Origin of the sequence: Burkholderia sp. MSMB617WGS (genome assembly GCF_001532025.2) — a bacterium.
Lineage (GTDB): Bacteria > Pseudomonadota > Gammaproteobacteria > Burkholderiales > Burkholderiaceae > Burkholderia > Burkholderia savannae.
Window position 1 is genome coordinate 1,085,209 of record NZ_CP013458.1, and the last position, 56,242, is coordinate 1,141,450.

The 56,242-nt window shown below is 68.8% G+C and carries 53 protein-coding genes and 1 pseudogene (2 of these 54 running past the window's edge); 27 read left to right on the forward strand and 27 right to left on the reverse strand.

Annotation, left to right across the window (positions count from 1 at the left end; all coding sequences use genetic code 11):
- Together WT60_RS25255 and WT60_RS34730 are read right to left on the reverse strand one after the other, a co-directional pair.
- Positions 1-455: the 5' portion of a cytochrome b/b6 domain-containing protein gene (locus WT60_RS25255; RefSeq protein WP_038755526.1), read on the reverse strand. 79 nt of this gene lie to the left of the window's left edge; only the first 455 of its 534 coding nucleotides appear in the window; its start codon is at positions 453-455; its stop codon lies off the left edge, out of view.
- Between the two features lie 207 nt (positions 456-662).
- Positions 663-800, reverse strand: coding sequence for a hypothetical protein (locus WT60_RS34730; RefSeq protein ID WP_038753006.1), 138 nt, complete (start codon positions 798-800; stop codon positions 663-665).
- Between the two features lie 176 nt (positions 801-976).
- Between WT60_RS34730 and WT60_RS25260 the strand changes: the two genes are divergently transcribed.
- From WT60_RS25260 to WT60_RS25275, 4 genes are all read left to right on the forward strand, one after another.
- Complete coding sequence (locus WT60_RS25260) at positions 977-1,324, forward strand: metalloregulator ArsR/SmtB family transcription factor (protein ID WP_038753008.1); 348 nt, start codon at positions 977-979, stop codon at positions 1,322-1,324.
- Positions 1,314-1,748: a YeeE/YedE family protein gene (locus tag WT60_RS25265; protein ID WP_038753010.1), complete on the forward strand. Its 435-nt coding sequence runs from the start codon at positions 1,314-1,316 to the stop codon at positions 1,746-1,748. Before WT60_RS25260 ends, WT60_RS25265 begins: the two co-directional genes overlap by 11 nt.
- 1 nt (position 1,749) lies before the next feature.
- Positions 1,750-2,172, forward strand: coding sequence for a DUF6691 family protein (locus WT60_RS25270; protein WP_059648028.1), 423 nt, complete (start codon positions 1,750-1,752; stop codon positions 2,170-2,172).
- 70 nt (positions 2,173-2,242) lie between these two features.
- Positions 2,243-2,752: a GNAT family protein gene (locus WT60_RS25275; protein ID WP_060356083.1), complete on the forward strand. Its 510-nt coding sequence runs from the start codon at positions 2,243-2,245 to the stop codon at positions 2,750-2,752.
- Between the two features lie 284 nt (positions 2,753-3,036).
- Here the strand turns inward: WT60_RS25275 and WT60_RS25280 are convergent, their stop codons facing one another.
- The 10 genes from WT60_RS25280 to WT60_RS25335 all read right to left on the reverse strand — a co-directional run bounded on the left by WT60_RS25280 (position 3,037) and on the right by WT60_RS25335 (position 15,019).
- A complete protein-coding gene (locus tag WT60_RS25280; protein ID WP_038753016.1) occupies positions 3,037-3,246 on the reverse strand; it encodes a DUF3079 domain-containing protein in 210 nt (69 codons plus the stop codon).
- A gap of 344 nt (positions 3,247-3,590) precedes the next feature.
- Positions 3,591-3,863 carry a hypothetical protein gene (locus WT60_RS25285; RefSeq protein WP_038753018.1) on the reverse strand — a complete coding sequence of 91 codons (273 nt, stop codon included), beginning with the start codon at positions 3,861-3,863 and terminating at the stop codon, positions 3,591-3,593.
- A 407-nt stretch (positions 3,864-4,270) separates the two neighbouring features.
- Positions 4,271-5,047, reverse strand: a complete 777-nt coding sequence (locus WT60_RS25290) for a DUF2182 domain-containing protein (RefSeq protein ID WP_226377290.1) — start codon at positions 5,045-5,047, stop codon at positions 4,271-4,273.
- Positions 5,048-5,057: 10 nt separating this feature from the next.
- Positions 5,058-6,593, reverse strand: coding sequence for a tyrosinase family protein (locus WT60_RS25295; protein WP_236860923.1), 1,536 nt, complete (start codon positions 6,591-6,593; stop codon positions 5,058-5,060).
- Positions 6,594-7,391: 798 nt separating this feature from the next.
- Positions 7,392-8,252, reverse strand: a complete 861-nt coding sequence (locus tag WT60_RS25300) for a class I SAM-dependent methyltransferase (protein WP_038753020.1) — start codon at positions 8,250-8,252, stop codon at positions 7,392-7,394.
- A 136-nt stretch (positions 8,253-8,388) separates the two neighbouring features.
- Positions 8,389-9,864 (reverse strand): cytochrome c peroxidase, encoded by a 1,476-nt coding sequence (locus tag WT60_RS25305; protein ID WP_236860924.1) that lies wholly within the window; start codon positions 9,862-9,864, stop codon positions 8,389-8,391.
- A gap of 322 nt (positions 9,865-10,186) precedes the next feature.
- The gene (locus WT60_RS25315; protein WP_082759409.1) at positions 10,187-11,665 is read right to left on the reverse strand and encodes a metallophosphoesterase; all 1,479 of its coding nucleotides are present in this window, start codon (positions 11,663-11,665) and stop codon (positions 10,187-10,189) included.
- Between the two features lie 280 nt (positions 11,666-11,945).
- The gene (locus WT60_RS25325) at positions 11,946-12,836 is read right to left on the reverse strand and encodes an amidohydrolase family protein (RefSeq protein WP_060356081.1); all 891 of its coding nucleotides are present in this window, start codon (positions 12,834-12,836) and stop codon (positions 11,946-11,948) included.
- A 50-nt stretch (positions 12,837-12,886) separates the two neighbouring features.
- Positions 12,887-14,182 (reverse strand): MFS transporter, encoded by a 1,296-nt coding sequence (locus tag WT60_RS25330; protein ID WP_038753025.1) that lies wholly within the window; start codon positions 14,180-14,182, stop codon positions 12,887-12,889.
- A 111-nt stretch (positions 14,183-14,293) separates the two neighbouring features.
- Positions 14,294-15,019 carry a GntR family transcriptional regulator gene (locus WT60_RS25335; protein ID WP_038753026.1) on the reverse strand — a complete coding sequence of 242 codons (726 nt, stop codon included), beginning with the start codon at positions 15,017-15,019 and terminating at the stop codon, positions 14,294-14,296.
- Between the two features lie 199 nt (positions 15,020-15,218).
- Here WT60_RS25335 and WT60_RS25340 point away from each other — a divergent pair, with 199 nt between their 5' ends.
- The 9 genes and pseudogenes from WT60_RS25340 (at position 15,219) to WT60_RS25380 (ending at position 20,879) form a co-directional block, all read left to right on the forward strand.
- The gene (locus WT60_RS25340) at positions 15,219-16,481 is read left to right on the forward strand and encodes an MFS transporter (RefSeq protein WP_081989994.1); all 1,263 of its coding nucleotides are present in this window, start codon (positions 15,219-15,221) and stop codon (positions 16,479-16,481) included.
- Positions 16,482-16,990: 509 nt separating this feature from the next.
- Positions 16,991-17,302, forward strand: coding sequence for a transposase (locus WT60_RS34960; RefSeq protein ID WP_222430152.1), 312 nt, complete (start codon positions 16,991-16,993; stop codon positions 17,300-17,302).
- Positions 17,269-17,421, forward strand: a pseudogene (locus tag WT60_RS25350) (transposase); the annotation flags it as partial. The gene WT60_RS34960 and the pseudogene WT60_RS25350, both read left to right, overlap by 34 nt.
- 43 nt (positions 17,422-17,464) lie before the next feature.
- Positions 17,465-17,746, forward strand: a complete 282-nt coding sequence (locus WT60_RS25355) for a tyrosine-type recombinase/integrase (RefSeq protein ID WP_081989996.1) — start codon at positions 17,465-17,467, stop codon at positions 17,744-17,746.
- A gap of 57 nt (positions 17,747-17,803) precedes the next feature.
- Positions 17,804-18,037: a hypothetical protein gene (locus WT60_RS25360; RefSeq protein ID WP_038753030.1), complete on the forward strand. Its 234-nt coding sequence runs from the start codon at positions 17,804-17,806 to the stop codon at positions 18,035-18,037.
- A gap of 85 nt (positions 18,038-18,122) precedes the next feature.
- Positions 18,123-18,893, forward strand: a complete 771-nt coding sequence (locus WT60_RS25365; RefSeq protein WP_348982045.1) for a Fic family protein — start codon at positions 18,123-18,125, stop codon at positions 18,891-18,893.
- Between the two features lie 18 nt (positions 18,894-18,911).
- Positions 18,912-19,226: an H-NS histone family protein gene (locus WT60_RS25370; protein WP_038753034.1), complete on the forward strand. Its 315-nt coding sequence runs from the start codon at positions 18,912-18,914 to the stop codon at positions 19,224-19,226.
- A 53-nt stretch (positions 19,227-19,279) separates the two neighbouring features.
- A complete protein-coding gene (locus WT60_RS25375) occupies positions 19,280-19,933 on the forward strand; it encodes a hypothetical protein (protein WP_082758254.1) in 654 nt (217 codons plus the stop codon).
- Between the two features lie 325 nt (positions 19,934-20,258).
- Complete coding sequence (locus WT60_RS25380; protein ID WP_038753036.1) at positions 20,259-20,879, forward strand: HAD hydrolase-like protein; 621 nt, start codon at positions 20,259-20,261, stop codon at positions 20,877-20,879.
- Between the two features lie 474 nt (positions 20,880-21,353).
- Here WT60_RS25380 and WT60_RS25390 read toward each other — a convergent pair whose 3' ends face one another.
- Positions 21,354-22,745, reverse strand: coding sequence for an NYN domain-containing protein (locus WT60_RS25390; protein WP_060820053.1), 1,392 nt, complete (start codon positions 22,743-22,745; stop codon positions 21,354-21,356).
- A 433-nt stretch (positions 22,746-23,178) separates the two neighbouring features.
- A complete protein-coding gene (locus WT60_RS25400; protein ID WP_038753042.1) occupies positions 23,179-23,688 on the reverse strand; it encodes an Lrp/AsnC ligand binding domain-containing protein in 510 nt (169 codons plus the stop codon).
- Positions 23,689-23,881: 193 nt separating this feature from the next.
- Here WT60_RS25400 and WT60_RS25405 point away from each other — a divergent pair, with 193 nt between their 5' ends.
- The 3 genes from WT60_RS25405 (at position 23,882) to WT60_RS25420 (ending at position 27,012) form a co-directional block, all read left to right on the forward strand.
- On the forward strand, positions 23,882-24,898 hold the full coding sequence (locus WT60_RS25405) for a 1-aminocyclopropane-1-carboxylate deaminase (protein WP_038753044.1): 1,017 nt from the start codon (positions 23,882-23,884) through the stop codon (positions 24,896-24,898).
- 35 nt (positions 24,899-24,933) lie between these two features.
- Positions 24,934-25,407 carry a hypothetical protein gene (locus WT60_RS25410; protein WP_038753059.1) on the forward strand — a complete coding sequence of 158 codons (474 nt, stop codon included), beginning with the start codon at positions 24,934-24,936 and terminating at the stop codon, positions 25,405-25,407.
- A gap of 621 nt (positions 25,408-26,028) precedes the next feature.
- On the forward strand, positions 26,029-27,012 hold the full coding sequence (locus tag WT60_RS25420) for a hypothetical protein (protein WP_060356078.1): 984 nt from the start codon (positions 26,029-26,031) through the stop codon (positions 27,010-27,012).
- Positions 27,013-27,220: 208 nt separating this feature from the next.
- Here the strand turns inward: WT60_RS25420 and WT60_RS25425 are convergent, their stop codons facing one another.
- From WT60_RS25425 to WT60_RS25450, 6 genes are all read right to left on the reverse strand, one after another.
- Positions 27,221-28,639, reverse strand: coding sequence for a M20 family metallopeptidase (locus tag WT60_RS25425; protein ID WP_060356077.1), 1,419 nt, complete (start codon positions 28,637-28,639; stop codon positions 27,221-27,223).
- 23 nt (positions 28,640-28,662) lie between these two features.
- A complete protein-coding gene (locus tag WT60_RS25430) occupies positions 28,663-29,640 on the reverse strand; it encodes an ATP-binding cassette domain-containing protein (RefSeq protein WP_060356076.1) in 978 nt (325 codons plus the stop codon).
- Positions 29,637-30,626 carry an ABC transporter ATP-binding protein gene (locus WT60_RS25435; protein ID WP_059648063.1) on the reverse strand — a complete coding sequence of 330 codons (990 nt, stop codon included), beginning with the start codon at positions 30,624-30,626 and terminating at the stop codon, positions 29,637-29,639. The genes WT60_RS25430 and WT60_RS25435 overlap by 4 nt, the downstream gene beginning before the upstream one ends.
- Before the next feature lie 25 nt (positions 30,627-30,651).
- Entirely contained in the window at positions 30,652-31,560 is a 909-nt protein-coding gene (locus WT60_RS25440; RefSeq protein ID WP_060356075.1) for an ABC transporter permease, read from the reverse strand.
- Between the two features lie 24 nt (positions 31,561-31,584).
- Positions 31,585-32,502, reverse strand: coding sequence for an ABC transporter permease (locus WT60_RS25445; RefSeq protein WP_038749530.1), 918 nt, complete (start codon positions 32,500-32,502; stop codon positions 31,585-31,587).
- A gap of 190 nt (positions 32,503-32,692) precedes the next feature.
- On the reverse strand, positions 32,693-34,255 hold the full coding sequence (locus tag WT60_RS25450) for an ABC transporter substrate-binding protein (protein ID WP_059579060.1): 1,563 nt from the start codon (positions 34,253-34,255) through the stop codon (positions 32,693-32,695).
- Positions 34,256-34,426: 171 nt separating this feature from the next.
- Between WT60_RS25450 and WT60_RS25455 the strand changes: the two genes are divergently transcribed.
- Both WT60_RS25455 and WT60_RS25460 read left to right on the forward strand, forming a co-directional pair.
- Complete coding sequence (locus WT60_RS25455; protein ID WP_060356074.1) at positions 34,427-35,368, forward strand: LysR family transcriptional regulator; 942 nt, start codon at positions 34,427-34,429, stop codon at positions 35,366-35,368.
- A 188-nt stretch (positions 35,369-35,556) separates the two neighbouring features.
- Positions 35,557-35,910 carry a hypothetical protein gene (locus WT60_RS25460; protein WP_038749525.1) on the forward strand — a complete coding sequence of 118 codons (354 nt, stop codon included), beginning with the start codon at positions 35,557-35,559 and terminating at the stop codon, positions 35,908-35,910.
- Between the two features lie 241 nt (positions 35,911-36,151).
- Here the strand turns inward: WT60_RS25460 and WT60_RS25465 are convergent, their stop codons facing one another.
- The 3 genes from WT60_RS25465 to WT60_RS25475 form a co-directional block, all read right to left on the reverse strand.
- Complete coding sequence (locus tag WT60_RS25465) at positions 36,152-36,793, reverse strand: VC0807 family protein (RefSeq protein WP_060356073.1); 642 nt, start codon at positions 36,791-36,793, stop codon at positions 36,152-36,154.
- Positions 36,794-37,040: 247 nt separating this feature from the next.
- On the reverse strand, positions 37,041-38,435 hold the full coding sequence (locus WT60_RS25470) for an alkaline phosphatase family protein (RefSeq protein WP_060356072.1): 1,395 nt from the start codon (positions 38,433-38,435) through the stop codon (positions 37,041-37,043).
- 538 nt (positions 38,436-38,973) lie between these two features.
- Positions 38,974-39,312, reverse strand: a complete 339-nt coding sequence (locus WT60_RS25475; protein ID WP_038749518.1) for a hypothetical protein — start codon at positions 39,310-39,312, stop codon at positions 38,974-38,976.
- 179 nt (positions 39,313-39,491) lie between these two features.
- Here WT60_RS25475 and WT60_RS25480 point away from each other — a divergent pair, with 179 nt between their 5' ends.
- Entirely contained in the window at positions 39,492-40,688 is a 1,197-nt protein-coding gene (locus tag WT60_RS25480) for a serine hydrolase domain-containing protein (protein ID WP_060356071.1), read from the forward strand.
- 482 nt (positions 40,689-41,170) lie between these two features.
- Here WT60_RS25480 and WT60_RS25490 read toward each other — a convergent pair whose 3' ends face one another.
- Complete coding sequence (locus WT60_RS25490) at positions 41,171-43,204, reverse strand: BCCT family transporter (protein ID WP_038749513.1); 2,034 nt, start codon at positions 43,202-43,204, stop codon at positions 41,171-41,173.
- A gap of 334 nt (positions 43,205-43,538) precedes the next feature.
- Between WT60_RS25490 and WT60_RS25495 the strand changes: the two genes are divergently transcribed.
- From WT60_RS25495 to WT60_RS25530, 8 genes are all read left to right on the forward strand, one after another.
- Positions 43,539-44,489 carry a MurR/RpiR family transcriptional regulator gene (locus WT60_RS25495; protein WP_038749510.1) on the forward strand — a complete coding sequence of 317 codons (951 nt, stop codon included), beginning with the start codon at positions 43,539-43,541 and terminating at the stop codon, positions 44,487-44,489.
- The gene (locus tag WT60_RS25500) at positions 44,486-45,514 is read left to right on the forward strand and encodes an isoaspartyl peptidase/L-asparaginase (RefSeq protein ID WP_059670874.1); all 1,029 of its coding nucleotides are present in this window, start codon (positions 44,486-44,488) and stop codon (positions 45,512-45,514) included. The genes WT60_RS25495 and WT60_RS25500 overlap by 4 nt, the downstream gene beginning before the upstream one ends.
- A gap of 35 nt (positions 45,515-45,549) precedes the next feature.
- On the forward strand, positions 45,550-47,610 hold the full coding sequence (locus WT60_RS25505) for a dipeptide ABC transporter ATP-binding protein (protein ID WP_060356085.1): 2,061 nt from the start codon (positions 45,550-45,552) through the stop codon (positions 47,608-47,610).
- Between the two features lie 374 nt (positions 47,611-47,984).
- Positions 47,985-49,547 carry a glutathione ABC transporter substrate-binding protein GsiB gene (gene gsiB, locus WT60_RS25510; RefSeq protein WP_059579044.1) on the forward strand — a complete coding sequence of 521 codons (1,563 nt, stop codon included), beginning with the start codon at positions 47,985-47,987 and terminating at the stop codon, positions 49,545-49,547.
- A gap of 127 nt (positions 49,548-49,674) precedes the next feature.
- The gene (gene gsiC, locus WT60_RS25515; protein WP_038749504.1) at positions 49,675-50,595 is read left to right on the forward strand and encodes a glutathione ABC transporter permease GsiC; all 921 of its coding nucleotides are present in this window, start codon (positions 49,675-49,677) and stop codon (positions 50,593-50,595) included.
- 7 nt (positions 50,596-50,602) lie between these two features.
- Positions 50,603-51,496 (forward strand): glutathione ABC transporter permease GsiD, encoded by an 894-nt coding sequence (gene gsiD / locus WT60_RS25520; RefSeq protein WP_038749502.1) that lies wholly within the window; start codon positions 50,603-50,605, stop codon positions 51,494-51,496.
- A complete protein-coding gene (locus WT60_RS25525; RefSeq protein ID WP_060356070.1) occupies positions 51,496-52,791 on the forward strand; it encodes a P1 family peptidase in 1,296 nt (431 codons plus the stop codon). The genes gsiD and WT60_RS25525 overlap by 1 nt, the downstream gene beginning before the upstream one ends.
- Positions 52,788-53,615: a M55 family metallopeptidase gene (locus WT60_RS25530; RefSeq protein WP_038749543.1), complete on the forward strand. Its 828-nt coding sequence runs from the start codon at positions 52,788-52,790 to the stop codon at positions 53,613-53,615. The genes WT60_RS25525 and WT60_RS25530 overlap by 4 nt, the downstream gene beginning before the upstream one ends.
- A gap of 40 nt (positions 53,616-53,655) precedes the next feature.
- On the opposite strand, the gene WT60_RS25535 is transcribed toward WT60_RS25530, so the two are convergent.
- The 3 genes from WT60_RS25535 to pcaG form a co-directional block, all read right to left on the reverse strand.
- Positions 53,656-54,300 carry a hypothetical protein gene (locus WT60_RS25535; RefSeq protein WP_059579124.1) on the reverse strand — a complete coding sequence of 215 codons (645 nt, stop codon included), beginning with the start codon at positions 54,298-54,300 and terminating at the stop codon, positions 53,656-53,658.
- A 50-nt stretch (positions 54,301-54,350) separates the two neighbouring features.
- Entirely contained in the window at positions 54,351-55,061 is a 711-nt protein-coding gene (locus WT60_RS25540; RefSeq protein ID WP_059579038.1) for a hypothetical protein, read from the reverse strand.
- Positions 55,062-55,661: 600 nt separating this feature from the next.
- On the reverse strand, positions 55,662-56,242 hold the 3' portion of the coding sequence (gene pcaG / locus WT60_RS25545) for a protocatechuate 3,4-dioxygenase subunit alpha (protein ID WP_059579035.1). The gene runs 13 nt beyond the window's last position; 581 of the gene's 594 nt are visible here — the last part of the coding sequence; the start codon falls outside the window, past its right edge; it ends in the stop codon at positions 55,662-55,664.

Below are 56,242 nucleotides of genomic sequence, written 5' to 3' on the forward strand. Positions count from 1 at the left end.
ACGATGAAGAGCGTCGCCGACAGGCTGTGCCATTCGCCGATGCTCGCGCCGAGCGAATGCGGCGATGCGATCGTCGGCAGCGGGACGATGCCCGCGAGCTTCAATTGCCACGTGCGGCCGTTCGCATTCAGCCAGCCGAGCAGCGGCACGGCGATCAGCGCGGCGTACAGCAGCTTGTGAACCGCGCTCGCCGCGAGTGACAGCAGCGCGCCCTGCTGATGCGCGGGCGGACTGCGGCGCACGATCGACCACAGCGCGCGCGCCGCAATGACGGCGATCAGTGCGGTGCCGAGCGCGGCATGCCAGGCGACGAGGCCGGCGGGCGGCGCCGTACCGTGCACGTCGGGCATCGTCCAGCCGAGCACGAATTGAGCGAGCACGAGCGCGGCAACGCTCCAGTGCAGGATGCGGCTGAGCAGGTCGTAGCGAGCTGGCGTTCGGGGGGCGTGTGTCATCGCGCGGATCGTCATATAGGTAAGCCGTTCGTAGGGATCGGTCGGCGCGACGTGTCGTGCGCCGTCGTACATTACCGGGCTCGATCGATTATGGCGGCCGATTCTTATGGAAATCTTAAGGCCGGGGCGTGGCCGCGCAAATGGCGGCGCACCACGTGCGATGCGGTGTGCGTCGCCGCTCGGCCCGCCGGCTGATCGGGCGCCGGCTCAAAGCCAGTTCGGCCGGCCCATGTGCGCGGGGTGCGGGCCGTCGACGTAGGAATCGGCGACGGTCTGCCGCGTCGCGCATCCGCTGGCCGCGGCAAGCGCACTCAGACAAAGCAGAAAAATGAGAATGCGTTTCATGTCGTTTCTTCGATGCGGGCTGCGGTTTCGCGTGCCGCCACTGTGCCGGGCGTGCGCTTAAGCCTCGCTTAACGGTCCGAATCGAACGCCGCGACACGATCGCGCAGCGTTTGCGTTCTCGCCATTCATTATGTAAAAATATATAATGTTATTTTGTAGATTGTGTAGGTGAGGCGATGGGTGCTGCCGGTTCGTCGATCGAACTGTCCGGGATGCGCGCGTCGGCCGACGCCGCTTGCGCGCTGCTGAAGGCGCTGTCGAATCCGGATCGATTGCTGATGATGTGCGAGCTTGCTCAATGCGGCGAGCTGTGCGTGAGCGACATCGAAGCGCGGCTCGACATCCGCCAGCCGACGCTATCGCAACAGCTCGCCGTGCTGCGCGAGAGCGCGCTCGTCGAAACGCGGCGCGACGGCAAGAACGTCTACTACGCGCTCGCGAGCGAGCCGGCGATCGCGATCATGTCCGTGCTCTACGAGCAATTCTGTGCAACGAACAAGAAGGGGAAGCGCCGTGGCCGTTGATCTCGTTCATTTCACGCCGGGCCTCTCGTTCGCGGGCGGCCTGATGATCGGCGCCGCAGCCGCGCTGCTCGTGCTCTTCGACGGCCGCATCGCCGGCATCAGCGGCATCGTCGGCGGGCTGCTCGCCGGCCGGCGCGGCGGTGCGGGCTGGCGCGCGGCGTTTCTCGCCGGCATGATCGCGGCCGCGCTCGTCGCGAGCGCGCTCGACTGGTTCTCGATGCCCGTCGTCGACGCGGGCTGGGCCAGGGTGATCGCCGGCGGCGTGCTGGTCGGCATCGGCACGCGCTATGCGGGCGGCTGCACGAGCGGACACGGCGTGTGCGGGATCTCGCGCGGCGCGTTGCGCTCGATCGTCGCCACGGCGGTGTTCATGGCGGCGGGCATCGCGACGGTGTTCGTGCTGCGCCACGTGTTCGGAGGGTGACATGAGCGTGTTGTTCGCATTCCTGTCCGGCTTGCTGTTCGGCGCCGGTTTATTGGTGTCCGGGATGGCGAATCCCGCGAAGGTGCAGGGCTTTCTCGATCTTGCCGGCAACTGGGACCCGTCGCTCGCGTTCGTGATGGCAGGCGCGATCGCGGTCGGCTCGGTCGCATTCGCGTTCGCCAAGCGGCGCGAGCGCTCGTTGCTCGGGCTGCCGATGCAGATCCCGCCGCGCGGGGCCGTCACGCCCAGGCTCGTCGCGGGCAGCGCGGCGTTCGGCGTCGGCTGGGGGCTCGTCGGTTACTGTCCGGGGCCGGCCGTCGTGTCGCTCGGCCTGGGCGGCGCGAAGGCGTTCGGCTTCGTCGCGGCGATGCTGATCGGCATGGCGGCGTTCGAAGGGATCGAACGCGCCGGGGCCGGGCGTTGAACGGCGCGCGCCGGAGAGGCGCGGGAATGCGTAGAATCGGGGTCTTCCTGTTTCTGCCTTCGACTGCCCGATGATCGCCATCCGTTTGCTCGAGCCCGTTCACGCCGCCGCGTTCAAGGCCTTGCGTCTCGCCGCGATCGATGCGTCGCCGAGCGCGGTATGGCCGACGCGCGACGAAGAAGCGGCGCGATCGACGGCGGAAGTGGAGGCGCGGCTTCGCGCGTCGGACACGCAGGCGGTGTTCGGCGCGCTGGCCGCCGAAGACGAATTGATTGGCATCGCCGGCGTGCGCAGGGATGCGCTCGTGCAGGTCGGCCATAAGGCGACGCTTTGGGGCGTGTTCGTGGCGCCCGCGCATCGCGGCGCCGGGCTCGCGCGACAGTTGATCGACGCCGCGTTGACGCACGCGGCGCGCGATTGGGGCATCGCTCAGGTCAATCTATGCGTGAACACGGAAAACGAACTCGCGAAGGCGCTGTATGCGTCGCTCGGCTTCGAGACGTTCGGCGTCGAGCGGCGTGCGATGCGTGTCGGCGATCGGTTTTATGACGAGCAGCACATGGTTCGGTTGCTTCGTTGAGCGCAGCATGTGCGGTGGTCAGGCGCGCCCGACGGCTTGTGTCGTCGCGTCGCGGCCGCGTTTCGGCGATGTCGCGTTGCGCGTTGTTCGCGCGACCTCTATCGCCCGGCGCTCTTCGCCGTGCTCGTTCCTATTGCGCGATTCGGGCCGGGCGGACGCCGGATGACGGTCGGCACACGCCGGCGCTGTGATTGCCGGGAACGCGCATTTCCCGATGTCTGGCGGCAGCGGTCCATTTCATCGAGCGATTCCAAGCGGGCTCGCACGATCGCGGCGCGGCGTCATCAAGCGGCTGCTTGCGTTTGCTGCCGTTGCTGTTGCGCCGCCTCGTTCTCCTGTTCCCATTCGTACCAGTCGTCGCCGAGCAACTCGATCGGATGTTGAGTGCGGTCGGAGCCGTTGCCGCATGACAGCGCGTCGACCGAGCAATATCGATCGCATCCCCAGCAATTGCGTTCGGGGTGTTTCGGATGCAGCGGAAATTTCTTCGCCATGCCGGGGGGCCTCGCAAAATGCGTTGGAGGGTGTCGCGGCGGCGATGTCAGACGGCGCCTTGGCGGGCGGGGTAGGCGGCTGGGAAAGGCGCGACGCGCGCACGACTTCGTGCGTGGTGAGCTGACAGGATTTCTGTCGCCGCGACCAGCATATTTTGTCGAGCGGGCGACGCGCGTTCCTTGATGTCGCGCATCGAATCGCACGGTGCGACGCCGCGTCGCGCGGCGTTGCACCGTGTTGCGGCATGTCGCTGCCTGTTGCGGCATGTCGCGCCGGCGGCGGCCGCGCGGCGTCGATCCGCGTTGTCCGTGTCGACTGCGTCGGTCGACGCCGGACACGGCGCTTACCGGCTTGCGGCTTGCGCAGCGAGGTGCTGGCGGATCAGCGTCAAGTAACGGTCACCCACCGTGTGATCGATTTCGGCGCGCCGGGGCGGCTTGCGCAGCGAGATCGGCGGCCAGACGCCCAGGTAGCGGCAAACGGCCGACAAATAAGGCTTGCGGACGCGCCCCATGTGCCGAGCCGCGCGCTCCACGCGTTCGTCGCCGACCTGGCTGCGCAGCCAGGCGAGGATTTGGCGATCGGTATCGTTGACGATGCGAATCAGGTGCTCCATTTGACACCTCACTGGCTAAAAACACAGTACTGTTAATTTATCCAGTATTTGTCGTATGTGCAACTGCATTAAATAGGGTGCGAATTGGGGCGCGAAGGGCGCCGGCAGTTGGAATGCGGCGCGGCGCGGGACCCACGCGGTAACGCAGTGAGGAGAACGCGGCGCGAAAAGGGGGGCGCACGCTCAGGCGAGACGGGTTCGTTCAGCCGCGCAGCGTTCGATGCCGATGAATGCGGCGAGGCGGGGAGCGGCCCGGCGACCAACGAATCTCATGCGCGGCGTCGGCCGGAGGCCGGAGGCCTTCTCGGCGGCAATGGAACCTCGGCGCGGTTGCGAGGGCGGTATGACGAACGCGAAGCGCCGCGCTTTCCGCGAGCGGGGCATTCGCGGTCGTGCGTCCGAGAAGGTCAGACGGGCAAGCGCAGCGAAGCCAGCGTCGCGCGCACCCTCGCCGAAACGATGCGCACGGCCTTGCCGGGGCCGCGGCATCGCCATGCGGGCGTCGCCGGCCGTTCGATCCGTTCGGCGACGATGAAGCCCATGACCGCGATCGTCGCGGGCACGTGCGCCGGTCCGGCCAGCAGCGGCAGCAACATCAGCGCCCAGCAATTCCCCGCGCACGACGCGCCGCTCGCCAGCCCGAAGCGCAGCGCGTCGCGTTCGGCGGCCATGCCGAACGCCGCCAATGGCGGCCGGCGATGGCAGACGTTCAGGAACCACTGCTTGGCGGGCGAAGCCTGCCAAAGCAGCGCGAGCGCAAGCCCGGCGCTCATTCGCGCGACGGCGCCCGGCGCGGCCCAGGTCAGCGCGATCGCGGCGATCTGCAAGCCGATCCACGCGGCGAGCCAGACGGCCGCGTAGCCGGCGACGAAGAGGAGCGCCGCCCGCGTGCGGCGGCGCGCGAAACTGCGCTCCAGCACGTGCCGCAGCGGCGACGCGGCGAGCGGCGCCATCATCGCCGCGACCATCAGCACGGAATCCGCCGCGAACTTCGCCGGCGAGTTCGACAAATACGCGAGACGCAGCCAGGTCGACAGCGGCACGCGCCAGTCGCCCGCGATCGCGCAGAGCGCGGGCGGCATCAGGCCGCCCGCGCCGACGATCAACGCGGACCACGCGATCACGCTGATCGACGCGAGCGCGACGAGCGGCGCGTCGAGCCGTCGCTCGGCGAGCTTCATCATCGGCCCCGCGTCACGTGCTCTGCCGATACACGCTGATGCGGCCGATGCTCACCTGCGACTCTTCGGCCACCGGCGTCGCCGCGACGAGCCGCACGTCGAGCTTGGACGGCGGCAACGCGCCGGCGAGGTGCAGCGCATCGATCACGTGCGAGATTTCGAGCACGAACGTCACGCCGTCGCCCGCGTGTCCGTCCTCGGCCACCGTCGCCTTGCTCACGCCGAAGAGCGCGACGCAGCCGGCGAGATGGTCGGGATACTTCGCGGGGTCCTCGCCTTCGGGAACGTTGATGTAGACGTTGAGGACGGTCGCGTCGTCGAGACCGCGGACATTCTCGAGGTTCAGGAAGATGCGGTCGGGCGTCGATGATGTCGCGGCCGCGATCGCCGCCAGATTGGCGGTGAGCTTGCGGTGCACGCCGGCGTCGAGCGTGACGGACGAGCGCGCCTCCGAGCCCGCCACCGGGACGTGCTGGTCGCTTGCGCCGAACAGCTCGACGATCTTCGGATCGGTCACGGCGAAGTCCTCCTGCGGCGTTTCGGCCGTCGCCTGCGCGCGCAGGCGGCTCACGCGTGCGGCCGTCAGCGGCGTCGCGGTCGGCGCCGATACGTCATCGTAAGCATAGCCGAGCTTCGACAGGTCGCTCATTTCGCCGGGCGTGTAGGTCCAGATGTCTCCGTGCGGCATCGGCATCTTGAAAGGCCGCTCGCCGATGGCGGCCGGGCCTTTCAGCCAATTCACGGCGGTCGGGTCGACGTGAGCCGGGGGATTCCTTCGCCAGACTTCCCACAGCCGGTCGATGTTCGCGTGGTGCAGCCAGAAGATCGGGTCGAGGCCCGCGATGTCGGGGTGGGACATCAATCCGGGCAGGCCCGTCGCCCGATTCTTGCCGCCGACGATGCCGTGCACCGCGTCGTGCGGCTGCGTCTCGATTCCGCCGTGCACCCGGCCGCTATGGCTGAAGCCCGTATCCACCCCGCCGAATCCGGGGCTGCCTCCGCTCGCCACGCCTTCGAAATCGGGATCGCCGAGTGCGTTCATGTTGATCCACTGGGTCGGCACGTAGACTTCGCCGTTGTTGTACGGGCCGTAGCGTTGCTTCACGTACAGCGGATTGTTGCCTTTCCCGTCCGGCCAGTCGGGCGACGCGAAGGCCTTCGGCAGAAGATCCTGGCCCGGCTTGAAATAATTCCAGTAGGGCAGCGCCCAGTTCTTGGGCCCGCGCAGCTTCGCGATCTCGTCGCGCACGGCGGCCTCCAACGCGAGCAGGTAGCCGCGATGCCAGGGCAGGAAGTACCAGCTGCCGTGCTGGCATTGTCTCCAGAAGGTCTGGTAATCGGCCGTGCTCGGCATCTTGTCGTGCGCGTTCAGGTAGCCCACGCGTTGCCACAGGTCCTTCTGGAATCCGTGGATGGCCGCGTAGAAACGCCAGCTGGCCCGATCGTCGAGCGCGCGCGCCTGCATCGCCTTGACGCCGCGTGCGTACCAGAGAATCGGCTCGGCCCAGTCGGCACCCAGATCCCAGATGTTTTGACGTAAGTAAGTCATGCTGATTTCCCCTTTTTTATAAGCGTGCAGCATGCCGCGATCGGATTGGTCGAATCCGATCGTCCAAACGACTATCGATCAATTGAAATGGATAAAGCGTTATCCGATGGAAAGGAAGGTCACGTTAATTGTTGGTCATTGTTCAAACGGCGATTCGGCTCGCACGGAAAGCGCCGGTCTTTGTCGAGGCAACGAGTTCCGGCTTCGTTTTCTGGTTTTGGGCATCGGGCCGTCGCCATGAAAATGCTAGTTCATTTTCTGTCCGTTTTCATGGGTAAATGAGATGTTGCGGAAAATTGGCGATTCGATCGGATCGATTCGATTCTGGGCGATGCCGGTTTTGCCGAGAAGATTGGTGTTTTCCACTCGGGGATTCCACGCGAGCGGGTTCGTTGCGGATCGGGCCGTGTTTCGTCGGGCGTCGTCGGGCGTCGCGGGGATCTCGAATCGGGGCAGCGGGCGAGCTGCGGCGCCGGCGAAATTCGATTCGATGAGCCGGCGCAGGAAGCGGGTTTCGAGGAATCGAAAAGATCGATCTCTTCGGTAAACAGTTAAAACGAAGTGCGTCGAACCGGCCCGGTCGAGATCGTCGATGAGCTGATTGCAAGCGTCGCGCGCTCCAATCGTATCGAGTCGCGGCGGATTTTCTCAGAGCGTTTCCGATGTCATGTCGCGATGCGCGTCGCGACGATCACCGAGCCGCATCCAATTGAACGCGAGCAGGGCGCAACCGGGCCACCGGCTCGAGCACGGGCTCGATCGGCTCTCGCCGCGACGCCCGCGCCCCGATCGCACGCGTCACGTCGTCGCGACGAGAAACGCCTCGCCGCTCGACGGCCGCAGGCCGTCGGTCCGGCCGCGGAAATAGCGCCGGACGAGATCGTCGGTCGACACGTGCCGGGCCTCGCGCAATCCCGCCTCGCGGGCGAACGCGAGCATCTCGGACGGGCCGAAGAAGCTGACGAACGGCGTGCCCGCCGCACGTGCCCGCGCGTAGACGGCTTCGTGCTGCGCGCGCTCGGCGGGATCGTCGATGAGTTCGAGCGGCAGCAGGAACGTCATCGCGAGCGTCGAGCCGGGCGCGAGCGTCGCGATCTGGCGCAGCGTGTCGGCGATCGCGTCGCGCGTCAGATACATCGAGACGCCGGTGGACGACACGACGGCCGGCCGTTCCCCGTCGAAGCCGGCCGCCTTCAACTGTTCGCGCCAGACGCCGCCCGCCTCGAAATCGACCGGCACGAGCCGCAGCCAGTCCGGCACGCCATAGCCGAGCGCGATCAGGCGCTGCCGCTTCCACGCCTGCGTGGCGGGCTGGTCGACCTCGAATACCCGCAGATGCGACGCGAGCTTGGCCCTGCGCTGCGCGAACGTGTCGAGACCCGCGCCGAGCACGACGTACTGGGCCACGCCATGCGCGGCCTGCTCGCAGACCAGATCCTCGACGAAGCGCGCGCGGCCGACGATCGACGCCCGGTAGCCGCGCGTCGCTTGCGCATCCATGTCCGGCCGGCTGCGCCAGCCTTCGTCCGGCGCGGCCAACTGCAGGCCGATCTCGTCGTCGAGCACGTGCGGCGGCGCATCGATCTCGACGTGCAACGCGCGCCACAGCGCGACGCGCACCGCGGTGCTGTCCGGCGCTGCGATCGATTGGTTCGGCATGACGCTCCCCCTTCCGTGGACGAATTTCGTCGGTACGTCACAGTGTATCGATCGTGCGGCGCCGCCCCAAGCGGGGGCGCGATCCTCGCTGCGCCGCTGACGGCGCGAGGATCGGGGCGGCCCGTTCAGGCGAGCGTCACGGCCGCGCCGCTTTTCCGTCGAGCGCGGCAGGCATCAGCTCGACGTAGCGCGCGTCAGTCAGCGTGCGCAGGAACGCGACGAGATCGTCGACGTCGGCGTCCGTCATCGCGGGCGGCGTGCCGGGGCGGCGATTCATCGGCGTCGAATTCACGTTGATGTTGCCGCGATACGCGGGCGGCACGTCGTCGAACGTGTCGCGGCCGTGATACCAGTGCGCCGGATCGGTCGAGCGCGTGTTGTAGAACGCGACTGCGTCGCGCAGCGTGTCGAACACGCCGTTGTGCATGAACGTCTCCTTGATCGCGACGTTGCGCAGCCCCGGCGTGCGCAGGTAGCCGCACCATTGCGTCGGCTCGGGCCAGCGCAGCTTCGCCGCGGTGTCGCACAGGCCGTTGTCGAAGCGGCGCGGATCGCGGTTCGCGGGCAGCGCGCGATTGCGCGGCACCGCGATCGCGTCGTAGCCGAAGTCGGTGAAGAGCGAGCGCTCAGGCCGGCTCGCGGTGTCCGACAGCGTGTGGCAGCTCATGCAGTTGCCCTTGTCCGGATTCTTGAAGAGCGCAAGCCCGCGCAGCTCCTGCGGCGTGAGCGGCGCGCGCTTCGTCACGTATGCGTCGTAGCGCGACGAGAAGGGCGCCATTTCGTCGCTTTGCAGATACGCCTGCACCGCTTCGCCGAGCGCGCGCACCATCCGCTCGGGATCGCGGCGCACCGACGGGCCGAAGCGCTCGGCGAGCGCCGCGCCGAGCTCGGTGCCGTCGATCTTGCGCATGAGCGCCGCGGGCGACGCGTTGTTCATCTCGTTCGGATCGAAGAGCGGGCCGCGCAACTGCTCGGCGAGCGTATCGGCGCGGCCGTCCGAGAAAAGGCCTCCGAACGGCGCGGGCGCGAGCGCGTCGTCGTCCTGATAGAAGTGGCGGCGCGGCACATAGCGCACGTACAGCAGCGAAGGCGCGTTGCGGCTGCTGAAGCGGCCGGGCCGGCTGCCCTGCGGCACGCGCGGGCCGGCGAGCGCCGCGCTCGACAGCGTCGGCGCGAATGCGCGGCCCGGATCGTGGCAGCTCGCGCACGACGTGCCGCGCGGCTGCGACAGCCGGGCATCGAAGAACACGCGCTTGCCGAGCGCGACGAGCGCCGGCTCCGGGCGGAACACCGCCGCAGTCGGATCGACTTTCGACGCGACCTGCGGCGTGTGTCGGCCAATCGTGCCGACGACGCGCTGCGGCGGCGCGCCGGGGAGCAGGGTCGTCGCCGCCGAGCGGGGCGAGGCGGGCGCGGCGGGGGCGGTGTCGGGCGTGATTTTCGTATCGGCCGCGTTCGTCGTACTAGTGGCGCCCGTCGCGGCCGTCGTGTGAATCGCGCTCATCGTGTTCGTCGCCGCCGAACCGGACGCGAAGGCAATCACCGATGCGCACGCGACGAGCGCGCCGCATGCGGCGCGCGCGATGGCCGGGATGATGCGATGTTTCTTCATCGTGCGAGCGAGCGGGATGTGCGGTGAGAACGGGGCGGTCGCGCCGCGTCGGCTGCGCCGGCCGACGGATCGGCAAGCGCCATCGCGGGCGCGCGCTCGTCGAATTCGAGCGCGCGCCGGGCGGCGAATGCCGGTGGTTTAACGTGCGCCGCCCGACGATGCGCGGGGGCGCGGCCGAATCGCGCCACGGCCGGCACCGCCGTCGCATGCGGGGCGACGGTATCGACGGCGCCTGCTTTCGGCGCGCGGGCCGGCGCGGCGCGCCGCGCGCGTTCCGCGCATGCGGGCGCACGCCGCGTCGCCGCGCGTCGCTTGCGGCCGGTCACGGCGTGACGAAGCCGGTCTTGTCGCATGCGAGCGTCGTGCCCGCCTGGTCGCAGGTCGCGAGCAGCTTGCCCGCCGCCGTGTACGCCTTGAACGTCCAGCCGCGCGCGGGCGACGCGCGCCGCTCCATGATCAGGAAGCCGAAGCTGTTGTTGTGCGACAGCTTGTCGATGACGACGCCGGGCGCGGGCGTGAGGTTTGCCGGGAACGGATCGGGCAGCGCGACGTCGAGGTTGTCGCCGCCGTTGCCCGATACGATCGTCGCCGGATGGCCGGACGCGAAGTTGATCGCCTGGAAGTCGTGCACGTGGCCGTGCAGCGCGACCTGCACGCCGGGCGGGTAGTACGCCTGCGCATAGAGGCTCGACATCACCGACTGCAGCGCGAGATTGCCCGGCGCGGGCGTGCTGCCCGGGATCGGCGCGAACGCGAGGATCGGATGATGGTTCGTGAAGATCGTCGTCGACATGCCGGGCCTGTTCGCGAGCGCGGCCACCGTCTGGAACTGTTTCTGGTAGATCTGGAATTGCGTGTCGGTCGTCTTCAGCGCCGCGCGGCCGACCTTCGCGGTATCGAACACGATCACCTGCGAGCCGGTGCCGAGCGGCACCGCGTAGGGCTCCGAATAATTCGCGTTGCCGTCGTTCGCGGGATCGTTGCACGAGCGCGCGTCCGAGTACGGGCGCGGATCGAGGAAGCGGAACCAGCCCTGGCCCGCGCGCGCGCATTCCTCATGATTGCCGCGCACGACCACCCACGGCGCTTTCGCGAAGAGCGGCGCGGCGGGCTCGAACAGGTCCGCGCGCCAGGTGTCCCAGCCGTAGCCCCACGGGCTGTTCCTGCAGCCGGCGATGTCGGGCGGGCACGCGTTCTCGCGATAGTGATAATCGCCGACGTGCAGCACGAGATCCGGATTCAGCTTCGCGACGCTCGCCGCGATCGTCGCGAACGGCCACACGGTTGCGTCGCTGCACGCCTGGAATGCGTTGTCGGCCTTCTTCATCCGGCAGCCGGTGTCGGCGATGATCGCCACGCGCTGCGGCTCGGCCTTCGGCAGCGGCAGCGTTCGTCCGGCGACGGTCACGTCCTTCGCGTTCGCGGGCAGTGCCGTTTCGCAGACGGATACCGAAAAGCTCGACGGCTTCGAATCGGCCGGATCGCTCGCGGTCGGGCGTTGCGCGGCGGTGCCCGCGGCGACGCGCAGCGTCATCCGCGCGATCTTGCCGTCGGCGCTCAGTTGCGGGCAGACGGCGGGCGCAGGCTCCGCCGACGCCGCGGCGGGCGGCGCGTAGCTCGTGATCACGCGGGCGATGGCCTGGTTGGCGTCGCCGATCTCGACCCACGCCGCCTGGATGTTCGCGGGCGCGCTCGCGGCGTCCGGCTGGTTATCGATGCTGCTCGTGCAGGCGTGGAACAGCGTGGCGCCCGCGAGCGCCGGCAGAAGCGCGGCGGCGCGGCGAAGAATCGGTCGTGGCACGGTCGTTTCCGTTGGAAAGACGTAAAAGTACGCATGGCCGATGTAATAAATGTGAAGGCGGCGTGACATCATCGCATGGCGATGGCGATGGCGATGGCGATGGCGATGGCGATGGCAAGGGCGAGGGCGAGGGCGAGGGCAAAAGGGCGAGGGCCGAAAGCAAGGGTCGAAAGCAAGGGCGGCGCGAACGTGAGTGAGCCTTTGAGGCGCGCCGCATACCACGCACCGCACACCACGCATCGCGGCACATCGACCGCCCGCGCTTGCCGATCGATCGCCGTTACGCGCCCCGATTCTCACCGAACCGAAACAGCCGCGCGGGCGTTTCGACGAAGATCGCGCGCCGCATCGCGTCGTCGCGCATCCATCGTTGCGCGAGCGTGAGTGCGCGGCCGAACGTTTCGGTTCGCTCGAACTGCGTATGCGGCCAGTCGCTGCCCCAGACGAGCCGCTGCGCGCCGAATTCGCCCTCGAGCGCATCGAACGCTTCGCGCGCGCGGGCTGCCGCTTCGTCGGGCGCGAGCGGCCAGTTGCGGTAGACGCCGGAAATCTTCACCCATACGCGCCGCGTCGCGGCCGTGCGCAGCAGATCGCGGAAGCCCGCGTCGGCGATGCCGTGCGCCGGGTCCGGGCGGCCGAAATGATCGACGACGACGTTCACGCGATGCGCGAGCAGCGGCGCGATCAGCCGCCGCAGCCGGTGCGCTTGCGCGTGCAGCTCGACATGCCAGCGCAGCGCCGCGACGCGCTCGAGCGTCGCGCGCCATGCGGGGCCGTCGAGCGCCGGGTCCGGCATCCCGATCAGATTCAGCCGGATGCCGACGATGCCCGCGCGATCGAGCGCGTCGAGCTCGTCCTGCGCGCGGCCCGCGTCGATCACCGCGACGCCGCGCAGACGCCGCGGCTGCCGCGCGAGCGCGCGCAGCAGGTAGCGGCAGTCGCTGCCGAGAAAGCTCGGCTGCACGAGCACGCCGTGCGAGACGCGATGCGCGTCGAGCTGGGCGAGGTACGCGTCGAGCGTCGCGTCGTAATCGGGCGCGTAGCGGCGGCGCCCGGCGAGCGGCAGCCCCGTTTCGAACACGTGCGCGTGCGCGTCGACGCCGACGATGCCGCCGGCTTCATCCCGGATCGCCGCTATGGGCGCGCGGGCCGTTCCCTGTTGCTCGCTCAACGCTCGATGCTCCTCATGCCGTGAATCTGCCGCCCGAATCCGCCGCGCCTTCAGCGATGCTGCGCGCGCGGCGCGGCGACGCCGCGGGTTCCCGCGCCGGCAGCGGCGTTCGCGCGCTCGTCGAACGTGCGCCCGCGCGTCTCGGGCAGCATCAGCACCGCGACGACGACGATCGAATACGCGATCGCCGCGTCGATGCCGATCGCGGTGCCGAGCGGCATGCCCGCCGACATGTGGCCGACGAGCACCGGAAAGCCGGCCGACGCGACGCGTCCGAAGTTGTAGCAAAAGCCGACGCCCGTGCCGCGGGTGCCGCGCGGATACAGCTCGTTGAAGAGCGCGCCCATGCTCGCCGGGATGCCGGCCGCGAAGAAGCCGAGCGGAAAGCCGAGCACGAGCATCGCGGCGTTGCCGAGCGGCAGGAACAGATAGGCGATCACGGTCGCGACGCAGCACGCGGAGAACGCGAGGATCGTGCGGCGCCGTCCGATGCGGTCGAGCAATTGCGCGCTCGCGACGCAGCCGCAGAAGAACGCAAAGATGATGACGGCCAGATAGCCGCCTGTGCCGAGCACCGACAGATGCCGCTCCGCTTTCAGATACGTCGGCAGCCACGTCATCAGCGCGTAGTAGCCGCCGTGCGCGCCGACGCCGAGCAGCGCGCCGATCAGCGTGATGCGCAACGTGTCCCGCGCGAAGATGCCGACGAGCGGAGCCGCGGCGGCGTGCGGCGCAGCCCGCGCTCCGGATGCGTCCGCCGCAGGCTCGACGATGCCGCGCCGCACGTAGACGATCAGCAGCGCGGGCAGCAGGCCGACGGCGAACATCGCGCGCCACGCGAGCTCGGCGGGCATCAGCGAGAACGCGAGCGCATAGAGCAGCACGGCCGCAGCCCAGCCGAGCGCCCACGCGCTCTGCACGGTGCCCATCGCCTTGCCGCGATGCTCGGCGCGGATCGTCTCCGCCATCAGCACCGCGCCCGCCGCCCATTCGCCGCCGAAGCCGAGGCCCTGCAGCGTTTTCAGGACGACGAACTGCGGATAGCTCGTCGCGAACGCGCAGAGGAACGTGCCGACCGAGAAGAACGCGATCGTCCATTGCAGCGTTCTCACGCGGCCGAAGCGGTCGGACAGCATGCCGGCCGCCCAGCCGCCGATCGCCGACGCGACGAGCGTCGCGCCGCCGACAAGGCCCGCCTGCGTGCGCGACAGCGACCATTCGGCGATGATCGCGGGAATCACGAGGCTGAACATCTGCACGTCCAGCGCATCGAGCGCCCAGCCGCCGAAGCAGGCCCAGAACGTGCGCCGTTCCCGGGCCGAGATCGTGCCGAACCATTTGAACACTGTCGTCTCCTGTTGCCCGACGGGCGTTGCGGCGCGCCGCCGCGGTTCGCGGCGCTCGCCCGTCGGCGCGCATGCGCGCGTTCGCGTGTCGGTGCGCTTGCGCCGTTTGCGTTAGCGGATCTCCGCCTGATAGATGAACTCGCTCGCGGGGCCGCGCGAGCGCCGCCATTCGAGCGGCCGGCGGTCGTAGCCGTACGCGAGCCGCTCGATCACGACGGCGGGCGTGCCCGGCTCGATGCGCAACAGGCGCGCATGCACGGGGCCGATCGCCTCGACGGTCAGCGTCTCCGTCGCCGACGCGACGATCTGGTTGCAGTGCGCTTCATAGACCGGGTACAGCAAGTCGCCGATCGCGTCGAGCTCGAGCCGCGCGAACGCGGCGAAGCGGTCGTAAGGCAGCCAGATTTCCTCGGCGAGCATCGGCGCGCCGTCGATCAGCCGCAGGCGCGTCATTTCGATCACCGGTTCGCGGCTCGGAATCTGCAGCGCGGCGGCGACGGCCGACGGCGCTTCGACGATCTCGCGGCGCAGGACCCGGCTCTCCGGTATCCGGCGCTCGCCATGCCTGCTCTGGAAGCGGAAGAAGCGGAACAGCGAGCTGTCGAAGCTCGCGCGCCGCACGAACGTGCCGCGCCCCTGGAAGCGTTCGAGCATCCCGTCGGCGACGAGCAGGTCGACCGCCTTGCGCACGGTGCCGATCGCGACGTCGTAGCGCTTGGCGAGCGCCTGCTCGGTCGGGATCGCCTCGCCCGGCCGCCAGTGCCGGGCGGCGATGAGCGCGGCCAGCTCGTCGCGCAGACGCTGATAACGGGGCAGACGGTCGTCGGTGGCGTGCATGGTTTCTCCCAATTCATCTATATGTTTGCATGACTTGTGGCGAGGCGAATCGGTGAAAACCCGATGAGTGCCGCTAAATTCCGACGTGAGACGCGGGTTATTACGCATTGCCGCATTCCACTATTCAACCAATCATCTATATGAATTTTGAACCAGGAGACAGCAGGTGGACGAGTCCTCAACCCGCGAACGGGCGGTCATGACGAAAATCGCGCGTCGGCTGATGCCGCTGCTCGTGATCATGTTCCTGATCGCGTTCATCGACCGGCAGAACGTCGGCTTCGCGAAGCTGCAGATGGTGCACGCGCTCGGGATGACCGAGGCGTCGTACGGGCTCGGCGCTTCGCTGTTCTTCATCGGATACCTGCTGTTCGAGGTGCCGAGCACGCTCGCGCTGCACCGGTTCGGCGCGCGCCTCTGGCTCGCGCGCATCATGATGACGTGGGGCGCGATCACGGTGCTGCTCGGCTTCACGCATTCGACGGGCGTCTTCTACGTGTTTCGCTTTCTGCTCGGCGTCGCGGAGGCGGGCTTCTATCCGGGCGTCATCTATTACCTGACGCTGTGGTTTCCGCAAAGCCACCGCACGCGCGTGCTCGGCTTCTTCACGCTTGGCAGCGCGCTCGCGAACATGCTCGGCTCGCTCGCGGGCGGGCTGCTGCTGTCGCTCGACGGCCGGCTCGGGCTCGCCGGGTGGCAGTGGGTGTTCGTCGCCACGGGGCTGCCCGCCGTTGCCGTCGCGCTCGTCGCGCTGCGCTTCCTGCCGGAGTCGGTCGAGCGCGCGACGTTTCTGTCCGACGACGAGAAGCGCCTCGTGCTCGCCGCGCTCGAGCGTGAGGCGTCGCCCGACGCGGTGTCCGAATCGCCGTGGCGCGCGCTCGTCGATCCGCGCGTGCTGATGTTCGCGCTCGCGTACATGCTGATGTCGACGTCACTGTACGGCGTCACGTACTGGCTGCCGACGCTCTTGAAGAGCAGCGGCGTGCCGCCGTCGACGAACGGGCTGCTGAACATGATTCCGTGGGCGATCTCGGCGCTGCTGTTGCTGTGGCTGCCGGCGCGGCTCAAGCGCGAGCGGATCGTGTTGAAGGCGATGGCGCTCGTCGCGGGCGCGGGCGTCGCCGGTTTCGCGCTGAGCCTCGCGCTGCCGGGCCTGCCGCTGCGCTTCGCCGCGCTCGTGCTGGGCGGCGCGTGCATCCCGCTGCTGTATCCGTGCTTCTGGTCGCTGCCGCCGCGTTTCTTCACCGGCGCGCGCGCCGCGGCCAGCATCGCCGCGATCAACTCGATCGGCAATCTCGGCGGTTTCTTCGCGCAGAACCTGATGCCGTACGTCGGCAAGGTCGCGGGCAGCGCGAGCGCGCCGATGCTCGTGCCCGTCGTGTGTCTCGCGACGCTCGGCGTCGGCATGCTGGCGGTCGCGACGACGCTCGGCCGGCGGCCGCGCGCGGGCGTCGCGGCTTGAGCGCCGCGTGACGCGGCGACGGCGTCTCGGGCGGTCCGGGCGCGCGTGAAGGGGGCAGGTCACTTCGAGCCAGCGACCTCAACACGCTCGCAGATGATTTGGATCGGTTACGTTCCGCCATGAAAGCAGAGGCGGTTACGGCGGAGCAAGATATGGAAGTTGCGAAGGTCGCAAGTGCCGGATTTGCAGCGAGGAATGGGGATGTGCCGTCTGTCATCGGTCATTTGGCCGGAGTCGGCAAATGGTGTCTTGATGTTGCAGCGAAAGTCGCCCCAGAGCTCGCGACGGCAACGTTAAAGGCAATGCTTGGCCTCGATAAAGGATAGGAAAACGCCGGTAGCGCCGGCACACGGAAAAGACGATGCCGAATATTCCGAGGATGGTCCAAACGGCGCACGTGATCCAGGAGCGAGCGGACACCGTGCGTAAGCGCTCGACATGTACCGTCTGTTCGTGAGAGCGCGGCATAGGCGATCTGATTCCCATCAGATGTAATGGGAATCAGATCGATGAAGCCAGTAGTGCATGGAAGACAACCGGGATCGAGGAATTACACGAAGGAGTTTCGGGAAGCGGTTGCTGCTGAAGCGAACGATCCGAATCGTTCAATTGCCGAAGTAGCCCGTGCGCATGGCTTGAACGCCAATATGGTCGCGCAGTGGCGGAGGAGCTTACTGGAAGCGCAACGCGCAACGCCGATACCAAGCGTCGCGCTGCTGCCTGTTGAGGTGGTCGATCTGCAAGCGAAAGACGTCCCAAACCACGCTCTGCCGCAAACGCTGGATGTGTCTCGTCGCGCGCGATCGAGATCGAACACCTGAAGCTGACGATCGCCAAGCTGCGCCGGATGCAGTTCGGTAGAAAATCGGAGAAGCTGAATCGCCAGATCGAGCAGCTTGAATTGCGGCTGGAAGACCTGCAGGCCGACGAAGGCTCGGCCGATATGGTCACCGCTGCTGCGGTAAAGCGGCCGAGTCGCGAAGGTGTGGGCCGCAAGCCGAACGCTTCGGCCACCCTCTCAGAGGGGCGTCGTTCGTGGACCGCATACACTATATCGAGCAGCCGGGTTCGGTCGGGGCTACTCCAGTCACAGCGCCCGTCGCACGTTCGCGACCAGACTACTCGCCCAAGGGCATCCGATTGAGACCGTTCAGCTTCTGCTGGGTCATTCCCACCTCGATCATGTGGCCCCTTATCTGGAAGTATCGAAGACGGCCCGGTGCCACGCAATGGCCGATCTCGGCGGGGTGTTCGAAGAGGATTGATTGTTGTCCCCGATGGGGATATAAAGTCGGAAGTGAATTTGACCGATAAAGAGACGCATGACAACCAAGGAAGATCTCGCGGAACTTCCCCAGCAGGAACTGCTACGCGTGGCGATGGATCGACTGGGCATGACGCGGGCGGAGTTCGCCGCGCGGCTGAGTATTGCCGTTCGCACGCTGGATAAGTGGCTTCTGCCGGACGGCTCCCCTGACGCACGCACAATGCCCGATATGGGCCGATCGTACGTGCTCGAGATCCTGCAATGGCAGAAAAAACGAAAGCCCTTTTGACCACCCCTAATGGGGATAGGTACTGTTCCTCAATGAACCTCGCTTCGAGAAGCAAATGTCGAATCAAACTGCCGCGCTGCTGAACATGATCGACGCCGACAAGGCGACGCTCGACGCTGCGCGCCCGCTGCCGCCGCACACGGTTGCATCGCTGCGCGAAAAGCTGTTGCTGGAGTGGACGTATCACTCGAATGCGATCGAGGGCAACACGCTGACACTGCGGGAAACCAAGGTGGTGCTCGAAGGCGTCACGGTCGGTGGAAAGTCACTTCGCGAGCACTTCGAGGCGACGAACCACCGCGACGCAATTGTCTATGTCGAGGACATCGTGTCGAAGGCGGAAACACTGTCGGAATGGCAGATCCGCAACATCCACAGTCTGGTGCTGAAAGGCATCGACGCCGAAGAGGCGGGCCGGTATCGCCGCGAGAACGTCGTGATCGCGGGCGCGAGCACGACCTCGCCTGACTTCAGGCATCTGCCTGCCGAAATGGCCGCGCTGATCGACTGGTGCGAGGCGACCAGCGACATGCATCCGGTCGAGCGGGCGGCGGAACTGCATACGCGATTCGGGAAGATCCACCCGTTCGTCGATGGCAACGGGCGGGCGGGACGGCTGCTGCTCAACTTCGAGTTGATGAAGGCGGGCTATCCGGCCGCGATCATCCGCAAAGAGGATCGACTTGCCTACTACGACTCGCTCGACAAAGCCTGCGTCAGTGGCGATTATGGCGACATCACGCGCCTGGTCGCCGAATCAGTGCAGCGCTCGCTCGACACGTATCTCGACGTGCTCGGGCTGCGTCATGCCTCCGCGCTGGATACGCCTCCGACGACGCCGGGTTTTCGGATGTAAAGGAGGAAAAGAGAGAACATGAACTCCAAACCGACAGGCTACCTAGCTCTAATTGCGCAAAGAGAGGCACTGGATGCGCAAATCAACGCCGCCCGCGAAGCCGAACGTGAAGTGGCGATCGGACAGATCAAGGCACTGATGAAGGAGTTCGATCTCAGCGTTCTGGATCTGCAAGAGAAAGTGCATAAGCGCAACTCGATGCGCATGTCGGCTGTTCCGAAGTACCGCGACCCGGCGACAGGGAAAACCTGGTCTGGCAGGGGGCGACAGCCAGCATGGCTCGGTAACGATCCTGCAGTGTTCCTAATTCAGCCCGACCTGCTCGCCATCTGAGTAGGGTAACCGCTCTTCGACCATTGATAGGAAAGGAGCTGTACAAAGATCTCATGAGACGCGGGAAACCAAAACTTACCCGTCAGGACGCCGAGCGTCTTTTTGCGGGATTACCAAGCGGGAACACGAGCGCGTCCGGCCGGCCGGTGAATCCATTCGAAGCCAGCGCGCTCGATACGGTCCAGCGTGCCGATGACGAAACCCGGCTCTGGAAAGACAATCTGATCACGCTACCGAACGCGTTCGCTTTGCCCGCCGGCTACGCGTCGCTGTCTCACTTGTGCGAGGCGATAGCGCACATTTTACGGGTGAGATGGGTTAGGGAAACTGGCCACGAGGTTGTTGCCGAGTTTCCTGAAGGATGGAAGGCCATTCGTCCGGCCACTGGCCCCATTGAACTGCGAGATCCGTCGAACGTGGTGCGAGCAGTATATGGCTGGGCCGAGGATGCCGAGCTGCGGCTGTTGCCACGTTATCTGGTCGAGACACAGTCGAACAGTTCGACCGGGATGGGCAGCTTGCTGGTCCGCGATCGCGCCACCGGGCAGATTCTCGAGCGTTCCTCGATCTGGTCCTCACTGACAGGCAGCAACCATCCGGATTGGGCTCGGCTTTCAGGGTGGCTCAGCTTACGCTATCCGCAACATCTCGATCCGTTACGGTACTGGGACGATTGTGAGGCTAGTGCTGACCAGGTCGGCACCTAGGAAACCGAGATGGCGCGCCACTACGTTACACACGAAGGCCCCTAGGAGGTGGCCTCACTCGTTCGGACAGGTTTCTGAGATTTTTAAGTGGAACGTCCGAGGCAATCATGCTGCCGATTTGATCGCATCCAAAGCATCCAAAGCATCCAAAGCATCCAAAGCATCCGAAGCGTTTGGAGCATTCGAGGTATTCGAAGTGCTCGAAGCGCTCGAAGCATCCGATCGCTTCGTCGCGATTTAGCCGTCGGCGTGTTTCGTGACACAATCGCGAGCCCTGTCTCGCCGGCAATTTTCTTTCGGCCACGATAAGCATCACGAGGAAAACTTGGGCTACAAGCTCATCGCCTTCGATTTCGACGGCACGCTCGCGGATTCGCTCGCGTGCTTTCTTCATGCGCTGTCTGAGTCCGCGCGGCATCACGGCTTTCGCGCGATCGACGACGCGCTGCTGCCGCAAGTGCGCGGGATGTCGGCCCGCGAGATCGTCGAGCTGCTCGGCGTGCCGCAGTGGAAAGTGCCGCGCATCGCCGCCGACATGCGGCGGCGGATGCAGGCGCGCGCGCCCGACGTGCGGCTCTTTCCGGGAATCGACGCGACGCTGCGCGCGCTCGCGCAACGGGGGACGCGCGTCGCCGTCGCGACGTCGAATTCGGAGGCCGTCGTGCGTGCGATCGCCGGCCCGGCGACGTGCGCGCACATCCGGCATTTCAGTTGCGGGATTTCGCTGTTCGGCAAGGCGCGGCGCTTGCGGTTGCTCGCGCGCGCAAGCGGGTTCGCGCGCGCCGACGTGCTGTACGTCGGCGACGAAGTGCGCGACGCCGAGGCCGCGGACAACGCCGGGATCGCGTTCAGGGGCGTCGCGTGGGGCTATACCGCGCCGCAGGCGCTGCGGGCGCATTGTGGACTGCCGTTGATCGAGCGGCCGGAGGAACTGCTGGCGCTGTAGCGCGCTCATGTCGCCGCGCCGGTCCGATGCGGCGTGAATCGCGCGCGGCGTGGAGGGCGGGCCTCGCCGTCTCACTGTCGCGCTGCATAAACGCCTCACCATCCCACCATCCCACCATCCCACCATCCCACCATCCCACCATCCCACCATCCCACCATCCCACCATCCCACCATCCCACCATCCCACCATCCCACCGCACCACCGCACCACCGCACCACCGCACCACCGCACCACCGCACCGCCGTCTAACGCCCGGGATCGCTCCGCCAAGTCGCGGCGGTGACGAACGACGCGGCACGCCGGGGCCGACGCGTCACCCTGATGCGCCGTATGGGCGAGCATGGGCGACCCCAGTGATGCGACAGGATCGGCGGTTTCGGTCGCTCGCGCGTCCCGCGTCCTGCGGACGATCGCCGACCGACGGGCGCCGCGAGTCGCGAGTCGCGCCCGCGCGGCCGCCTGTCACGCGTCGCTCATGACTCGCTCGCGCCCGCGGTCTTGCGCGGGCGGCGCGGGCGCGCGGTCGACTTGCGCGGAGCCTTCGCGGGCGCCGCTTCGGCCGCTGGTTCGCCGGCGGCGGCCGGGGTGGCCGCATCCGCATCGGCCTTGGCGGCCGGCGCCGCTTCGGCCGCGCGCGGCTTGCTTTTCTTCGCCGGGGCCTTGCGCACGCGCGAACGCGCGGGCTTCGCCGCTTCGGTTTCCTGCGCTTCGGTCGTCTCGTGCGTGCGGGCCGGTTCGTGCGGCTCGTGCGCATCCCGCGCTTCGCGGGCCGGGTGCGCCTCGCGCGCGTCATCCGCGGCGCGCTCGCGCCGGGTTTCGCGCGTCTCGGCGAAGTCCGCACCGAGGATCTCGGCGTCGGCATCGAGGCTCGCAGCGTGGCTTTCCGCGCCCGGCTCGACGATCAGCGGCATCTGCTCGGGCACGCGCTTCTTCGCGCCGCGGCCCTTGCCGTGCCCCTTCTTGCCGGACGGCTTCGCGCCCGCGTGGTTTTCCTCGGCGGCCGAGGCCGTCTCGAAGGGCTTGATCGTCTCGACGGCGGCCGGCTGGATCGAGCGGAACACGAACGTGCCCGATTTGTCGTCGCGGCCGATCTCGAGGAGCCCGCGCGCCTGCGCTTCCTCGAGCAGGTTGCCGAACGCGCGGAAGCCGTAGTACGACTCGTTGAAATCCGGCTTGCGCCGCTTGATCGCGCTCTTGAGCACCGATGCCCAGATCTTGCCGCTCTCGCCGCGCTCGGACGCGAGCGCGTCGAACGTCTCGACGGCGAGCGAGATCGCTTCCGCCTTGCGCGCGTCGCCGTCGTGCTTGCGGTGCTTGTCGTCGTCGGCCGTGCGCTTCGCGCCCGCCTCGGCCTTGCGCGCGTCGCGCTTCGCGAGCGCGCGCTGCTGCTCGCGGGCGAGGTCATCGTAGAAGATGAATTCGTCGCAGTTCGCGACGAGCAGATCCGACGTCGAGTTCTTCACGCCGACGCCGATCACGCGCTTCGCGTTCTCGCGCAGCTTCGACACGAGCGGCGAGAAGTCCGAATCGCCGCTGATGATGACGAACGTGTCCACGTGCGCCTTCGTGTAGCAAAGATCGAGCGCGTCGACGACGAGCCGGATGTCCGCCGAATTCTTGCCCGACTGCCGCACGTGCGGGATTTCGATCAGCTCGAAGCTCGCTTCGTGCATCGCCGCCTTGAACGTCTTGTAGCGATCCCAGTCGCAATACGCTTTCTTGACGACGATGCTGCCCTTGAGCAGCAGCTTCTCGAGCACGGGCTTGATGTCGAATTTCTCGAACTTCGTGTCGCGCACGCCGAGCGCGATGTTTTCGAAGTCGCAAAAGAGCGCCATGTTGACGCTGTCCTGGGGTAAGGCCATGGGGTCTCCAACCTGAGTGTCGGGTCGATCGTGCGATCGAGGATGGCGCACATGATAGCGGGTCGGCGCGGTCGCGCGGAAATCCGCGTGTTCGACGGCGTGCGCGGCGATGTGCGCGGGGGCTCGGGCGGCGGTGCGAACGGTGGGCCAAAGAATGCGCGGCACGCGCGCTTGTCGTGGCGCGCCGACGCGAATGCGCGGCGCGTTTCGCGCACGTCTGCGGGGGGGCGGCATCGTTCGAGCGCGCGGCGTCGTGCGCTCGGAGGCGATGGAGCGGCGGCGCGATTGCGCGACGGCACGACGGCACGACGGCGCGACGGCGCAACGGCGTAACGGCGCGACCGAGTGACCGAGCGGCCGAGCGAGGCCGCCCGCGCTTTTTTCGCGCGATAGCCGCCGGCTGCATGGGCGGCGCGCGCGAAGCGCGTCCGGCTCAAATCGGAAAGCTCGTGGTCGACAGAATCTCCTTCAGCACGACGAATGTCCGGATTTGCCGCACGCCGGGCAGATACAGCAGTTGCTCGGCGTGCAGCCGGTTGAACGTGTCGCTGTCGCGCGTGCGAATCAGCATGATGTAGTCGAATTCCCCCGTCACGACATGGCATTCCATGCAGCCGGACACCTTCTGCGCGGCCTGCTCGAATGCGTCGAACGAATCGGGCGTCGAGCGGTCGAGCACGACGCCGATCATCACGAGCATGCCGGCGTTCAGCGCCTTCGGCTCGAGCAGCGCGACGATGCCGCGAATCAGGCCCATCTCCTTCAGGCGCTCGACGCGGCGCAGGCACGCGGGCGCGCTCAGGTTCACCTTCGCGGCGAGCGCGACGTTCGAGATCGACGCGTCGCGCTGCAGCACGCGAAGGATCGCGCGGTCGACACGGTCGATGTCCGCGCCGGCCGGCTGGGCGACGGCCTTCGGCGTGGATTTTTTTGTTGCGCGCATGATATGTCGTTCCTAATTAAATTAATCGAATGACTTATACGCCGTCATAAAAGTAGGTGATTGGCAATATGTTCGCAACCCTGTTTTTCCCGATCGTTCTTACCATGGGACGTCGCGGCGAATCGCGATCGGGCTGCGCGGCGCGCGGTTCGATGCGTTCGCGCGCCCGAATCTTCGATGACAGGAGCGATCGATGAATCTTCAGAAATTCCCGCGTTATCCGCTGACCTTCGGCCCGACGCCGATCCAGCCGCTCAAACGCCTCACCGCGCATCTGGGCGGCAAGGTCGAGCTGTACGCGAAGCGCGACGACTGCAACAGCGGCCTCGCGTTCGGCGGCAACAAGACGCGCAAGCTCGAATACCTGATTCCCGACGCGCTCGCGCAAGGCTGCGACACGCTCGTGTCGATCGGCGGCATCCAGTCGAACCAGACGCGCCAGGTCGCGGCGGTCGCCGCGCATCTCGGCATGAAGTGCGTGCTCGTGCAGGAGAACTGGGTCAACTATCACGACGCCGTCTACGATCGCGTCGGCAACATCCAGATGTCGCGCATGATGGGCGCCGACGTGCGCCTCGTGCCGGACGGCTTCGACATCGGTTTTCGCAAGAGCTGGGAGGACGCGCTCGCCGACGTGCGCGCGCAAGGCGGCAAGCCGTACGCGATTCCGGCCGGCTGCTCCGATCATCCGTTGGGCGGCCTCGGCTTCGTCGGTTTCGCCGAGGAGGTGCGCGCGCAGGAAGCCGAGCTCGGCTTCAAGTTCGACTACGTCGTCGTGTGCTCGGTGACGGGCAGCACGCAGGCGGGGATGGTCGTCGGCTTCGCGGCCGACGGGCGCGCGGACCGCGTGATCGGCGTCGACGCGTCGGCCAAGCCCGTGCAGACGCGCGAGCAGATCCTCAGGATCGCGAAGAACACCGCCGATCGCGTCGAGCTCGGCCGCGACATCACGAGCGACGACGTCGTGCTCGACGAGCGCTTCGGCGGCCCGGAATACGGGCTGCCGAACGAAGGCACGCTCGAGGCGATTCGCCTGTGCGCGAAGCTCGAAGGCATGCTCACCGACCCCGTCTACGAAGGCAAATCGATGCACGGGATGATCGAGAAGGTGCGGCTCGGCGAATTCCCGGCCGGCTCGAAGGTGCTGTACGCGCATCTCGGCGGCGTGCCCGCGCTGAACGCGTACAGCTTCCTGTTTCGCGACGGCTGACCCGGCGCGTCGGGCCGCCGCGCGTGTTCGCGCCGATGAGCGGGGCGAGGCGTTCGTGCGACGAAACGGCGGCGGCGCGCTGGTGGCAGCCGCCGTCGTCGCCGACGCTCGTGTGCGTCGTCGGCGACGACACGCTGCCCGCCGCGTGCTGCGGCGCGCTCGCGAAGCGGCTCGCCGGCATGCCGCAGATCGCGCTGCTCGGCTGCGCCGAACCGGCGCGGCTGCATGCGTCGTGGGTCGATGCGCGGTCGAGCGCGGCGGCGCGGCCGCCCGCCGAAATCGCGCCGCTCGAGCGCGCGCTCGGCCGGTTGTCGCGCGACGCTCGGCTGCTGTTGTGGTCGCAGCAGCCCGCGGCGCTCGACTGGATCGGCGGCGTGCACGGCCATCGGACGTTCGTCGTGCGCCATTGTCCGCTGACGTGCGACGAGATCGAGCTGCAACGCGCGGTCGACGCGGCGCTCGCGCTGCTGAGGGCCGCGATGCGGTCGCGGATCGACGCGGAATATTGACCCGGTCAGCGAGTGCGGCGTGTCGGGCGGAATTCGGGCGGCGTCGGCGATGTCGGTTGTGTCGGTCATGTCGGCATGCGTTTGCCGGCGTGGTTGCCGATCATCGGCGAAAGCCCGTCGTGCCGGGCATGCGGTGATTGGGGCGGCGGAATCGGCATCGGTCATCCGGCGGCGTTCGCCGCTCACCGCTCACCGCTCACCACTCATTGCTCATTGCTCATTGCTCATTGCAAGCTGCTCACCGCTAGCCGAGCGCCGCTCACTACTCGCCGTTCGGCGGCTCGACGAGCCCGCGGCGGCGATCCGCACCCGGTGCGCCGGATCGACCGCCTGGGTCGAATGTCGAGATGGTGCGTCGCGGCCGCGACGCAAACTCCAGTAAAGATCGCAATAAAGATCCCCGCAAAGCTCCCAGCAAAAGCCCGCGATGAAACCGAAATCGCGCGTGCAACAGCGCGTCGCGTCGCGCCGGCAGCCTGAGCGAACCGGCGAGCGTCCGCCGCGCTCGCGCGCCGCATGGCCGGTTCGCTTCGCGACGCGCGACGTTCGTTCGCGTCGCGGCCGTCGCGGGCCGCATCGTTTCCCTACATTCGTCGTATTCCGGCAACCTTGGAGAACGCCATGGGCATACAAAAGGTTCAGCAAGGCGCGACTGCGCTCAATGTCTCTTCCGAATCGTTTTCCGGGCAGCACGCAACCGGGCAAACACAGGCGCGGCAATCGTCGCAGCGCGGCGCCGGGGCCGCGCTCGGCGGCCTGAAGGATCTTCAGAACCTGAAGCGCGGCGATCTGATCATGGAGCACGGCAACATGCACGCGGTGATGTACGCGGCGGGCGACAAGCCGCTCGTCCACTCGACGAACGGGCGCTTCTTCGGCGTCCTTCAGCAAGGCCCGGATTACCTGACGAAGAAGTTCGGCAACGAGACGCCCAAGAAGCTGCCGGTGTACCGGATGAAGAACGCCGAATCGCCCATTTCCGAGGAAGCGGCGCGCATCGGCGAGCAATGGGCGCTGCGCTCGCGCGAGTCCAACCCGACGAAGACCAAGACTCCATTCGGTGAGGGGCGCTTGAACGATGCAGACGAAGACAAGGCCGAGGAGTGGTCGCCTGAAGCGACGTTTCGCGCGGCGCGCGCCGCGCTCAGAAGCGATGAAGACATGCCGCTCAGCAAGAACCAGGGCGTCAGCTGCTCGCAGTTCGTCACGTACGCGTATCAGGCGGCGGCGCTGAAGAAAGGCGGGGATGCGTCCAACGGCGCGCCGGAACTGCTCGACCACGTCAAGCAGGCCGGCGCGCATCAGCAAGGCGCGCTCAAGAGTGCGGCAAGCAAGGACGAGCGGCTGCAGCAGCAGACCGAACTGGTCCGAGACGCGCACGGGCGAGCGACCGAAGTCATGCCGCATACGCTGCAGGTCAACGCGAAACACATGACGGCGGACGTTCTCTCGTCGCAATTGCGCAAGCCGGGCGGCGATTTCGAGCTCGCGGGGTATGCGGTGCCTTACGAGAACGGCGACGAATCCGGCGTCAAGCTGTTGCCGAAGGACGATCCCCGCGCGAAGCAGAAAATCTCGGAGATCGGCAAAGCCGGCGACGCATGAGCGCGTTCGCGCCCGCTTCCGGCACGCCGCGCGCGGGCCGCGGTCGCGACGCCGGCGGTCCGCCGCTCGCGGCCGACGAAACCGCGGAACGCGGGATCGGCGCGGCGACCGTGCAAACGTGCAAACGTGCAAACGTGCAGCCGGGCAGCCGGGCTCCGGCCGCTCCCGTCAAATCCCGCTCGGCGCGGCCGCGCGCCTGCCGGCCGCCTCAGGCCGCTCGCGCGCGCCTCGCGTCGCGCACCGCCTGTCCCTCTTCGGCGAGATCCCAGAACAGCCCCGCCATGATCTGCAGCGATTGCCGCGCGACGCTGCCGAGCAGGTGCTCGTTCGGCGCGTGCTGCGAGCACGCCGCGTACGAATGCGGAATCCACAGCGTCGGCAGCCCGAGCAGCTCGGCGAACACGTCGTTCGGCAGCGAGCCGCCGAGATTCGGCAACAGCGCGGGCGCGTCGCCCGTCGTCGCTTCGATCGACGCGAGGCTCCAGCGCACCCACGGATCGTCCGGGTCGAGCCGCGTCGCCTCCGTCCGCGTGCCGCGCTCGGCGATCTCGATGTCGGAGAAGCCGTGCGCGTCGAGATGCGCGCGCAGCCGGTTCAGCAGATTCGGCCCGTCGCTGCCCACGACGTAGCGCAACTGGCAATGCGCGTGCGCATGCCCGGGGATCGCGTTGACGGGTGCATCCGGATTGCCGGTCCTGAACGCGAGAATTTCCAGCGCGTTCCAAGCGAGCACCCGCTCGATCGGCGTGAGGCCCGGCTCGCCCCAGTCGCGATCGACTTGCGGATCGTTCGGGCCGCCGCCGACATCGAGCGCACGCAGCGCGTCGCGCACCGGCTGCGGCACGCCGCCCGGCCGCCAGCCGTCGACGAGTATCCGGCCGCGCGCGTCGACCATCGTCGCCAGCGCGTTCGCGAGCCGGATGCCGGGGCTGCGCAACAGGCCGCCCCAGTTGCCCGAATGATGGCCGCCGTCGCGCAGCCCGATCGACAGCGTGAAATTCAGGTTGCCGCGCGAGCCGAGGAACATCGTCGGCCGCGCCGCCGCGACGCGTGGCCCGTCCGACGCGATGAAGAGGTCGGCCGCGAGCGCGTCGCGATGCGCGGCGCAGATCTGCGCGAGCCCGGGCGAGCCGGTTTCCTCGCCCATCTCGATGATCGCCTTCACGTTGTAGCCGAGCCGGCCGCCGCGCGCGTCGATCACCTGCGCGAGCGCGGCGAGGTTGATCGTGTGCTGGCCCTTGTTGTCGGCGGTGCCGCGGCCGTACCAGCGGTCGCCGTCGACGACGATCCGCCACGGCTCGAGCCCCGCGCGCCACTGCGCGTCGTGGCCGGGCACGACGTCGCCGTGGCCGTACGTGAGGACGGTCAGCGCGCCGGGGGCCTCGATGCGCTCGGCGATCAGGAACGGGCTGCCGCCTTCGAGCGGGCTGTCGACGATCGTCGCCGTGAAGCCGAGCGCCGCGAGCGACGGCGCGATGTGATCGGTCAGGTACGCATAGAGCTGCGGCCGCGATGACGCGAGCTGGCTCTCGGTGCGCACGGCGACGCGCGCGTTCAGTTCGTGCAGGAAGCGGCCGTCGTCGAAGTACGACGCGGCCATGTCGATGGCTCGACTGCGACTCGTCATGTCTGTCTCTCCATGTTGAGGGTTCAGGCGTCGCGCTGCGCGCCGGCGGCCGGCGGATCGGGCAGGCCGAGGCCCGGCTCCGGCGTCAGCGCCGACGCGAGCAGCTTGCGTGTATACGGATGGCCCGGCTGCGCGAAGATCCGCCCGGCCGCGTCCTGCTCCACGATGCGGCCGCGCTCCATCACCGCCACGCGATCGGCGAGATGCTCGACGACGCCGAGGTCGTGGCTGATGAACAGGTAGCTCAAGCCGAGCTCGGCCTTCAGGTCGAGCAGCAGGTTCAGGATCTGCGCCTGCACGGACACGTCGAGCGCGGACGTCGGCTCGTCGCACACGAGGATGCCGGGGCGCAGGATCAGCGCGCGCGCGATCGCGACGCGCTGCCGCTGGCCGCCCGACAACTGGCCCGGATACTGGCCGTGCGTGCGCTGCGGCATCCCGACGAGGTCGAGCATCCGGCGCACTTCGGCGTCCTGCTCGTCGCGCGTGCCGCGCCGGTGCACGCGCAGCGGCAGCCCGACGATCTGCGCGACCGTCTTGCGCGGGTTCAGCGACGAATACGGGTCCTGGAAGATCGGCTGGATGCGCAGCGCGGTGCGTCGGGCGTCGCGCGGGTCGACCTGCCGGCCGTCGAGCAGCACGCTGCCCGAGGTGGGCGGCAGCAGGCCGAGCAGCATCTTCGCGAGCGTGCTCTTGCCGCAGCCGGATTCGCCGACGAGCGCGAGCGTCTCGCCGCGATGGAGGCGCAGCGACACGCCGTCGACCGCACGCAGCGGCGTCGGCGCGTGGAAGAGGCCGTGTTTCAGCATGAACGTGCGGGTGAGCGCGCACAGTTCGAGCGCGACGTCGGTGCCGGGCGAGGCGGCGTGGAGGTCGGCGTCGACGCCGGCACGGGGCGGCGCGGATGCAGCGGATGCAGCGGATGCAGCGGATGCAGCGGATGCAGCGGATGCAGCGGATGCAGCGGATGCATTGGACGCGGAAAGCGGAGCGGCGTTCATCGGCTGATTTCCTCGCAAGCGGATTCGACAAGCACGCAGCGCGCGCGATGGCCGCCGCCGGCGTCGACGAACGCCGGCGTCTGCGCGCACGCGTCGCGCGCGAGCGCGCAGCGGTTGCGGAACGCGCAGCCGTCGATGTCGCCGACGAGCGACGGCACGACGCCCGCAATCGCGTCGAGCCGCGAGCCGGGCCGCGTCTTGCCGCGCACCGGAATGCAGTTCAGCAGGCCGCGCGTGTACGGATGCGCGGGCCGCGCGAACAGCTGCGCGGCGCTCGCGGTTTCGACGACTTCGCCCGCGTACATCACCGCCACGCGATCGGCGATCCGCGACACCACGCCGAGATCGTGCGTGATGAACAGCACCGCGGTGCCGAACTCGCGCTGCAGCTCGCGCAGCATCCGCAGGATCTCGGCCTGGATCGTCACGTCGAGCGCGGTCGTCGGCTCGTCGGCGATGATGAGATCGGGCTCGCACATCAGCGCCATCGCGATCATCACGCGCTGCCGCAGCCCGCCCGACAGTTGATGCGGATACTGGCGCAGCCGCTCGGCCGCGTGCGCGACGCCCGCGCGTTCGAGCAGATGCACCGCGCGCTCGCGCGCCTGCGCGAGCGACGCGCCGCGATGCCGGCGCAGCGCCTCGCACAGCTGGTTGCCGAGCGTGTACGCGGGATTGAGCGAGGTCATCGGGTCCTGGAAGATCATCGCGATCCGGTTGCCGCGCAGCCCGTTCATCGCGCGGCGCTCGAGCGACAGCAGATCGATGCCGTCGAACGCGAGCCGATCCGCGCGGCGCTGCGCGTGCCGCGGCAGCAGATCCATCAGCGCGAGCGACGTCATCGATTTGCCGCAGCCGGATTCGCCGACCACGCACAGCAGCTCGCCGCGCTCGAGGCGCAGGTCGATGCCGCGCACCGCGTGCAGCACGCCGTTCGGGGTCGGCAGGTCGACCCGCAGATTGTCGACTTCGAGCAATGCAGCCATCGGGCTTCTCCTTGACGCCGGTCGGTCAGCGGCCTTCGGGCGAGCTCAGGTCGCGAACGCCGTCGCCGACGAGATTGATCGCGAGCACCGTGATCGCGAGCGCCGCGCCCGGAATCAGGATCACCCACGGCTGGAAGAACATGTACGCCTTGCCTTCGGCGATCATCAGCCCCCACGACGGCATCGGCGCGGGCACGCCGAGCCCGAGGAACGACAGCGTCGCCTCGAGCAGGATCGCGTGCGCGATCTCGAGCGTCGCGACGACGATCAGCGCGCCCGCGACGTTCGGCAGCAGCTCGCGCAGCAGGATGTAGGGCGTCGATGCGCCGACGGCCTTCGCGGCCGCGATGAATTCGGCGTCGCGCAACTGCTGCGCGATCGAGCGCGACACGACCGCGAAGCGGTCCCACAGCAGCAGGCCGAGCAGCACGATCACGGTGGCGAGCGAGCCGCCGAGCAGCGAGGACATCGCGAGCGCGACGAGCACGACGGGCATCGCGAGCCGCGTCGTGATCAGGTAGCTGATCGCCGCGTCGACGCGGCCGCCGAAGTAGCCGGCGAGCACGCCGAGCGTCGTGCCGATGACCCCGGACAGCGCGGCCGCCGCGACGCCGATCACGAGCGACACGCGCGCGCCGAAGAGCAGGCGGCTCAGGTAGTCGCGGCCGAGCTTGTCGGTGCCGAGCGGGTAAGCCCAGTTGCCGCGCGCGGCGTCCCACGCGGGCGGCAGCAGCCGGCGCGTCAGGTCCTGGCCGTACGGATCGTGCGGCGCGAGCCACGGCGCGAAGAGGGCGGCGAGCACGGCGAGCGCGACGAGCGCCGCGCCGATCGACAGGCCCCGATGGCCGAGCAGCCGGCGTGCCGCGCGCCGCCACGCGGGGCGGGCGGGCGCGTCGATGCGCAGGGCCGGGAGAGAGTGCGAGCGCAAGGGCATGGGCCGCTCCTGTCGGACGGGAAGCTATCGGGCGCGAATGCGCGGATCGAGCGCCGCGTTCGCGACGTCGGCGAGAAAGGTCAGCGCGACGTAGAACATCGCGATGACGAGGACGACGGCCTGCACCACGGGGAAATCGTTGCGCGCGATCGCATCCCACGCGAGCTGGCCGAGCCCTTGCAGCGAGAACACCGATTCGATGACGACCGAGCCGCCGAGCATGAAGCCGAGCTCGACCGCCGCGAGCGCGACCACCGGAATCAGCGCGTTGCGCAGCGCGTGCTTGAAGACGACGCGCGCCGGGCTCAGGCCCTTCGCGCGGGCAGTGCGGATGTAGTCGGCGCCGAGCACGTCGAGCATCCCGGCGCGCGTGAGCCGCATCATCGCGGGCGTCGCGTAGTAGCCGAGCGCGACGGCGGGCAGCACGAAGTGGCGCCAGTCGTCGTTGCCGGCCACGGGCAGCCATTTGAGCCCGACCGCGAACACGAGGATCAGCGTCAAGCCGAACCAGAAGCTCGGCATCGCCTGGCCGATCACCGCGACGAGGAGCGCCGCGCGATCGATCCAGGTGTCGCGGTACAGCGCGGCGACGACGCCGAGCGGAATCGCCACCGCCACGGCGAGCGCGAGCGCGACGCCGCCGAGCTTCAGCGTGATCGGCAGGCGCTCGGCGATCAGATCGGCGACCGACGACTGAAAGAAGTACGAGCGGCCGAAATCGAGGTGCGCCGCGCGCCACAGCCAGTCCGCGTACTGCGCGGCGACAGGCCGGTCGAGCCCGTACTGGATGCGCAGCGCGTCCACTTGCGCGGCGGTCGCCTCGGGGCCGGCGATCGCGGTCGCGAGGTCGCCGGACAGATGGAGCAGCGCGAAACTGACGATCGACACGGTGAGCGCGACGGCGATCGCGAGGCCCAGACGGCGGAACAGATAAGCTGACATGGCGCGAGGTACGGATCGGTTGGGTTCGGTTCGGTTCGGTGAAGGGCGCGGCCGGATGCGGCGGTCAAGTGTCGAACGAGCGTCGATCGGCGGCGGACGGTCGGGGCGCGGCGCGCGCCGGCCGGGCAGCGGCGAATCGGGCGCACGGGCCGATCCGGCTGCGCGGGCGATCGGCGCGGCGCGCGCCGGCCTACTTCCAGCTCGCTTCGTAGAAGCGCGGCAGCTCGTCCGGATAGGCGCTGAAGTTCAGCGCCGACGCGTACGCGTAGTTCGTCGAATACGAGAAGAGCGGCGCCCAGTACGCCTGCCCGCTGATCCGCGCGAGCGCCTTCGCGTAGTTCGTCTTGCGCACGGCCGGGTCGCTCGACGTGTCGGCGGCATCGAGCCATTTCTCGACGGTCGCGTCCTTCGCGCTGTCGTCGGGGCCGCCCTTGAAGTAGACGCTGACGAACGCGGACGCGTCGTTGACCGAGAACGAGCCCCAAGCCTGGAACGTGAGCGGCGTCTTGCCCGAGCGCTGCGCGGTGCGCAGCGCCGCGTACTGCAGGTAGTGCAGCCGCGCGTTGATGCCGACCTTGCGCAGATCGCCGATCAGCGCCTCCGCGTACTCGCGCTCGCGGTACGCGTACAGATCGGTGTCGAAGCCGTTCGGGTAGCCCGCCGCCTTCAGCAGCTCGCGCGCCTTCGCGGGGTCGTAGTCGTACTTGACGACGCCCGACGTATCGCAGCCGAACTGCGTGCGAAAGCACGGCGCGTAGACGGGCTGGCTGCCGCCGCGCACGAGGCTCTTCGCGAGCGCGCCGCGGTTGATCGCGTAGTTGACCGCCTGCCGCACGCGCGCGTCCTTGAACGGCGAGTTCGGCGCGGACGCGCCCGCCGCGTCCATCGACAGATAGCCGATGCGCATCGTCTCGCCGCTTTGCACGGTGAGGTTTGGCATTGCCTTCAGCGAATCGGCCTGGTCGGCCGGCACGCGCCAGATCCAGTCGACGGCGCCCGTCATGAGCTGCGCGGAGCGCGTCTCCGGATCGGGGATCACGACGAACTTGATCGTGCCGATCCTCGGCTGGCCGAGCGGGCTGTCCTTGAAATAGTTCGGGTTCTTGACCATCGTCACGCCGACGCCCGGCGTCACCGCCACGATCCTGTACGGCCCGGTGCCGACGGGCGCCTTGCCGAACCCCTGCAGCCCGACCTTCTTGAAGTACGCGGCCGGATAGATCGGCGTGGGGCCGGACAGGTATTCGAGCGCCGCCGGGAATGGCGCCTTGAGCCGGATGCGAACCTGGTAGTCGCCCGTCTTCTCGGCGCTCTGAATCCAGTCGGTGTTCTGCCGCGTGACGACCTTCGAATCCGGCGCGACGACGTAGTTGAACGTGAACGCGACGTCGTCGGCCGTGAGCTTGTCGCCGTTGTGGAAGGTCACGTCGCGGCGCAGGTCGACGACGAGCGACGTCGGCGATTCCCACTTCCACGCCGTCGCGAGCTGCGGCTTGTACGCGCCCGTCTTCGGATCGCGGTAGATCAGCGTGTCCCACGCCATGTGCGCGATGATCACGCCTTCGCGCAGGTTGTTGTGATACGGCGATATGTTCTCCGGCTCGCTGTCGGACGCGTAGACGAGCGTGTCGTTCGTCTTGCCGGCGTGCGCGGCGGGCGGCAGCGACAGCATCAGCGCGAACGCGAGCATCGGCGCGAGCGCCGCGCGGGCGGAAAAGCGGAGGGCGGGGCGAACGGCGAACCGACGATTCATCGCAAGGCTCCTGGAAATCCGGGACGGGGCGGCCGGGCGGGGCCGCGGCGGGCATGGGGGCCACGCTCAGGAGCCAAGCGTAAACAGCGAATTTTGTTGCGACTATTATCGAAAAAATAAGTCTGCGTTGCCGAAACGGCATCGCGGCGCCGGCGATCGCGAGGAGGCGCAATGAAGCACCATCAACTGCAGGACACCGCATTGCGCTACTTCCTCGAAGTCGTGCGCGCGGGATCGATCAGCGAGGCGTCCGCGCGGCTGAACGTCGCCGGCTCGGCGATCAGCCGCCAGATCGCGCATCTCGAGCAGGTGCTCGGCACGCCGCTGTTCGAGCGCCGCTCGCGCGGGATGGTCGCGAGCGCGGCGGGCGAGATGCTCGCCGCGTATGCGTTTCGCACCGAGCTCGAGGCCGACCGGCTCGTGCAGGACATGGACGCGTTGCAGGGGCTGCGGCGCGGCCAGGTGCGCGTCGCGATGTCGGAGGGCTTCGCGATCGAGTTCGTGCCGCACGCGATCGCCGATTTCCGCCGCACGTATCCCGGCATCGTGTTCCAGGCGGCCGTGTGCGCGCCCGCCGACGTCACGCGCCGCGTGAAGAAGGGCGAGGCGGACGTCGGCGTGACGTTCAGCCGCACGCCCGAGAGCGACATCAAGGTCGAGCACCGGCAGAGCGCGCCGGTGATGGCGGTGATGCGCGGCGATCATCCGCTTGCGCGCCTCGAGCGGGTGTCGGTGCTGCAGATGAGCGCATATCCGCTCGCGCTGCCCGATCCGAGCACGACGATCCGGCAGCTGTTCGACGTCGTGTCGAGCCGCCAGAACCTGACGATCGAGCCGGTGATGGTCAGCAACAACATCGTCGCGCTGCACAACTTCGCGATCGCGTGCGATGCGATCTCGATCTCCGGCGAGGTCACGGTGCGCTCGCGGCAGGCGCGCGGCGAGCTCGCGGTGCGGCCGATCGCCGATCGCGGGATGGACGCGCGCGCGGTGGAATTGCAGACGCTCGTCGGGCGCACGCTGCCGAAGGTCGTGCAGCTCTTTCTCGAATTCCTGCGCGCGCGGCTCGCGAGCGACGGCAGCGGCAGCGGCGGCGACGCGACGTTTCATTGATGCAACGGAATGGGCGGTTGCGCGGCGCGGCGCGCAACGCGGGCGTCACGTGACATGTTCCGTAACGTCGGCGCCGCGTGCGCCGGGCCGCGCCGCCGCGGCCTTGAGGCGACGGCGTTCGCCGCGCGCGTGGCGGCTGGCACTCTTATTGCTCCTGACTGGGAAAGAACCGATTCAGGGAGCTTCACATGGGATTCGTCGGGGTCGAGCGCCGGCGCGTGCGCGTCGCAGAGCCGAATGAGATCGACGGCGAGACGCTGATCGCCGAGGTGGCGTCCGAGCCGCTCGCCGCGCACGGCGGCGCGCCGTCCGACGGAACGCCGCCGCTCACGCTGTACGGCGCATATCAGCAAGGCTTCGCCGACTATCTCGGCGGGCGCGCCAATCCGTATCGGATCGGCAGCCGCCTTGCCGGCATCTGGCACGAAGGGCACGCGGAGGCCGCGTCGAACGACGCGCTCGATTTCGCGGCGCGCGCGCGAGCGTGCTGGGGCGCGCGTGCGGCGGCGAGCCCGATCGCGTTCTTTCGCCGGCGCGGCTAGCGGGCTGCCGAAAGACGGGGGCGCGAGGGGCTCGCACGAAGTTTGGGGGGGCGCCCCGTCGCCGAAGCCGCGCCCGAAGCCGCACGAGCGGTTTGTCGCGCATGCGGAGAGGGCGACGATTTTCTCCGGCATCCCGCCCGCAGAATCCCGGCAGCGTGCCGGGGCCCGTTCACGCCGATTTCGCGCGAACGGCGGGCTGGCGCGGGCCGCCGGGCGGGTCGAGCGCGAGCGGCTTCGCCGCTCAGCCGAGCGCGCCGCCGCGCGGCAAGCCGGCGAGCGCATGCGTGCGCATCACCTTCCGATACCACAGCGTCCACATCATCAGCGCACCGTAGATCGCGCAGCCGACGAACGGCGCGACCACGAGCACGCGCTCGACCGGCCAGTTCCAGATCATCCACGCGCGCAGCAGATTCTCGGCGACGAGCCCGGTTCCCCAGACGAGCGTCATCAGCCGCATCGCCGACACGAACGCCGGCCGCTCGGCCCACAGCGCGTCGATTCGCGCGGCGCCGTCGTGCGCCTCGCGCGCGACCGTCGCCCGCGCGAGATGGAACACGAGCGGCTTGGGCAGCGCGAGCGAGCCGAGGAACGCGACGCCGATCGCGCCGGACGCGAGCGATTCGCGCATCAGCAGCATGCGCGGGCTGCCGCCCGCGAGCGCGGCGGCGATCGACAGCACGATGCCGAACAGCACGACCGCGGACAGCGCGTCGATGCGCCGGAAGCGCGCGAGTTCGATCGCGCTCCAGACGAGCGGCGGCACGGCCGACGCGATCAGGCCGCCCGTCTCGCCCCAGTGCGGCACCGCCGCGCGATAGGCGGCCCAGGGGAGCAGCAGGTTCACCGTCAGTTCGGCGACGAGACCGGGGCGTATCTTCATGGCGGCGACGGATTCCGTTGGGTTGGCCGGGGCGCGATCGGCGCGGACCGGGGAGCGGGCGCGGGCGCGCGGCCGGCCGTTCGATTCGCTTCAGGCACTGCGCTTCAGGCACCTCGCTTCGAGCACCTCGCTTCAAGCACCTATCATGCCGGATTTCGCGAGCGTCGAGCGAAACGCGCGCGCAGGGCAAGCGGGCGAAGCGCCGCGCGCGCCGTCCGAGGGGGCGCGGCGCTTCGCCCGCTTGCCGCTACGCGGGCTTGCCCTGCGCCCGGCGCTCGAAGAAGTCGAGCGCATGCTGGCGCGTCGTGATCGGCGCGACGCTCGCGGCCGGATCGTGCCCGTCGCGCCGCGACGTGCCCGTCACGAGGCTTTTCTGCAAATCGTTGAGCGGCGCGGTCGGCGGCGGATGGACGAAGTCGGTCGCCGGCGCGGCGATCGTCGGCAGATCGGTGCGCGGCGTGCTGCGCGTGAAAAGCTGCGCGAGCGTCGGCGCATTCGCGATCCGCGCGCTCTTCAGCATCCTGTCGGGCGGGATGCCGAGCCAGTCGCGCAGCGTCGCGAGGATCGACGTGTGGTCGTACGGGACGTTCGTCGGCGAGCGGAACACGGTGCCCGCCTCGATGTACGGCGACACGACGACGGCCGGCACCCGCACGCCGAAGCGATCGAAGTCGAACGTTTCGTCGCCGGGGGTGCTCGCCGCGTCGGGCGGCGTCGCGTTCGTGGGCGGCCGCACGTGATCGAAGCAGCCGCCGTGCTCGTCGTAGGTCACGACGAGCAGCGTGCGCGGCCAGCCGGGCGATGTGCTGAGCGCCATCCAGATGCCGTGCAGGAATGCGTCGCCCGCGCTCACGTCATGCGGCGGATGCTGGTCGTTCGGCTCGAACAGGAAGCTCGGCTCGATGAACGCGTACTGCGGGAGCGCGTCGTGCTTGCACGCGGCGACGAAATCCGGGAAGTGCCTGAAGCGATCGGCGTACTTGTCGTCCCACAGCGTCGGAAACATCGTGTGCGTGAGCGACGGCGTGACGAGCGTGTCGCTGTACACCGCCCAGCTCGCGCCGATCGACGACAGCGCGTCGAAGATCGTCGGCACGTTCCATTCGAGCGGATCGGGGATCTCGCCGTTGTTCACGCGCCCGTTCGACGTGCCCGCGTGCGCGAACGCGCGGTTTGGCCAGGTCTGGCTCGGCACCGACGCGAACCAGGCGTCGGACACCGCGTACGCGCGCGCGAGCGCCGTGAGCGTCGGCAACTGCGCGACGCTGTGGCATTGCATCACGTGGCCGGGATCGGTCGTCTGCGTCGTTTCGTAATTGACGACGAAGCCCTGCATCGGCGGCCACGGCGCTTGCGCGTCGCGCGGGCCGAGGATCTGGCTCGTCACGTTGACGAACGTCTCCTGCGGATCGGGAATCACGCTATTCGTTGCTTCGAGCGTGACGGCGATCGGCTTGCCGGACTTCGACGGATTCGACATGCCGGGCTTCAGGCCGTCGAACTGCGGCGAGCTGCGCGCGGGCAGCACGTGCGCGGGCTGCTGCGTGCCGGGCGGGTAGAGCCAGCCGAGCATCGTGTCGAACGAGCGGTTCTCGAACATCACGACGACGACGTGCTCGACGTTTTCCAGGATCTTCGCCACGATCTTCTCCTTTTTATGCGCGGACGGCGTCGCTGGCCGTCGCGCGCCTTGCTTGACGAGCGCAACGGATGGATTAGGTATATCCGATATTTCGGGAAAAACAAGGCGGCGACGAAATCGTCGCCGGCGCGCAATTCCCGCTCCCGCTCCCGCTCCCGCTCGGCGCGGCCGAGCCGGCCGGCGCTGTCGCGACGCCGGCGCGGCGAACGATCCGATCGCCACGCGCGGCGGCGTTTTCGCGGCCGCGCAGGGCCGCGCGGCGATCCGCCCCGCGTCATGCACCGCAGAGCGCTCGGCGCTCGTGAGCGCCGAGCGGACGACGCATCTCAGCGGCGGCGCGGCCCGGCCGCACGAGACGATGCGCGCGGCGCGCGATGGCGCGGGCCTAGCAGGCTGTTGAAAACGACTTTGAGGGGTGCTTGCAGACGGTTTCGCGGGTCGTCTGCCGCTTCCCGAAGTCGCGCGAGCGGCTTGTAGCGCGTTTTACGAGGTCGGAAATTGTCAGCCGTAGTCCTCGCGAGAGAATTTCAGCAGCCTGCTAGCGGTGTTCGCGCCGCAGCCGCGCGATCGCCTGCCACGCGCAGCCGGCCGTCGTGCCCGCGATGCCGAGCATGACGATGAGCACGCCGAGCCCGAAGCCGGGCGGCATCTCGCCGGAATCGGACGGAAACGGCTTCGCGAGCAGCGCGCACGCCGTGCCGCCCGCGATCAGCGCCGCGCACGCGAGCCAGTACCCGCGCCCGCGCGTTCGCGCGAACGCGCCGCGCAGCGACCAGCCGAGGCCGAACAGATACAGCAGCGCGAGCGCGCCGAGCCCGGTCCATTCGGCGAATGTCGTCGCGCCGGCTGCGGCGGCGAGCGTGGCGGGAGCGGTCATCGGAGCGGCACCTCTTCACCTCTACGGGGCGGGAAAAGCGGAAAGACCGGCTATCTTAGCGAATCGCGCGGAGCGCGCGCGGGACGCGCGCCTTGCCCCTGTCCCGCGCGCGGCTACGCCAGCGGAATCATCGCAGCGTGTCTAGAATCGACGCTTTCCGACCGACGAGGAGCAGCACGATGAATTTGGAGTTCGTAGCCCCCGCATCCGCCACAGCCGCGGTCACCGCAACGGACCCTGCCGCGCTTGCCGGGCGGCTCGACCGCGTGTTCGCGACGGCGCTCGCCGAGCGGCGCGTCGTCGGCGCGGTCGCGCTCGTCGCGCGCGATGGCGAAGTCGTCTATCGGCGCGCGCACGGGTTCGCGGAGCGAGAAACGCGGCGGCCGATGCGCGAGGACACGCTGTTTCGCCTGTCGTCGATCACCAAGCCGATCGTCACCGCCGCGGTACTGCGCCTCGTCGCCGACGGCCGGATGGCGCTCGACGCGCCGATCACGCGCTGGCTGCCGGCGTTCGCGCCGAAGCTGCCCGACGGCCGCGCGCCCGCGCTGACCGTGCATCAATTGCTCGCGCACACGGCGGGGCTCAGCTACGGGCTGCTCGAAGAGCCCGGCTCGATCTATCACGCGCTCGGCATTTCCGACGGCATCGATCTCGTCGACTTCGATCTCGAGGAGAACCTGCGGCGCATCGCGGCCGCGCCGCTCGCGTTCGAGCCGGGCAGCGCATGGCGCTATTCGCTCGCGCTCGACGTGCTCGGCGCGGCGATCGAGCGCGCGACCGGGCTCGAGCTGCCCGACGCGGTCGCGCAGCTCGTCACGACGCCGCTCGGGATGCGCGACACGGGCTTCGTCGCGGCCGATCCCGCGCGCTTCGCGGTGGCGTACGCGAACGCCGCGCCGGAACCCGCGCGGATCACCGACAACCTCGACGTGCCGCTGCCCGACGGGCAAGGCGTCGCGGTGCGCTTCGCGCCGTCGCGGGCGTTCGACGCGTCGGCGTTTCCGTCGGGCGGCGCGGGCATGTACGGCAGCGCCGACGACGTGCTGCGCATGCTCGAGACGATCCGCACGGGCGGCGACGGCTTCCTGCCCGCCGCGCTCGTCGACGCGATGCGCACCGATCACACGGGGCCGGCCGCCGAGACGCGCGGCCCCGGCTGGGGCTTCGGCTACGGCGGCGCGGTGCTGTCCGATCCGGCGCTCGCGCAGTCGCCGCAAAGCGCGGGGACGCTGCAATGGGGCGGCGTCTACGGGCATTCCTGGTTCGTCGACGCGGCGCGCGGGCTTACCGTGCTGCTGATGACGAACACCGCGTATGAAGGGATGTCGGGGCCGTTGACGGTCGAGGTGCGCGACGCGGTTTACGGCGGGTGATTCGCGGCCCGCCTTTGCGGTGCGCGCGGCGCGAAGAAGGACGGCGCTTGGCCTCGCGGCGGCGGGCGCGGGCGGCGTCGGCGGTCCGGGCGGCGGCGGCTTGGGCCGTCGCACGGGGGCGAACGCATCGCGGCGACGCTGACGCACTCGCACGCCGCGCCGAGTCGCGTCAAACGGAACCGAGCCGAGCGGGCCGACCCGACCCGACCCGAGCCGACCCGAGCCGAGCCGAGCCGAGCCGAGCCGAGCCGAGCCGAGCCGAGCCGACCCGAGCCGACCCGAGCCGAGCCGAGCCGAGCCGAGCCGAGCCAAACCGGGCCAAACCGAACCGAACCGGGCCGGGCCGAACTGAGCTGAACTGAGCTGAACTGAGCCGCCCCGAACCGAACCGATCCGCGCCGCCCGCTCGCCTGCGCCCGCCGCCGGAGCCGCCCGCGTCCGTCGGCGCCCGCGCCGCGCGAGCCCTTCTCCGGCGCCGCGGCTTACCGCGGCGGCTGGCCTTCCGGCCCCGCATGCTCGGGCGCGCGATTGAGCAGATGCGTGCGCGTGTCCGCCGCGAGCGACACGTAGCGCTCGTACTGCCGCAGCACGTCGGCGATGATCTCGTCGCCGCGCAGATACTCGATGTCGTAGCCGAGCCGCCCGTCCGCGAAGAACGTCAGCACCTCGTACACGTGCTCGCGCTGCGGCTCGGGCTCGGCCGCCTCGCGGATTCGGAACGCGGGCGCGGACTTGCGCGACACCCGCGCGCCGTACACGAAGTCGCGCTGCGCGGGCGCGGGCACCGTGAGGCGCACCGCATCGTCGTCGTCGCGCGCGACGTGCGCGTCGACGCCGCCCGCCTTCAATTCGTCCGCGACCTTGCGCAGCGCGGGCTCGACTGTCCGCTCAACGAACTGTCGCGCCTCGGCGTCGGTCGTCTGCCGCAGGATATGCGACAGGCGGTGCCGCCAGTGCTGGCCGGTCCAGAAGCTCGTCGCGGGCGCCATGTCCTGCGAGTAGTGCGCGTGGTCGGCCTTCAGGCCGCGCCAGAGCCCGTAGCAGAGCGCGAGCATCACGAGCGCGACGGGCAGCGCGGCGACGAGCGTGAGCGCCTGCAGCGCCTTCAGTCCGCCCGTGACGAGCAGCACCGAGGCCGTCACGCCGAGCACCGCCGCCCAGAAGAGCCGCTGCCACACGGGTGAATGCGCGGCGCCGCGCGTCGCGATCGCGTCGATCACGAACGCGCCCGAATCAGCCGACGTCACGAAGAACACCGCGATCAGCACGATCGCCGCGATCGACAGCAGCCGCGTGAGCGGCAGGTAGTCGAAGAAGCGGAACAGCAGCGCGTCGACGTTGGATGCGGTCTGCGCGAGCGCGCCCGCGGCCGCGTGCGTGTCGAGCCAGATCGCGCTGTTGCCGAACGCGGTCATCCAGACGAGGTTGAACGCGGTCGGCACGAGCAGCACGCCGATCACGAACTCGCGGATCGTGCGGCCGCGCGAGATGCGCGCGATGAACATCCCGACGAACGGCGACCACGACACCCACCACGCCCAGTAGAGCAGCGTCCAGCCGCCGAACCAGCCTTGCTCGTTCGGCGTCTCGTACGCGTACGTGCGAAACGACAGCGACACGAGCTTCGACAGATATTCGCCGAGGTTGTCGCCCATCGCGCGCAGCAGGAACGACGTCGGCCCCGCGACGACGACGAACGCGAGCAGCGCGAACGCGAGCATCAGGTTCAGCTCGGACAGCCGGCGCACGCCCTTGTCGAGCCCGCTCGCGGCGGAGAGCCCGGCGAGCGCGACGACGACCGCGACGAGGCCGACGCGGAACGCATCGCTGCCGGTGTCCCAGCCGGCGACCGTATGCAGGCCCGCGCTCAGCTGCAGCACGCCGTAGCCGAGCGTCACCGCGATCCCGGCGAGCGTGCCGACGAGCGCGAACGCGTCGACCGCGTGGCCGATCCAGCCGTTCACGCCGTCGCGCAGCACCGGATAAAGCCCCGAGCGCAGCGTGAGCGGCAGGTTGTAGCGAAAGCCGAAATACGCGAGCACGAGGCCCATCACGCCGTACGTCGCCCACGCGTGCAGGCCCCAGTGGAAGAACGACATCAGCATCGCCTCCCGCGCGGCGGCGGGCGTGCCGCCCGCGGCCGTCGGCGGCGACAGGTAATGCTGGATCGGCTCGCCGACGCCGAAGTACATGAGGCCGATGCCCATGCCGGCCGCGAACAGCATCGCGGTCCACGACACGAAGCTGAATTCGGGCTCGGCGTCGTCCGGGCCGAGCTTGATGTTGCCGAAGCGGCTCGCCGCGATCAGCACGAGGAAGATCAGGAAGGTCGTGATCGCGAGCACGTAGAACCAGTCGAAGCGCGTGACGATCCACTGCTGGCCGGCGCCGAAGAGCGCGCCGGCTTCGCTCGGCCGCAGCGCGCAGGCAGCGAGCAGCGCGCCGATCGCGGCGAGCGACGGCACGACGACTTGCGGCTTGAGCGTCGTGCGCGGCGTAGGTCGGGATGAGGGCATGAGCGGATCTCCGGAAAAAGGACGCGTCGCGGGGCGCGCGCCGCGGCGGCCGAGCCCGGCATGGGGACGATGTGGACGGCGCGGAGGCGGCGGCGCGCGCGAGGCGCGGGGTGGAGGGGCTGCAACGGCGAGGATGCAGGCCGAAACTGACGAATTGTAAGCTATTCGATGAAGTTGCCTGACAATGCGCGCGCGGATCGCGCCGCGCGCCCTGTGGCGCGGGCTGGCGGCGCTCGCCCGGAGGCAGTGCAAACCCCGATGAAAATTTATTTTTTCTCTTCTTCCTATTGTGTAAATTTACTTTCATCAATCAGCGCATCGTCCCGACCGCCGAATGTCCAGTTCCAGCCCGACCGTCACACCGCTCGACGCCGAACCGTCGATCGCCGCGCGCATCGCCGCCGCGCTGCCGTCGCTCACGCCGATCCATCGGCGCATGGGCGAGTACGTGCTCGCGAATCCGTTCCGCGCGGCGACGATGCGGATCGACGAGCTCGCGAACGCGGTCGACGCATCGATCGCCACCGCGAACCGCTTCGCGCGCGCGCTCGGCTTCGACGGCTATCCGGCGCTGCGCGCGGCGCTCGTGCGCGGCTTCGAGGCGACGCTCGCGCCCGTCGAGCGGCTGCGCTCCGCGCAGGAGCGCGAAGCGGGCGCGCGCGGCGGCGAGCTGATCGACGCGAGCTTCGAGCAGGCGCTCGCGAACCTCGATCGCACGCGCGGGCGGCTCGATCGCGCGAACGTCGAGGCGGCCGTCGATTCGCTGCTCGCCGCGCGCCGGATCTTCCTCGTCGGGATGGGCGCGAGCGCGTTTCTCGCCGGGCTGATGGAGCACGGGCTGTCCGTGTATCGCGACAACGTGCACTCGCTCGCGCTGCTCGGCGGCCCGACCGACGCCGCGCGGCGCCTGTTCAACGCGCGCGGCGACGATCTCGTCGTCGCGATCGCGTTTCCGCGCTACGTGCACGACACGATCGAGCTCGCGCGCCGCGCGGCCGAACGCGGCGCGCCGGTGCTCGCGATCACCGACGGGCCCGACTCGCCGATCGCGCCGTTCGCCACGCGCGCGCTCTTCGTGCACGCGGAGCGCCGGCTCGCGGCGACGTCCGAGGCCGCGGTGCTCGCGTTGCTCGAGGCGCTGATCGACGCGGTCGCGCATCGCTCGCAGCGCTCCGCGCGCGCGGCTGCCGAAGTGACCGAATTCATGCTGCCGTGGCTCGAGGCGCGGGGCGCGTGCGTCGCGCCGCCGCGCCCGCCGCGCCGTTCCAGGAAAACCGACCGATGACTTCACCCTCAACCGCAATCGTTGCGATTCACGGCGGCGCAGGCACGATCCTGCGTCAGGCAATGACGGCCGACGCCGAAGCGCAGTACCGCGCCGAGCTGAACGCGATCCTCGCCGCCGCGCAGAAGGTGCTCGCCGAGGGCGGCAGCGCGCTCGACGCGGTCAGCGTCGCCGTGCGGATGCTCGAGGATTGCCCGCTCTTCAACGCAGGGCGCGGGGCCGTCTACACGGCCGACGGCACGCACGAGCTCGACGCCGCGATCATGGACGGCGCGACGCTGAAAGCGGGCGCGATCTGCTGCGCGACGCGCGTGCGCAACCCGGTGCTCGCCGCGCGGCGCGTGCTCGAGGCGAGCGAGCACGTGATGTTCGCCGGCGCGGGCGCCGACGCGTTCGCGGCCGCGCAGGGGCTCGAGCTCGCGGAGCCGGGCTACTTCGACACCGAGTTCCGCCGCGCGCAGTGGTTGAAGGCGCGGCAGGCGGCGGGCGCGATGCTCGATCACGACGCGGCGACGGCGTTCGCGTTCGGCGACGGCGACGGCAACGGCAGCGGTAACGGCGCCGTCGCGTTCGCGCCGCAGCCGCTCGATCCGGACCGCAAGCACGGCACGGTCGGCGCGGTCGCGCGCGATCTGCACGGCCATCTCGCCGCGGCGACGTCGACGGGCGGGATCACGAACAAGCAGCCGGGGCGCGTCGGCGACACGCCGATCATCGGCGCGGGCTGCTACGCGAACGACGCGACGTGCGCGGTGTCGTCGACGGGCACGGGCGAGATGTTCATTCGCCTCGCGACCGCGTACGACGTGTCCGCGCAGATCGAATACCGCGGCGCGTCGCTCGCGTCGGCCGCGTACGACGTCGTGATGAACAAGCTGCCGCGGATCGCGGGGCGCGGCGGCGTCATCGCGATCGACGCGCGCGGCAACCTCGCGATGCCGTTCAACACCGAGGGGATGTACCGCGGCTACGCGCGCGTCGGCGAGGCGCCCGTGACCGCGATCTACCGCGAGGAGGCGGCGTGACGCCGCCAGCCGCGCAGACACAGGAGAGCCGGAAGATGAGCGCGAGCCGAACCGCCCCGAGCCTGCGCGAGCAGCGCGTGCTCGAAGTCGACGGGCTGTCCGTCACGTTCCGCCGCGAGGGCGCCGCGTTCGAGGCGGTGCGCGGGCTGTCGTTCCACGTCGATCGCGGCGAGACGCTCGCGATCGTCGGCGAATCGGGCTCCGGCAAATCGGTGACGTCGCTCGCGCTGATGCGCCTCGTCGAGCACGGCGGCGGCGCGATCACGGGCGGCGGGATCGCGCTGCGCCGGCGCAACGGCGCGACGCTCGATCTCGTGCGCGCGTCGCCGTCGGCGCTGCGCAGCGTGCGCGGCGCGGACGTGGCGATGATCTTCCAGGAGCCGATGACGTCGCTCAATCCGGTTTTCACGGTCGGCGACCAGATCAGCGAGGCGATCGCGCTGCACCAGAACAAGAACGCGGGCGAAGCGCGCGCGGAGGCGCTGCGCCTGCTCGATCTCGTGCGCATTCCCGAGGCGCGCCGCGTGTTCGCGCGCCATCCGCATCAGCTCTCGGGCGGGATGCGGCAGCGCGTGATGATCGCGATGGCGCTGTCGTGCCGGCCGGCGCTGCTGATCGCCGACGAGCCGACCACCGCGCTCGACGTGACGATCCAGGCGCAGATCCTTCAATTGATCCGCGGGCTGCAGGACGAGATGGACATGGGCGTGATTTTCATCACGCACGACATGGGCGTCGTCGCGGAAGTTGCCGATCGCGTGCTCGTCATGTATCGCGGCGAGAAGGTCGAGGAGGGCGCGTCCGATGCGATCTTCGCCGCGCCGTCGCATCCGTACACGAAGGCGCTGCTCGCGGCGGTGCCGCGGCTCGGCTCGATGCAGGGCACCGACGCGCCCGCGAAATTCCCGCTGCTGCGCTTCGATCCGGTCACGGGCGATGCGGTCGTCGTCGAGAACGGCGACGCCGCGCCCGCGTCGGGCGACGCGGCATCCGCATCCGCATCGGTTGGTTCGGTTGCCCCGGTTGCTTCGCTTGATTCTGCCGCATCGACCGCTACAACCGCTACAACCGCATCGACCGCATCGACCGCATCGACCGCCGCGCCGGCGGCGCACGCGCGCGCCGCCGGCGCTTTCGCGCAGCCCGCGATCGATCCGGCGTCGCCGCCGCTGCTGCGCGTGCGCGACCTCGTCACGCGCTTTCCGGTCAAGAGCGGCGCGTTCGGCCGCGTGTCGCAATACGTGCACGCGGTCGAGCGCGTGAGCTTCGAGCTGCGCGCGGGCGAGACGCTCGCGCTCGTCGGCGAATCCGGCTGCGGCAAGTCGACGACGGGCCGCTCGCTGCTGCGCCTCGTCGACAGCCTGAGCGGCTCGATCGAATTCGAGGGGCGCGAGATCGGCGCGCTGAAGGGCCGCGCGCTGCAGGCGCTGCGCCGCAACATCCAGTTCATCTTTCAGGACCCGTTCGCGTCGCTGAATCCGCGCCTGACAGTCGGCTTCTCGATCATGGAGCCGCTCCTCGTGCACGGCGTCGCGAGCGGCCGGCAAGCGCAGGCGCGCGTCGACTGGCTGCTCGAGCGCGTCGGCCTGCCCGCCGACGCCGCGCGCCGCTATCCGCACGAATTCTCCGGCGGCCAGCGCCAGCGGATCGCGATCGCGCGCGCGCTCGCGCTGAACCCGAAGGTCGTGATCGCCGACGAATCGGTGTCGGCGCTCGACGTATCGGTGCAGGCGCAGATCGTCAACCTGATGCTCGACCTGCAGCGCGAGCTCGGCGTCGCGTATCTGTTCATCTCGCACGACATGGCGGTCGTCGAGCGGATCAGCCATCGCGTCGCGGTGATGTACCTCGGGCAGATCGTCGAGATCGGCCCGCGCCGCGCGGTGTTCGAGACGCCGCGCCATCCATACACGAAGAAGCTGATGAGCGCGGTGCCGATCGCCGATCCCGCGCGCCGACACGCGCAGCGCACGCTGCCCGCCGACGAGCTGCCGAGCCCGATCCGCGCGATCGGCGACGAGCCCGTCGTCGCGCCGCTCGTCGCGGTCGGGCCGGACCACTTCGTCGCCGAGCATCGGGTCGGCGGCGCGTATTGAGGAGGCGCGGCGCAGCGCGGGCGCGAAATGGGCGAGCCGCGCGGCGCATGCATGGCGCGCGAGCGCCGCAGGCGAACGCGGCGCGAGCGCGCGATGTGCGAATGCGATACGCAATTGCGGCACGCGCATGCAAAACGCAGACGCAATACGCAGACGCAATACGCGAGCGCGATGCGCCCGCGGGACGAAGCAAACGCCGCGCGCGCGATGCGCGAGCGGCATCGAATCAGCAGAGGAAGTCGAGAAGAGCGCAGCAAGCCGATGACGCGAGGCCCCGGACCATCCGCACGAAACCCGGCCCCGCCGAACGACGCCAGCAGGACCACACGAACCCAGTCACACGCACTTACGAAGCATCGCCAAGGAGCCCACCCATGACTACGCCGCATTCGTTCTTGCCGTTCTCGCCGCGCGCGCTTTTCGTCGCCTGCGCGGGCGTGATCGCGATGTCGTCCGCGTCGCTCGCGTTCGCCGAGCGGGCCGCGGTGATGGCCGTCGATTCGACGTTCACCACGCTCGATCCGTACGATTCGAACGACACGCTGTCGCAGGCGGTGTCGAAATCGTTCTACCAAGGCCTGTTCGGCTTCGACAAGGACATGAAGCTCGTGAACGTGCTCGCGACCGGCTACGACGCGAGCGCCGACGCGAAGGTCTACACGATCAAGCTGCGCCAGGGCGTGAAATTCCAGGACGGCACCGATTTCAACGCGGCCGCGGTGAAGGCGAACTTCGACCGCGTGACCGATCCGGCGAACAAGCTCAAGCGCTACAACCTGTTCCGCCGGATCGCGAAGACGGAAGTCGTCGATCCGTACACGGTGAAGGTCACGCTGACCGAGCCGTTCTCGGCGTTCGTCAACGTGCTCGCGCATCCGTCGGCCGTGATGATCTCGCCCGCCGCGCTGAAGAAGTACGGGCGCGACATCGGGCTGCACCCCGTCGGCACCGGCCCGTTCGAGTTCGTCGAATGGAAGCAGACCGACGACCTGAAGGTGAAGAAGTTCGCCGGCTACTGGAAGCCCGGCTATCCGAAGATCGACGCGATCGACTGGAAGCCCGTCGTCGACAACAACACGCGCGCCGCGCTGATGAAGACGGGCGAGGCCGATTTCGCGTTCCGCATTCCGTTCGAGCAGACGGCGGACCTGAAGGCGAGCCCGAAAGTCGACGTGATCGAGCGCACGTCGATCATCCAGCGCTACGTGAGCCTGAACGTGATGCAAAAGCCGTTCGACAATCCGAAGGTTCGCGAGGCGCTCAACTACGCGGTCAACAAGGACGCGCTCGCGAAGGTCGCGTTCTCGGGCAACGCGACGCCCGCGGCCGGCATCGTGCCGCAGGGCGTCGACTACGCGGTGAAGCTCGGCCCGTGGCCGTATGATCCGGCCAAGGCGCGCGCGCTGCTGAAGGAGGCGGGCTACCCGAACGGCTTCGAGACGACGCTCTGGTCCGCGTACAACAACTCGACCTCGCAGAAGGCGATCCAGTTCGTCCAGCAGCAGCTCGCGCAGGTGGGCGTGAAGGCGCAGGTGCAGGCGCTCGAGGCGGGCGAGCGGGTCGCGAAGGTCGAAAGCGCGCAGGACCCGGCGAAGGCGCCCGTGCGGATGTACTACACCGGCTGGTCCGCGTCGACGGGCGAATCCGACTGGGCGATCTCGCCGCTGCTCGCGTCGTCGTCGGTTCCGCCGAAGCTCATGAACACCGCGTACTACAAGAACGACGCGGTCGACGACGATCTCGCGAAGGCGTTGCAAACCACCGACCGCGCGAAGAAGGCGACGCTCTACGGCGATGCGCAAAAGCGCATCTGGGCCGACGCGCCGTGGATTCCGCTCGTGCAGGAGAAGATCGTCTATGCGCGCAGCAAGCGCCTGCAGGGCGCTTACGTGATGCCGGACGGCTCGTTCAACTTCGACGAGATCGCGATCAAGTGACGCGACGCGGCCCGGGCGGCCCGCCGGATCGGCGCGATTGCGCCGAATCCGCCGAATCCGCCGATCCGCGCGCATCGGGCGTAGGCGGCGCGCGGCCCGTCGGCGCGCCGCATCGAGAGGCAAGCGCATGCTGAATTTTCTGGTCAAACGATTGTTCGGGCTCCTGCCGACGCTGCTGAGCGTCGCGGTGCTCGTGTTCCTGTTCGTGCACCTGCTGCCGGGCGACCCCGCTCGGCTCGCGGCGGGGCCGGAGGCGGACGACGCGACGGTCGCGCTCGTGCGCGCCGATCTCGGCCTCGACAAGCCGCTGCCCGCGCAGTTCGCGAACTTCTTCGCGCGGATCGCGCACGGCGACTTCGGCACGTCGACGCGCAGCAAGCGGCCCGTCGCGACCGAGATCGGCGAGCGCTTCATGCCGACGCTGTCGCTGACCGTCGTCAGCATGGCCTGGGCGACGCTCTTCGGCATGGGGATCGGCATCGCGTCGGCCGTGTGGCGCAACCGCTGGCCGGACCGCGTCGGGATGACGCTCGCGGTGTCGGGCATCTCGTTTCCGGCGTTCGCGCTCGGGATGCTGCTGATGGAAGTGTTCTCGGTGAAGCTCGGCTGGCTGCCCGTGGTGCCGGACGGCTCGTGGAGAAGCTACGTGCTGCCGTCGCTCACGCTCGGCGCGGCCGTGGCCGCGGTGATGGCGCGCTTCACGCGCGCGTCGTTCGTCGAGGTGCTGCACGAGGATTTCGTGCGCACCGCGCGCGCGAAGGGCGTGCGCGAGCCGGTGGTCGTGCTCAAGCACTGCCTGCGCAACGCGATGATTCCGGTCGTCACGATGATGGGGCTGCAGTTCGGCTTTCTGCTCGGGGGCTCGATCGTCGTCGAGGCGGTGTTCAACTGGCCGGGGCTCGGCCGCCTGCTCGTCGATGCGGTGACGATGCGCGACTACCCGGTGATCCAGGCGATCGTGCTGCTGTTCTCGCTCGAGTTCATCCTGATCAACCTGACCGTCGACGTGCTGTACGCGGTCATCAACCCGACGATCCGTTTCAAGTGAGGCGCGCATGAACGCGACTGTTCCTACCACCCCGGCCGCCGCGCCGGCCGCGATCCGCACGCCGTGGAGCGAGTTTTGGCGCAAGTTCAGAAAGCAGCACGTCGCGCTCGCGGCGGGGGCGTTCGTGCTGCTGCTCGTCGCCGTCGCGATCGTCGGCCCGCATTTCGTGCCGTACGACCCGGAGAACTATTTCGACTACGACGCGTTGAACGCGGGGCCGTCGGCCGCGCACTGGTTCGGCGTCGATTCGCTCGGCCGCGACATCTTCAGCCGGATCGTCGCGGGCGCGCGGATCTCGCTCGCCGCGGGCTTCTTCTCGGTCGCGCTCGGCGCGGCGATCGGCACGTTCTTCGGCCTGCTGGCCGGCTACTACGAAGGCTGGTGGGACCGCGCGACGATGCGCGTCGCCGACGTATTGTTCGCGTTCCCGGGCATCCTGCTCGCGATCGGCGTGGTCGCGATCCTCGGCAACGGGATGGTCAACGTGATCTGCGCGGTCGCCGTGTTCAGCGTGCCCGCGTTCGCGCGGCTCGTGCGCGGCAACACGCTCGCGCTCAAGCAGATGACCTACGTCGAGGCCGCGCGCAGCATCGGCGCGTCCGACCGCACGATCATCATGCGCCACATCCTGCCGGGCACGGTGTCGTCGGTCGTCGTCTATTTCACGATGCGCATCGGCACGTCGATCATCACCGCCGCGAGCCTGTCGTTCCTCGGCCTCGGCGCGCAGCCGCCGACGCCCGAGTGGGGCGCGATGCTCAACGAGGCGCGCGCGGACATGGTGAACGCGCCGCACGTCGCGCTCTTTCCGAGCATCGCGATCTTCCTGACCGTGCTCGCGTTCAACCTGCTCGGCGACGGGCTGCGCGACGCGCTCGACCCGAAGCTGGAGCGGCGCTGATGGGCGCGCACGCAGCGGGCGGGCCGGATGCGGCGGGCGGCGTGAACGTGACGCGCGCAGCGGATCGGGCGGACGCCGCGCCGCACGTCGGCGCGCTGCCGGCGGGGCCGCTTTGCAGCATCGCCGACGTCGCGGGCGTGACGGTCGGCCACGCGACGCTCGATTCGGGCGGCGTGCAGACGGGCGTGAGCGTCGTGCGGCCGCACGCGGGCGACGTCTATCGCGACAAGGTGCCCGCCGCCGCGGCGGTGATCAACGGCTTCGGCAAGAGCGTCGGGCTCGTGCAGCTCGACGAGCTCGGCGTGCTCGAGACGCCGCTCGCGCTGACGAACACGTTCGGCGTGGCGGCGCTCGCGCACGCGCAGATCCGCGCGGCCATCGATGCGAATCCGCAGATCGGCCGCGCGTGGCCGACCGTCAATCCGCTCGTGTTCGAATGCAACGACGGCTATCTGAACGATCAGCACGCGTTCGCGGTGACGCCCGAGCACTACGCGCAGGCGCTCGCCGACGCGCGGCCCGGGTTCGCGCGCGGCGCGGTCGGCGCGGGGCGCGGGATGTCGTGCTTCGACCTGAAGGGCGGAATCGGCTCGGCGTCGCGCGTCGCGCGCGCGGCGGGCGAATCGTGGACGGTGGGCGCGCTCGTGCTCGCGAACTTCGGCCGGCTGCCGATGCTGACGATCGACGGCGTGCCGGTCGGGCGGATGATCGCCGCGCGGGACGCGGGCGGCGCGCAGGGCGCGGGCGCGGCGCGGGACGATGCCGGCACCGGCGGCACGGGCGGCATGGGCCGCGCCGGCGACGCGGCGCACGATGCGGGTGACTGCGCGAATGCCCGCGCGAACAGCGGAGCGGCCGGCGGCCTCGCGCCCGACGCCGCCGCTGCGCGGCCGGATGCGCCGCCGCCCGAGCAGGGCTCGATCATCATGCTCGTCGCGACCGACGCGCCGCTGTCGTCGCGGCAGCTGAGGCGCGTCGCGCTGCGCGCGGCCGCGGGCCTCGCGCGCACGGGCTCGGTGTACGGCCACGGCAGCGGCGACATCGCGCTCGCGTTCTCGACCGCGTACACGGTGCCGCACGACGCCGAGCGCTTCGCGCTGCCGGCGCTCGTCGCCGACGCCGCGCTCGATCCGCTCTTCGCGGCCGCGGCCGACAGCGTCGAGCAGGCGATCGTCGACGCGCTGTGGCGCGCGACGAGCGTCGTGGGCCGCGACGGCCACGCGCGCCGCGCGCTGCGCGACGCCGCGCCGGAAGTCGAACGATGGATGCGCGCATCGCGCGAGGCAAACCGATGAAAGTGCTGATTTCGACCGATATCGAAGGGGTGGCGGGCGTCGTGAGCGCCGAGCAGACGCGCGCCGGCAATCCCGAATACGAGCGTGCGCGCCGCTGGATGACGGCGGAAGCGAACGCGGCAGTCGAAGGCGCGTTCGCGGGCGGCGCGACGCGCGTGTGGGTCAACGATTCGCACGGCGGCTTTCGCAACCTGCTGCCCGACGGCATCGACGCCCGCGCGCGCGTCGTGCTCGGCAAGCCGCGCACGCTCGGGATGATGGCGGGCCTCGAAGCCGGGCCCGATCTCGTGTTCATGATCGGCTTTCACGCGAAGGCGGGCACACGCGGGCTGCTCGCGCACACGATCAACAGCGGCGCGTTCGCGCGCGTGCTGCTCGACGGGCGCGAAGCCGGCGAGGCCGGGCTCTACGGCGCGCTCGCGCACGAATACGGCGCGCACGTGGCGCTGCTGTCCGGCGACGACGTGTTCGTCGACGAGACGCGGCCGCTCTTTCCGGCCGCGCGCTTCGTGACCGTCAAGGAGGCGACGGGATTCGCGAGCGGCGCGTCGATGACGCCCGCCGCCGCGTGCGCGGCGATCGGCGTCGCGGCGCGGCAGGCGGTCGAGCAGGCGCGCGAGGTCGCGCACCTGGCGCGCCCGCACGCGCCGCGCGCGGCGGCCTGCGAGCTGCGCGCACAGACCGTCGCGGCCGCCGATCTCTTCTGCCAGTGGCCGTCGCTCGAGCGCGTCGACGCGCTCACGCTGCGGTTCGCCGCGCCGTCGATCGAGCACGTCGTGCGAACGTTGAACTGCCTGTCGGCGATGTCGTTCATGCTGCGTTGAATCGCGCTTGCGCGTCAGCGTACGGGCGGCGGGAAATCTGTCAGGTCAAATAGAACGTGTTAGAGGTGTTGTCGAATCCGACATTGACCGCACCGCCGCTCAGCGGCACCGCGAGACTGTTCGTCGGCGTGAACGGGGCGATCATGCCGTTTACGCCGGACGACAGGAACAGATCCGCCCAATCGAGCAGATAGAACGCCGCTTGCGTATTCGTGATCACAGCAGTGGCGTTCATCGTCGATATCGCGGTTGCGCCGTTGACCGTTGCCCGTTGCGCGAGCCCGAAAGCGCCGGACGCGCCGATTTGCAGATTCCGGATGGAGTACGCGCCGGCCGGCCCGATGCCCGCATTGCCGTTGTCGATCTGGCCGTTGCGGAACGAATAGAGCGTCTCGATCCGCGCCGGTCCGTTCGTCGTCGCATTGATCTCGAGCACGTTGCCTGCCGTCAGCGTGGTCGCCGTCATGTAAAGGAAAATGGCGTCGTCGATGACGACGCTGTTGTGCTCGTACGGCGAGAACGCCTGCCATATGACGGACGCGCTCACCGATGCGCCGCGCATGTTCGCCAGTGTCGAGCTGACATAAGTGTCGACCCGTCTCGTCAACGTGACCGCAAGCCGCGCATCGCGGATCTTCGCCACGCCTGCCGAATCGATCGCGATGTAGATCGTGCAAACCGGCATGATCCGTGCGCCGGCCTGCCACTCGACGCGGCAGACCGGCTCCGCGCATCTCACACGATTCTTCTCAGCGTGCCGTAGCTTTCGGATCCGGTGACGGCGCCTCGAAGTCCCTCGACGAACTCCTCCCCACTGAGAACGGCCGGTTGCTGGAGGTAGAACGTATTGGTCCGTTCGTTGAAGCCGACCTGGGCGGCCGGATTCTGGGTGGACAGCGTGATCGGCAGCGCGTTGCTGGCTACCTGCGATATCACCGAGCCATTGTTGCTGTACGACGCGAGGAACAGCGAGAGATTTTCGATCGGCGTAAACGATGCCCTCATGTTGTACGCGACCGGCACGGCGTTGAGCGGCGCCGCGACAGGAACATTGTTGACGACCGCCTGCTGGGCAAGCCCGAAACTGAAGTTGCCGGCCTGGCTGTTGAGGAGGTTGAACGTGCTGGGGCTGCCGCCGTCGGCGCCGGTGAACTGGGCGCGTTCGAACGTGTAGGTCCAGCCGGTTTGAATCGGCGCACCCGTTTGCGACGTCATCATGATCGTGGCGCCCGCCTGCAGGACGGTGGTCGTCGCGTACATCGTGTACTGCTCCTGCCACGAGATCTGGTTCAACTGGAGCGGCTGGAACGTTACCCAGGCGATCGGCAGGTTGCCCTGCTGCAGTGGATCCGAGATCACGCTCTTGACGAGCGTGACATGAAGCCCATTTTGGTAAATGGTATTCAATCCGGTGTTGCTAATAGAAATGTTGATCTGGTAATTCATTCTTAATCCCCTTGAGTGAGACATTAAAGAAAAACCAGCCATCGACGAGCTGGCGCTGCGACATCCCAGGCATACGCGGTTGCCCGGACGATAATCGCGTGATTCGGGATCCGAGTGATATTTCCGGATGCGTCTGTACGTGAGCGGCAAGAAAGCATGTGACGCCAAGTGTCGGTCGAGTACGGGCGCATAGGGCAGCAATCAACATCCGGTTTGCGTGAGTTTCCGCAGCATTTTGGTGAATGGCTGGTTTGATGTTTTCTTTTTCGTTTCGTGAGATAAGCGATCTGCTGGAATCAGGATAGGACGAATGGCGAGGTATTCAAGCGAAGATCTGATTTCAAATGGAATTAAAGAGGCATTCGTCGTCGATCCGCTCCTTGGCTGAAAGAAGCTTTAATTGCGCCGGACATGACGGGATTGGCTCCTGTTTCCGTTCGGGGCCGATCGACCGGCCAGCCGACGATTGGGGGGCGCGGCCCGGGCGCCGCGGATCGTCGCATGGCCGAAAAAAGTGGGGATAAGGAGGGGCGATCCGCCCGAATGGCCGATTGCGTGCGCGGCACGGATCGCACACACAACCGGCGGACGTCGGTTCGTTCAGATATCGAAGAACACCGTCTCCCGCTCGCCCTGCATGCGGATGTCGAAGCGATAAACGGTCACGCCGTTCGCCTGCGCGTCGCGCTTCGCGATCAGCGTCGCGCGGCGCTCGGCCGGCACGGTGTTCAGCGCCGCGTCGGCTTCGTTCGCGGCCGCTTCGTCGTCGAAGTAGATCCGCGTGAACGCATGCGTGAGAATGCCGCGCATCATCACGGTCACGTCGACGTGCGGCGCGTCCGTCTCCGACGTGCGCGCCGGTTTCACCGTTCGCACGACGAAGCGGTTCTGCGCGTCGGTGCCGGTGCCGACGCGCGCGAAGCCGTTGAAGCCGCGCTGCGCGGCGTCGTCGCGCGACGTCGGATAGCGGCCCTCGCCGTCGACTTGCGTGAATTCGAGCACCGCGTCGCCGACGGCGTTGCCGTCGCCGTCGATCACGCGGCCGACGAGCAGGATGTGCTCGCCTGCCGCGTCGGGCGTCGCGATCTCGGGCGTGAAGAGGCTCTTCAGATCGAAGTTGTACTGCTGCGGGCAGAGGCCGTACGCGAAGTACGGGCCGACGGTTTGCGAAGGGGTCTGTT

Bases quoted from the DNA above. Each gene is read 5' to 3' on its own strand.
- WT60_RS25305 (WP_236860924.1), bottom strand. From the start codon at position 9,864: ATGAAGAAACATCGCATCATCCCGGCCATCGCGCGCGCCGCATGCGGC.
- WT60_RS25275 (WP_060356083.1), top strand. From the start codon at position 2,243: ATGATCGCCATCCGTTTGCTCGAGCCCGTTCACGCCGCCGCGTTCAAG.
- WT60_RS25455 (WP_060356074.1), top strand. From the start codon at position 34,427: ATGAAGCACCATCAACTGCAGGACACCGCATTGCGCTACTTCCTCGAA.
- WT60_RS25390 (WP_060820053.1), bottom strand. From the start codon at position 22,745: ATGGCCTTACCCCAGGACAGCGTCAACATGGCGCTCTTTTGCGACTTC.
- WT60_RS25360 (WP_038753030.1), top strand. From the start codon at position 17,804: ATGACAACCAAGGAAGATCTCGCGGAACTTCCCCAGCAGGAACTGCTA.
- WT60_RS34730 (WP_038753006.1), bottom strand. From the start codon at position 800: ATGAAACGCATTCTCATTTTTCTGCTTTGTCTGAGTGCGCTTGCCGCG.
- WT60_RS25340 (WP_081989994.1), top strand. From the start codon at position 15,219: ATGACGAAAATCGCGCGTCGGCTGATGCCGCTGCTCGTGATCATGTTC.
- WT60_RS25405 (WP_038753044.1), top strand. From the start codon at position 23,882: ATGAATCTTCAGAAATTCCCGCGTTATCCGCTGACCTTCGGCCCGACG.
- WT60_RS25535 (WP_059579124.1), bottom strand. From the start codon at position 54,300: ATGCCGGTTTGCACGATCTACATCGCGATCGATTCGGCAGGCGTGGCG.
- WT60_RS25500 (WP_059670874.1), top strand. From the start codon at position 44,486: ATGACTTCACCCTCAACCGCAATCGTTGCGATTCACGGCGGCGCAGGC.
- WT60_RS25495 (WP_038749510.1), top strand. From the start codon at position 43,539: ATGTCCAGTTCCAGCCCGACCGTCACACCGCTCGACGCCGAACCGTCG.
- WT60_RS25290 (WP_226377290.1), bottom strand. From the start codon at position 5,047: ATGATGAAGCTCGCCGAGCGACGGCTCGACGCGCCGCTCGTCGCGCTC.
- WT60_RS25370 (WP_038753034.1), top strand. From the start codon at position 18,912: ATGAACTCCAAACCGACAGGCTACCTAGCTCTAATTGCGCAAAGAGAG.
- WT60_RS25440 (WP_060356075.1), bottom strand. From the start codon at position 31,560: ATGCCCTTGCGCTCGCACTCTCTCCCGGCCCTGCGCATCGACGCGCCC.
- gsiD (WP_038749502.1), top strand. From the start codon at position 50,603: ATGAACGCGACTGTTCCTACCACCCCGGCCGCCGCGCCGGCCGCGATC.
- WT60_RS25465 (WP_060356073.1), bottom strand. From the start codon at position 36,793: ATGAAGATACGCCCCGGTCTCGTCGCCGAACTGACGGTGAACCTGCTG.
- WT60_RS25480 (WP_060356071.1), top strand. From the start codon at position 39,492: ATGAATTTGGAGTTCGTAGCCCCCGCATCCGCCACAGCCGCGGTCACC.
- gsiB (WP_059579044.1), top strand. From the start codon at position 47,985: ATGACTACGCCGCATTCGTTCTTGCCGTTCTCGCCGCGCGCGCTTTTC.
- WT60_RS25260 (WP_038753008.1), top strand. From the start codon at position 977: ATGGGTGCTGCCGGTTCGTCGATCGAACTGTCCGGGATGCGCGCGTCG.
- WT60_RS25445 (WP_038749530.1), bottom strand. From the start codon at position 32,502: ATGTCAGCTTATCTGTTCCGCCGTCTGGGCCTCGCGATCGCCGTCGCG.
- WT60_RS25505 (WP_060356085.1), top strand. From the start codon at position 45,550: ATGAGCGCGAGCCGAACCGCCCCGAGCCTGCGCGAGCAGCGCGTGCTC.
- WT60_RS25300 (WP_038753020.1), bottom strand. From the start codon at position 8,252: ATGCCGAACCAATCGATCGCAGCGCCGGACAGCACCGCGGTGCGCGTC.
- gsiC (WP_038749504.1), top strand. From the start codon at position 49,675: ATGCTGAATTTTCTGGTCAAACGATTGTTCGGGCTCCTGCCGACGCTG.
- WT60_RS25460 (WP_038749525.1), top strand. From the start codon at position 35,557: ATGGGATTCGTCGGGGTCGAGCGCCGGCGCGTGCGCGTCGCAGAGCCG.
- WT60_RS25270 (WP_059648028.1), top strand. From the start codon at position 1,750: ATGAGCGTGTTGTTCGCATTCCTGTCCGGCTTGCTGTTCGGCGCCGGT.
- WT60_RS25280 (WP_038753016.1), bottom strand. From the start codon at position 3,246: ATGGCGAAGAAATTTCCGCTGCATCCGAAACACCCCGAACGCAATTGC.
- WT60_RS25525 (WP_060356070.1), top strand. From the start codon at position 51,496: ATGGGCGCGCACGCAGCGGGCGGGCCGGATGCGGCGGGCGGCGTGAAC.
- WT60_RS25490 (WP_038749513.1), bottom strand. From the start codon at position 43,204: ATGCCCTCATCCCGACCTACGCCGCGCACGACGCTCAAGCCGCAAGTC.
- WT60_RS25530 (WP_038749543.1), top strand. From the start codon at position 52,788: ATGAAAGTGCTGATTTCGACCGATATCGAAGGGGTGGCGGGCGTCGTG.
- WT60_RS25435 (WP_059648063.1), bottom strand. From the start codon at position 30,626: ATGGCTGCATTGCTCGAAGTCGACAATCTGCGGGTCGACCTGCCGACC.
- WT60_RS25540 (WP_059579038.1), bottom strand. From the start codon at position 55,061: ATGAATTACCAGATCAACATTTCTATTAGCAACACCGGATTGAATACC.
- WT60_RS25475 (WP_038749518.1), bottom strand. From the start codon at position 39,312: ATGACCGCTCCCGCCACGCTCGCCGCCGCAGCCGGCGCGACGACATTC.
- WT60_RS25450 (WP_059579060.1), bottom strand. From the start codon at position 34,255: ATGAATCGTCGGTTCGCCGTTCGCCCCGCCCTCCGCTTTTCCGCCCGC.
- WT60_RS25425 (WP_060356077.1), bottom strand. From the start codon at position 28,639: ATGACGAGTCGCAGTCGAGCCATCGACATGGCCGCGTCGTACTTCGAC.
- WT60_RS25375 (WP_082758254.1), top strand. From the start codon at position 19,280: ATGAGACGCGGGAAACCAAAACTTACCCGTCAGGACGCCGAGCGTCTT.
- WT60_RS25335 (WP_038753026.1), bottom strand. From the start codon at position 15,019: ATGCACGCCACCGACGACCGTCTGCCCCGTTATCAGCGTCTGCGCGAC.
- WT60_RS25420 (WP_060356078.1), top strand. From the start codon at position 26,029: ATGGGCATACAAAAGGTTCAGCAAGGCGCGACTGCGCTCAATGTCTCT.
- WT60_RS25285 (WP_038753018.1), bottom strand. From the start codon at position 3,863: ATGGAGCACCTGATTCGCATCGTCAACGATACCGATCGCCAAATCCTC.
- WT60_RS25400 (WP_038753042.1), bottom strand. From the start codon at position 23,688: ATGCGCGCAACAAAAAAATCCACGCCGAAGGCCGTCGCCCAGCCGGCC.
- WT60_RS34960 (WP_222430152.1), top strand. From the start codon at position 16,991: ATGAAGCCAGTAGTGCATGGAAGACAACCGGGATCGAGGAATTACACG.
- WT60_RS25295 (WP_236860923.1), bottom strand. From the start codon at position 6,593: ATGACTTACTTACGTCAAAACATCTGGGATCTGGGTGCCGACTGGGCC.
- WT60_RS25365 (WP_348982045.1), top strand. From the start codon at position 18,123: ATGATCGACGCCGACAAGGCGACGCTCGACGCTGCGCGCCCGCTGCCG.
- WT60_RS25410 (WP_038753059.1), top strand. From the start codon at position 24,934: ATGAGCGGGGCGAGGCGTTCGTGCGACGAAACGGCGGCGGCGCGCTGG.
- WT60_RS25430 (WP_060356076.1), bottom strand. From the start codon at position 29,640: ATGAACGCCGCTCCGCTTTCCGCGTCCAATGCATCCGCTGCATCCGCT.